Here is a 55,694-nt window from a genome sequence, read left to right on the forward strand (position 1 = left end):
ATAGGCATGGAAAGGCCGGCCGAACATCGCGGCGTTGCGCGGCGTGGGGCCGGTGAAGCTGTGCGAGGCCGGGTCGTCGCGCCGATAGGCCTCGGTCTCGACAATGAGGCCGCCGACGCCGTCGACCAGCAATGTCACCCCAATGAGACGTGGCGCGAGGGCGAGCGCGTCGCCTTCAAACTGAATCATGCCGCGAGACTATCACGAGGCGGTGGCGCGAGGGGGCACGCGGGCCCCCTCCGCCGTCGGCGGGTCAGAACGGGCTGTCGGGGAAGTAGAACTGCGTCGCATTCTCCGCCGTGATCAGCGTCGAGCCGATGATGAAGCGGCCATAGACCGGCGTGTTGGAAACGAAGCGCAGCGCGGTGACTTCCAGCGCGGTGGAAATCTGCGCCGGCGTATAGGAGACATCGACCGGGATCTGCGGGTCCTTGTCCATCACCCGCTTGATGATCTCCTTCATGCCGGCGCCCCCGACGATCCACATCTCCTTCTGCCGCCCGGCCTGGGAGATGGCTTCCATCACGCCGATGGCCATGTCGTCGTCCGCCGCCCACACGGCGTCGATCTTCTTGTGCTTGGACAGGTAGTCCTGCATCACCTGGAATGCCTTGTCGCGGTTCCAATTGCCGTGCTGCATGTCGAGGATTTCGATGCCGGAGCCGGCAATGGCGGCCTGGAAGGCGTCGACGCGTTCATTGTCGAGCGTGGTGGGGATGCCGCGCAGCACCACGATCTTGGCGCCGGGCTTGAGATTGGCCTTGAAATACTCGCCGGAGACACGGCCGAAGGCGGTGTTGTCGCCGGCGACATAGAGGTCTTCAATGCCGGGCTGGGAGAGGCCGCGATCGACCACGGTCACCCATTTGCCGGCGTCCTTCACGGCCTTGACCGGGCTGGTCAGCGGTTCGGATTCGAAGGGCAGCACCACCAGCGCGTCGATGTTGCGCGTCGCCACCATGTCCTCGATGTCGTTCACCTGCTTGCCCACCGCGCCGGCGGTGGCGAGCACGAAGTCGAGGTTCGGATAGGTCGTCTTCAGCCGCTTGATGGTTTCCTGCGCGTGCCAGTTCAGCCCGCCCATGAAGCCATGGGTGGCGGAGGGGATCGAGACGCCGATCACCGCCTTCTTGCCCTGCGCGAAGGCGGGCATGGAGACGCCTGCGGCAGCCGTGGCCGCGCCGATGGCGGCGGTGGTGAGGAAAGTCCTGCGTTCCATTGTCGTTTCTCCCATGGTCTCCGCTCTCAGGCGGATGATGATTTGCCGCGCTGGAGAACCACCGCGAGCACGATGATGACGCCCTGGATCGTCCCGTTGAGATAGGGAGAGACGAGGTCCGCCAGGATGAGGATGTTGTCGATCAGGCTGAGGATCAGCACGCCGATCACCGTGCCCCAGACGCGGCCATAGCCGCCCTTCAGCGCCGTGCCGCCGATGATCACGGCGGCGATCGCCTCCAGTTCCCACAGCATGCCGGTGGAGCCGGAGGCCGAGCCGAGGCGGGGCACATACATGATGGTGGCGAGGCCGACGAGCAGGCCGAGCAGCACATAGGTCATCAGCCGGATGCGCTCGACATTCACCGCCGAGTACAGCGCCACCCTGTCGTTGGAGCCGATGGCCTCGCAGTAGCGGCCGAAGCGCGTGTGGCGCATGGCGATCTGCCCGGCGACCGCCACGATGGCGAAGACGATGATCGGCCAGGCGATGCCGAACAGGCCGGAATAATAGACCGGCCGGTAGAACTGCCGCACGCCGAAATCGAGGCTGATCGTGCCGCCATCGGCGAGCCAGGTCACCAGCGAGCGGAAGATGCCCATGGTGCCGAGCGTGACGATGAAGGGCTCGATCCGCGCCTTCGTCACCAAGAGCCCGTTGCCGAGCCCGGCCAGCAGCCCGACGCCGAGCGCGATGCCCATGCCGGCCAGCACCAGAGGCAGGCCGACGCCCATGGAGGGCAGCAGCGCGTTCATGCCAAGGATCATCACCCCGGCGATGAACGCCGCCATCGAGCCGACCGAGAGGTCGAGCCCGCCCGAGGTGATGACGAAGGTCATACCCACCGCGATCATGCCGATGAAGGCGGAGCGGGCGAGCACATTGGTGATGTTGCCGGCGGAGAGGAAATTCTCGTTGAGATACGCCCCGAGCGCGACCAGCAGGATCAGCGCGAGCAGCGGGCCGAGTGCTGAGAGGCCTGGCAGACGCGCGCGGCCGGCGGGGGCCGCAGGAGCGGGGGTCGCGCGCGCGAGGTCAGGGCGCGTGAGGTCAGACATGCGAGGCGCTCCCGGTCGGCTGTTCATTCGTGCCCATGACAAGGCGCACCACGTCGGTCTCGGTCACCCGCGCGCCTTCCAGCTCGCCGGCGAGGCGGCCATGGCGCATCACCAGCACGCGGTCGGACAGGCCGAGGATTTCCGGCATGTCGGAGGAGATGACGATGACGCTGCGCCCCTCGGCGGCCAGCGCGTCGATGAAGGCGTAGATCTGGCTCTTGGTGCCGACATCGATGCCGCGCGTCGGCTCGTCGATGATGACGATCTCCGGGTCGCCGAGCATGGTCTTGGCCAGCAACAGCTTCTGCTGGTTGCCGCCGGAGAGGTTGCCCACCTTCATGTCGCGGCGCGGGGCGCGGATGTCGAACTCAGTGATGGCGCGGGAGAGCGCCGCCTCCTCGCGCCGGCCATCGATGAACAGCGCGCCGAAGCTGGCGAGGGTGGAGAGGGTGAGATTCTCGGTCAGGCTCTTGTCGAGCAGCAGGCCGCGCTCCTTCCGGTCCTCGGTAAGGTAGGCGATGCCGCTGGCGGCGGCGTCGCGCACCGAGCCGATGGCGACCGGGATGCCGTGGCGCAGGATCTCGCCTGTCGCCGGGCGCAGCCCGACCAGCCCCTCGGCGAGTTCGGTGCGGCCGGAGCCGACAAGGCCGGAAATGCCCAGCACTTCGCCGCGCCGCAGGGTGAAGGAGATGTCCTTCACCAGCGGCGGCACGGAAAAGCCGCGCACCTCCAGCGCCACCGTGCCGGCATGGTGGCGCTTCTGCGGATAGATATCCTCAAGCTTGCGCCCGACCATGGCGGTGGCCATGCCGTCCTCGGTCAGTTCGCCGCGCATGGCCCGGCGCACCACCGCGCCGTCGCGCAGCACGGTGACGCGGTCGGCGAGGCGGGTGATCTCCTCCAGCCGGTGCGAGGTGTAGAGCAGCGCCACACCCTGCTCCCGCAGCCGCTCGATCTGCCGGAACAGCACTTCCACCTCCCTGTGCGTCAGCACGGCGGAGGGCTCGTCCATGATCAGCACCCGCGCCTTGCGGGAGAGCGCCTTGGCGATCTCCACCATCTGCCGGTCGGAGACGGGCAGGTCGCGGATGCGCGCCTCGGGGCGGATGGCGCTGCCGAGCTCGTCGAGCAGCGCCTGCGTGCCCGCGCGCATGGCGCGGTGGTCGAGAAACAGCCCGCCCTTCTCGCGGCCCAGCCAGATGTTCTCGGTGACGGTGAGGTCGGGGGCGAGGTTGAACTCCTGGTGGATGACCACGACGCCCGAGGCTTCCGCCTGCGCGCCGCTGGCATAGGGTGCCGGCGCCCCGTCGAGCCGCACCGCGCCCGATGAGGGCGCGAGGAAGCCGCCGAGGATCTTCATGATCGTCGATTTGCCGGCGCCGTTCTCGCCGATCAGCGCGTGGACCTCGCCTTGATGGAGCGCGAAGTCGATGCCGTGCAGGATTTCGATCGGGCCGAAACTCTTGCGCACATCGACCAGTTCGAGCACCGGGGCGGTCGCGCGCTCCGGGGCGGCGCTCATAGGTTTACCCAGCCGGCATTACGACGGGAGGACTGCACGCAGGCCTCGACAAAGCGCATCCCCGCCAGCCCGTCGGCCAGTGTCGGGTAAAGCACGCCGTCGGGCGCCTTTTCACCCGCCTTGTGCGCGCGGATGGCGCGTGCTGCCTCGGCATAGATGTTGGCGAAGCCTTCGAGATAACCCTCGGGATGGCCGGGCGGGATGCGCGAGACGCGGCCCGCCTCCGGCCCCGCCCCGGCCCCGTTGCGGGTGATGCGGCGCTTGGGCTCGCCGAAGGGGGTGAACCAGAGATAGTTCGGGTCCTCCTGCGCCCATTCGAGCCCGCCCTTGTCGCCATAGACGCGCAGGCGCAGGCCGTTCTCGTTCCCCGGCGCCACCTGGCTCGCCCACAGCATGCCGCGCGCCCCGCCCTCGAAGCGCAGCAGCACATGGGCGTTGTCGTCGAGCGCCCGGCCCGGCACGAAGATGGAGAGATCCGCCGCCAAGGATTCCGGCGTCAGGCCGGAGACGAAGCAGGCGAGGTTGTAGGCATGGGTGCCGATGTCGCCCGTTGCCCCGCCGACACCGGAGCGCTCCGGGTCGGTGCGCCATTCCGCCTGCTTGGAGCCGGATTTCTCCGCCGCCTCGGTCAGCCAGTCCTGCACATATTCCACCTGCACGAGGCGGACGCGGCCGATCTCGCCCGCCGCGACCATGGCGCGGGCCTGCCGGATCATGGGGTAGCCGGTATAGTTGTGGGTCAGCACGAACAGGGCATCGGCCTTCGCGGCCGCTGCGGCGAGCTTCTTCGCTTCCGCCATGGTCGCGGTCAGCGGCTTGTCGCAGATGACATGGATGCCGCGCTTGAGGAACTCGATCGCCGGGCCGGCATGCATGTGGTTGGGCGTGACGATCGCCACCGCCTCGATGCCGTCCTTGCGCCGGGCTTCACCCTTCGCCATCGCGAGATAGTCGTCATAGACGCGGGAGAGGCCGAGCGCTTCGCCCGAGGCGCGGGATTTCTCCGGCGTGGAAGAGAGCGCGCCGGCAATGAGGGTGAATTCGCCGTCGAGCCGGGCGGCGATGCGGTGCACGGCGCCGATGAAGGCGCCGGAGCCGCCGCCGACCATGCCGAGCCGCAGCGGGGCGTGTGCGGAGGCGGCGCTCATCGCTCCAACCCCAGCAAGGCGCGGTTGGCGGCGCGGTCGGTGGCACCGGCGGCGAAATCGTCAAACGCCTTCTCGGTGACGCGGATGATGTGGTTCTTGACGAACTGCGCGCCCTCGCGCGCGCCGTCCTCGGGGTGCTTGAGGCAGCATTCCCACTCGACCACCGCCCAGCCGTCGAAATCCATCGCCGCGAATTTCGAGAAGATGGCGCCGAAATCCACCTGCCCGTCGCCGGGACTGCGGAAGCGCCCGGCGCGCTTCAGCCAGGGCTGGTAGCCGCCATACACGCCCTTGCGCCCGGTCGGGTTGAACTCGGCGTCCTTGACGTGAAACATGCCGATGCGCTCGGCATAGATGTCGAGATGGTCGAGATAGTCGAGCTGCTGCAGCACATAATGCGAGGGGTCGTAGAGCATCTTGGCGCGGGGGTGGTTGTTCACCCGCTCCAGGAACATCTCGAACGTGTCGCCGTCGTGCAGGTCCTCCCCCGGATGGATCTCGAAGCACAGATCGACGCCGCACTCATCCGCATAGTCGAGCAGCGGGCGCCAGCGGCGGGCCAGCTCGTCGAACGCCTCCTCCACCAGCCCGGCCGGGCGCTGCGGCCAGGGGTAGACATAGGGCCAGGCCAGCGCGCCGGAGAACGTCACCATGGCGGTGAGGCCGAGATGCTTGGAGGCGGTGAGCGCCTTCCTCATCTGGTCCACCGCCCATTCCTGCCGCGCCTTCGGGTTGCCGCGCACGGCGGGGGCGGCGAAGCCGTCGAACATGGCGTCATAGGCGGGATGCACCGCCACCAACTGGCCCTGCAGATGGGTCGACAGTTCGGTGACGACGACGCCGTTCTGCGAGCCTTTCCCCGCCCATTCCGAACACCAGTCGCGCGAGGCCGCCGCCTGGTCGAGATCGAGGATGCGCGGGTCGTTGGTCGGCACCTGCACGCCGGCATAGCCGCAGTTGGCGGCCCAGCTTGTGATGTTGTGCCAGCTGTCGAAGGGCGCGTCTGTGCCGATGAACTGGGCCAGAAACAGGCCCGGTCCCTTGATGGTCCGCATGGTTTCCTCCCGACCGGCATGCCGGCCAACCGTTGGTTTTTGTAATCGGTTGCATTCAGCCTAGCGGAGGCCTGTAATCGATTGCAAGGGGGGTCGATGAGGGTTTCCGTAACGGCATCGCGAGGCGATTGCCAGCAGGGGGCCGGCGCGTCTATGGAGTGGCCATGCAGCACCAGAGACCGAAGATCGTGGACGTGGCGCGGCTCGCCGGCGTTTCCACCGCCACGGTCAGCCGCGTGCTCTCCAACCCCGACGTGGTGAGCGCCGAGACGCGCCGCAGCGTCGAGGAAGCCATCCGCCAGACCGGCTACCGCCTCAACCACGCGGCGCGCAATCTGCGCCACCGGCGCACCGGCGGCGTGGTGGCGCTGGTGCCGAACCTGTCCAACCCGTTCTTCTCGCAGATCCTCGCCGGCATGGCGGCGGTGCTGGCCGGCGCGGGCTATAATCTGCTCATCGCCGACAGCTGCGTCATGGGCGGAGAGGCGTTGCTGGCCTATGCCGAGCCGAGCCGCGCCGACGGGCTGATCGTGCTCGATGGCTCGCTTCCCGCCGAAGGGCTGAAGCGCCGCGTGCCCGTGGTGCTCGCCTGCGAATGGATACCGGGTATCCCAGCACCGCGGGTGAAGATCGACAACCGCGCGGCGGCGCGGGTGGCGGTGGAACATCTCATCGGCCTTGGCCATCGCCGCATCGGCCATGTCGCCGGCCCGCCCGGCAATGTGCTGAGCGAGGCGCGCCTTGCCGGCACCGAGCAGGCGCTCGCCGCCCACGGCCTGCCGGCGCCTTGCGTGCTACCCGGCGATTTCAGCCTCGATTCCGGCCGTCGTGCCGGTGCGATGTGGCTCGCTTTGCCCGCAGAGGAACGCCCCACGGCGATGTTCCTCGCCAGCGACGCCATGGCCTGCGGCTTCATCGGCGAGGTGCAGCATCGCGGTCTCGCCGTGCCGCGCGACGTGTCGGTGATGGGGTTCGACGATATCGAGTTGGTCTCCCACATGACCCCCGCCCTCTCCACCATCCGCCAGCCGCGCGAGGCGATCGGCCGGCGGGCGGCGGAGTGCCTGCTGGCGATGATCGGCGGCGCGGCGCCGGAGGGCGATATCGTGCTGCCAACGGAACTGGTGCTGCGCGCTAGCACCGCCCCGCCTGCAACCGTCGGACGGATCGTCGCGGCGCACGGGTGAACGCCGTGGCGCCCTTTCGGTAAGAAAGTGCCGAGCGGAGAGGGGCCCCTCACCGGCAGCGGCCTCCGGCCTCTCCCACGGGAACGATGCCCGATTGACCGCACCGGAAATTCCCCGCAGGTTCCCCGGTGGGGCACGGGAGGCATGCGCGGCGGGTTGGCCCGGCGCGCCCGAAGGAAGAGGCGTCCCGGCAAGGGGCGCGAGTGGGGGAAACCATGAGCGACGATGGAGAACTTGTACCGCCCGGCGGCCCCGGCGGCCCGGCACGCTGGACCTCGAGCGCCAAGGTGGGCGTCGGCACGGCGCGCACGGCGGCCAGCCGGCTGTGGTTCACCCTCAGCCACGGCATTCTCAACGAGATCTACTATCCCCGCGTCGACACCGCCTGCACCCGCGATTTCGGCTTTCTCGTCACCGGGCCGGACGGCTATTTCGCCGAGGAGAAGCGCGATGCCGACCATGAGGTCGGCGTGCTCGAACACGGCGTGCCTGCCTACCACCTGCTCAACACCGCCCATGACGGGCGCTGGCGCATCCAGAAGCAGATCCTCACCGATCCGCGCCGCGAGGTGCTGATCCAGAAGGTGACCTTCGAGGCGCTGATCGGCGACATCTCGGATTATCGCCTGTTCGCGCTGCTGGCGCCGCACCTCATCAATGCCGGGGCGGACAACACCGCCTGGCTCGGCGACTACAAGGGCACGCCGATGCTGTTCGCCTCCGGCCGGCGGGGCCAGTCGCTGGCGCTCGCCTGCTCGGTGCCGTGGAAGGCGCGGTCGGTGGGCTATGTCGGCACCTCCGACGGCTGGCAGCAGCTCAGCCGCCACGGACAGCTGGAAGAGCGATACCGCCGCGCCGAGTCCGGCAACGTCGCGCTCAGCGCCGAGATCGACCTTGCCGCCTGCAATGGCGAGATGCTGGTGGCGCTCGGCTTCGGCGCCCGACCGGAGGAAGCGGGCTTCCGCGCCGTGTGCAGCCTGCAGGAGGGGTTCGAGGAGCTGCGCCGCACCTATGTGCAGGGCTGGCGCAGCTGGCAGAGCACGCTGATGCCGCTCGACCATCCGCAGGGCCGCTCCAACATCAATGCCTACCGTGCCAGCACCATCGTGCTCGCCACCCACCAGCCCTATTCGATGCCGGGCGCCATCATCGCCAGCCTCTCCATTCCCTGGGGCTTCAACAAGGGCGACGAGGATCTCGGCGGCTATCACCTCGTCTGGCCGCGCGATCTCGTCGAGAATGCCGGCGGCCTGCTGGCGGCGGGCGCCTATGACGAGGCGAAGTCGGTGCTCGGCTATCTCCGCGCCATACAGGAGGCGGATGGCCACTGGTCGCAGAATGTCTGGCTGGACGGCGTGCCCTATTGGGGCGGCGTGCAGATGGACGAATGCGCCTTCCCGATCCTGCTTGCGGACATGATCCGCCGCAGCGGCCATTTCGCCCATGGCGAACTCGACAGCTACATGGACATGATCACGCGCGCCGCGCGCTTCATCGTCCTCAACGGCCCCGTCACCGGCCAGGACCGCTGGGAGGAGGATGCCGGCTATTCGCCCTTCACCCTGGCGGCGGAAATCTCCGCGCTGCTTGCTGCCGCCGACATGATGGATATCGCCGGCCGGAGCGCGGATGCGCGCTATCTGCGCGAGAAGGCCGATGCGTGGAACGACTCCATCGAGCACTGGACCTTCGCCACCGGCACCGACCTCGCCGACCGGCTCGGCGTCGAGGGCTACTATGTGCGCATCGCCCCGCCGGAGACGGCGGACGCGGCCTCCCCGCTCGACGGCTTCGTGCCGGTGAAGAACCGCCCGCCCGCCGACACCGACCGGCCGGCGGCGCAGCTGATTTCTCCGGACGCGCTGGCGCTGGTGCGCTTCGGCCTGCGCGCGCCGAATGACCCGCGCATCCTCGACACCATCAAGGCCATCGACGCCGTTCTCAAGGTGGAACTGCCGCAAGGGCCGGTCTGGTACCGCTACAATGGCGACGGCTATGGCGAGCATGAGGACGGCTCACCCTTCGACGGCACCGGCATCGGCCGTGCCTGGCCGCTGCTCACCGGCGAGCGGGCGCATTACGAGATCGCCGCCGGCAATCTGGTGCGCGCCGGCCAGCTTCTGGTCACGCTGGAGGATTGCGCCGGCCCCGGCGGGCTGCTGCCCGAACAAGTGTGGGACCAGGACGACATTCCCGAGCGGGAGCTCTACAAGGGCCGGCCTTCGGGCAGCGCCATGCCGCTGGTCTGGGCCCATGCCGAGCACATCAAGCTGATGCGCTCGCTGCATGACGGCAAGGTGTTCGATACCCCGCCGCAGACAGCGCAGCGCTATCTCGTCGACAAGGTCACCTCGCCGCGCCGGCTCTGGCACTTCAACCAGAAGCTCCGCTCGCTGCCCGCCGGCCTTGCCCTGCGCATCGAGCTGCCGGCGCCCGCCGTCATCCACTGGTCGCTCGACGGCTGGACGACCAGCCAGGACACGCCGACGCATCCCACGAGCTTCGGCCTTCACATCGTGGATCTGCCGACCACGCTGCGCCACCACGGCCGTCATCTGCGCTTCACCTTCTTCTGGCCTGAAGCGGACAAATGGGAAGGCGAGGATTACAGCGTCGTCGTCGACGGCGACGGAACGCTGTTCCACGCGGCGGCGGACGAGCCGGAAGTGAGTCGGCGGGTTGCGGAGCCCGCGCGCAGCGATGTCGAGGGAGGGCAGGCATGACGGAAGCAACGAGCACCGCAGGCGCGGCGGCAAAGCCCGGCATTCTGGCGGCGGATGTCGGCGGCACCGGGCTGAAATGCGCGGTCATCGACGATCACGGCACCATGCTGTCCGAGCGCGAGAAGGTCGACACGCCCCATCCCTGCCACCCGGAGGCGCTGCTCGACGCCTATGCCGGCATGGCGGCCAAGCTGCCGGCCTTTGACCGCATCTCCATCGGTTTTCCCGGCGTGGTGCGCAACGGCCGGGTGCTGACCGCGCCGAACCTCGGCACCGAGTTGTGGGCAGGCTTCGCGCTGGCGGAGGCGATGGCGGCACGGCTCAAGGCGCCGGCAAGGCTGATCAACGACGCCGAGATGCAGGGCTATGGCATCGTCTCCGGCAAGGGTCTGGAACTGGTGATGACGCTCGGCACCGGCTGCGGCACGGCGCTGTTCCGCGACGGCGATCTCATGCCGCACATGGAGCTGGCGCACCATCCGGTGCACGACAACCTGACCTATGACGAATATCTCGGCGTGGCAGCCTATGAATCACACGGCAAGCACCACTGGAATCACCATGTGAAGCGGGTGATCGAGCTGCTCTATGTGCTGCTGCACTACGATCATCTCTATCTCGGCGGCGGCAATGCCAAGCATGTCGAAATCGAGCTGCCGGCCAATGTCAGCCTCGCGAGCAACGATGCCGGCCTCACCGGCGGCGCCGCGCTCTGGCGCAAGGGATGAGGGGAGCGAAGGTCTGCCCCCGACCGCCCTCATCCTCGGGCTTGACCCGGGGACCCAGCCCTTCCGTCCCCACACGTCTGATCGCGTATCCATGCCTCAAGCGCCGTGCCGCTCTGGGTGCCCGGGTCAAGCCCGGGCATGAGGAGGGGAGAATGGAGCGCCGGGGCGGGGCGCCTGAGCTCAATCAGCCCTGTCCATCCCGTACGCCCTCATCCCCGGGCTTGACCCGGGGACCCAGCACTTTCCCGCGCGCAGGGCGAATCGCCAAGCTTATTCCCCGGCCGCCCCCACTTGGTGCGCGGGTCGACCCAAGGCATGGCGGCCCTTGAAAGCCTATTCCACCACTTCCGCCGCTTGCAGCACGGCCTGCAGCAGCACATCGGTGCCGGCGCCGGCCCATGCCGGCGTGATGTCCTCCGCCTCGTTGTGGCTGAGCCCATCGACGCAGGGACAGAAGATCATGGCGGAGGGCATGGCCTTTGCCACCCAGCACGCGTCGTGCCCGGCGCCCGACACCATGTCGCGGTGGGAATAGCCGAGCCGCTCCGCCGCCGCGCGCAGCCCGGCCAGCAAATCCTCGTCGAAGGCCGTGGGGTCGAAGGCGCCGACCTCCGCGATCGCCACCCCGATGCCGAGTTCCGCGCCGATGGCGCGCGCCGCCTCTTTCACCTGCTCCGCCATGGAGTTCAGCGCCGCCAGCTCCGGATGGCGCAGATCGGCGGTGAACACCACCTTGCCCGGCAGGATGTTGCGCGAGTTCGGCGCGAACACCAGCTGACCCACCGCGCCGACGGCCTTCGGCCCGTGGGCGCGGGTGATCGCTTCAATGCGGTCGATGATACGCGCCGCGCCGAGGCTGGCGTTGAGCCGGCGGTCCATCGGCGTGGTGCCGGTATGGGCCTCGCGCCCGGTGAGCGTCACCTCCACCCAGCGCAGCCCCTGGCCATGGGTGACGATGCCGATATCGACGCCTTCTTCTTCCAGGATCGGCCCCTGCTCGATATGCAGCTCGAAATAGGCGTGGCCTTTGCGCTGGCCCACCGGTTCCTCGCCCTTGAAGCCGATGCGCTCCAGTTCGTCGCCGAAGCGCAGTCCCTGCGCATCCGTGCGATCATAGGCCCAGTCCAGCGTGTGGACGCCGGCATAGACGCCGGAGGCAACCATGGCGGGAGGAAAGCGCGAGCCTTCCTCATTGGTCCAGTTCACCACCTCCACCGGCCGGCGGGTGCGGATGCCGAGATCGTTCAGCGTGCGCACCACTTCCAGCGCGGCGAGCACGCCGAGCACGCCGTCGAACTTGCCGCCTGTCGGCTGAGTGTCGAGATGCGAGCCGATGAGGATCGGCAGGGCGTCCGCGTCCGTGCCCTCGCGGCGGGCAAACATCGAGCCCATGGCGTCGATGCCCACCACCATTCCGGCCTCCTCGCACCAACGCTGGAACAGCAGGCGTCCCTCGCGGTCGGCATCGGTCAGCGCCTGCCGGTTATTGCCGCCAGCGATGCCGGGGCCGATCTGCGCCATCGCCATGAGGCTTTCCCACAGCCGCCCGCCATCGACACGCATATTGCCGGTCTGCTGGTTCATGCTGGTGGTCTCCCTCTGCGCGGATGCGGTCTGTCGTCTGGCTCATAGCCGGCTTCGCGCCCATTGGCGCGGTGAAAATAGGCGGCGGCATGATCGGCGAAACGCCGCAGCAGGCCGTCGCGGGCGCCATAGCGCGAGGCGAGTACGATGCGCAGCGGCCGCACAGGCCCGGCAATCCGCAACGTCTTCACCCGGCGCCCGTCATAGGTGGTGGCGGAGGGTGGGCGCATCACCAGCAGGGTGAAGCCGAAGCCCGCCGCCACCGCGCTGCGCACCGCTTCCAGCGAGGTCGAGACATAGGCGATGGGCGGCGCAATCCCGCCTTCCGCCAGCAATTCCTCGAAATAGGCCCGGCTGCCCGGACCGTCGAGCATCACATAGGGTTCGTCCGCCAGCTCGTGCCAGGAAACCGCGCGGCGTCGCGCCAGCCTGTGGTCGGCCGCCACCACCACGCTGGGTTGGAGCGCGGCGAGTTCGCGCCGGGGAAGGTCGGAGAGATCGGCGCCGCGGTCATAGGTCAGCGCGAGGTCGATCTCGCCGCTGCGCAATGCCTCGGCCAGCGGGGTCAGCGCCATTTCCTTCTGCCGGATGACGACGCCCGGCGCCTGCCGCGCGAAATCCCGCATCAGGTCGGCGGCGTAGAACGGCGCCAACGTCCAGAACACGCCGAGCCGGATCTCTCCCGTGGTCTCGGCCGCCAGCGCCCGCGCCTCGCGCTCCACCTGCTCGGCGGCCAGCGCCAGTGCCGTGGCGTGGCCGAGAAAACTCCGTCCCTGCAGGGTCAGCGTCAGCCCGCGGGCATGGTGGCGCTCGAACAGGGTAAGGCCGAGCGCCTGCTCCAGCTTTGCCAGCGCCTGGGCGATGGAGGGCTGGGCGATATTGAGCACCCGCGCCGCCTGGGCGATGCCGCCCTGCTCGGCCACCGCGCGGAAATAGGCGATCTGGCGGAGCGTGTAGCGAACCATATTCTAGCTGTCTCGATGCTCGGATAATTGAGCTTTTATCTATGTTAGGAGCGTTGCACCCTTGGGTTCAAGCCTTTGACGCGGCCGGACCCCACGCGAGGATGACGCTCATGAGCCTTCCGCCGATCGCCCTGTCGTCGCCCGCCGCCGCGCTGCTCGCCGCCGCCGCCCGTCCGTTCGAGGACGCGGTCGCCATGCCACCGGGCGTCTATACCAGCCCGGATTTTCTCGCCCGCGAGCTGGAGACCATCTTCGCCCGCGAATGGATCTGCGTCGGGCGGGCGAGTTCGCTGGCAAATCCCGGCGACTATCTGACCTATGAGCTGGCCGGCCAGCCGGTGATGGTGCTGCGCGACGGCGAAGGGCGGCTGCGGGCCTTCTCCAATGTCTGCCTGCACCGCATGTCGACCCTGCTGGAAGGAACGGGCAACCGCCGCGCCATCGTCTGTCCCTACCACGCCTGGACCTATGGCCTCGACGGCCGGCTGCGCGGGGCGCCGTTCATGGCGGAGACCACCGGCTTCTGTAAGGAGGACTATTCTCTCCCCGCCATTCGCTGCGAGGAATGGCTCGGCTGGATCTATGTCACGCTGGACGAAGGCCGGCCCGGCGTCGCGGAAAGCCTCGGCGCGCTGGAGGCGATGATCGCGCCCTACCAGATGGAGAACTATGTCGAGTGCTTTCGCGAGACCCATGTGTGGGACACGAACTGGAAGGTGCTCGCCGAGAATTTCATGGAGAGCTACCACTTGCCGGTCTGCCACGCCGCCACTGTGGGCGGTCATTCCAAGCTGGAAGAGATGGAGTGCCCGCCGGGCCTGCCGGCGTTCAACTATCACTGGATCACCAAGGAAGCCTCGCTGCCGATCGGCAATGCTCACCCCACCAATACGCGGTTGGAGGGGCGCTGGCGCAAGACGACGGCGCTGCTGGCGCTCTATCCCAGCCACCTTATCACCCTCACGCCGGGCTATTTCTGGTATCTGTCGCTGCACCCGCAGGGGCCCGACAAGGTGTCGTTGCTGTTCGGCGGCGGGCTCTCGCCGGAGTTCATGGCCGATCCGCGGGCGGACGAGTATGTCGCGACGTTGAAGGGGCTGCTCGACGAGGTGAATGTCGAAGATCGCGGCTGCACGGAGAAGGTGTTTCGCGGCATGAAGGCGGACCGCGCCCGCGCCGGCCATCTCTCCTATCTGGAGCGGCCGATCTACGATTTCATGCAGTACATCGCCGCGCGCACCGCCGGCTTCGAGCGCCGTTTCGCCGCTGCGGCCGAGTGAGGGGGCCGGCTTCGGTTTTTCCTATCCAGCGGCTTGGAAATTCGTGCTTTGCCGCGCCGCTCTGAGGCGTCACCCTGCGGGCGTCCCGTTTTGCTTGCGCCGGCCGCCCATGAACGCTTCACGCCCGATCGAGATTCTGGAACGGCTGATCGCCTTTCCCACCATCAGCCGCGAGTCCAATCTCGCGCTCATCGACTATGTCCGCGCGCTGCTGGCGCCGCTCGGCGCCCGGCTGACACTCGTGCACAATGCGGCCGGCACCAAGGCCAATCTTCACGCGGTGCTCGGCCCCTCCGGCGGTGGGGGAGTGCTGCTCTCCGGCCATACCGATGTGGTTCCCGTCGAGGGGCAGGCATGGAGCACCGATCCGTTCCGCCTCACCGCGCGGGGCGATCAACTGCTCGGGCGCGGCAGCTGCGACATGAAGGGCTTTCTGGCCTGCGCGCTCGCGGCGGCGGAACTGGCGGCGACGCGGCGGCTGGAACGGCCGCTGCACCTTGCCTTCAGCTATGACGAGGAGATCGGCTGCGTCGGCGTGCGCGGCCTGATCGAGCGCCTCGTCGGCGCGCCCGACCTGCCGGCATTGTGCATCATCGGCGAGCCCACAATGCTGGAAACTGTGGTCGCGCATAAGGGCAAGCTGGCGGCCCGGCTCACCTGCCGGGGAAAGGAATGCCATTCCAGCCACGCGCCGGAAGGGCTGAACGCCATCCACCTTGCCGCCGACATGCTGGGCGAGATGCGGGCGATGCAGGACGAACTGGCCGGCGGCCCGCAGGACGACGCCTATGCCGTGCCTTTCACCACCGTCCATGCCGGCACCATCCAAGGCGGCACCGCGCTCAACATCGTGCCGAACGCCTGCACGGTGGAGTTCGAGATCCGTAACCTGCCGACCGATGATCCCACGCTTTTGCTGGAACGGCTGTTCGACAAGGCGGCCGAGCTGACGCGGGCAACCGAGGCGCGCTTTCCCGGCACCGGCGTCTCCATCGACATCGTCAACGCCTATCCCGGGCTGGAAACGCCGCCGGAGGCCGAGGTGGTGGCGCTGCTGCGCCGGCTCAACGGTCCCGGCCCACTGCGCAAGATCGCCTTCGGCACCGAGGGCGGCCTGTTCCGCGAGAAGCTCGGCATCCCCGCCGTGGTGTGCGGCCCCGGCGACATACGCGACGCGCACAAGCCGGACGAATATGTCAGCCGCGACCAGCTCGCCCGCTGCGCGGTGATGCTGACCCGCCTCGTCGACGAGATCAGCGCCTGAGGGGACGCGTCGGATTGCCTACCGCACCCGTGTCAGCCGGGCGCGGGCGACGAGGAGCGCCAGCAGCGCCGAGGCGGCGCAGGTGAGCGCCGCGAGGTCAACGGCGTGGGAGAAGGCAGTGAAAGCGGCCTCGCGCAGCGGCGTTGCCAGCGCTTCAGGCAGCTTGGCCGCGCCGAACACGGCCGCGTCCAGCGTGCGCTGCGCCGGCTCCAGCAGCGCGGGGGGAATACCTTCCGGCAGGAGCGCGGCCTCCATGCCCAGCCGGTAGCTTGCCGCCACCAGGCTGCCGAGCACGGCGATGCCCATGGCGCCGCCGAACTCGAAGCTGGTTTCCGAGATGCCGGACGCCGCCCCCGCGCGCTCGGGCGGGGCGAGGCGCATGACGAGATCGGTGGTGAGGGTGCCGGCCGGGGAGAGGCCGAGGCACATCAGCACGATGGCGCCCATCAGCAGCCCCATGGAAGGCTCCGCCCGCAGCTGGGTGAGCAGCAGGAAGCCGGCAATCGCGCAGACGAGCCCGACCGAGAGCACGTCCACCGGCCGCCAGCGCCGCACCAGGCGTGGCGTCGCCATGGAGCCGAGGGCGAAGCACACGCCGGAAGGCGCGGTCCAAAGCCCCGCCTCCAGCGGGCTCATGCCGAGCACGAATTGCAGATATTGCGAGATGAACACGAAGATGCCCATCACCCCCATCATCGCCAGCACATTGATCGCCAGCGCCGCGCCGATGCCGGGATGGGCGAACAAGGCGAGGTCGATCATCGGGTCGGCGAGCCGCTTCTGCCGCGTGAGGAAGAAACCGACGACGACAAGCCCCAGCGCCAGCGCCACGGCCGCCTCCAGCCCCGGCCCATGCTCGGCGACGCGCTTCATGCCATAGACCAGCGCCAGCACGGCGATGACCGATTGGGCGGCGCTGAGAATGTCGAGCCGGCCCGCCTTCTCGTCCCGATATTCCGGCAGCAGCAGCGGCCCGGCGACCAGCAGGGCGAGCATGACGGGAACAGCGGCGAGAAACACCGCGCCCCAGCCGAAATAGGTGAGGATCACCCCGCCCACCAGCGGCCCCAGCGCCGCGCCGGCGGAGAAGCAGGCGATCCACACGCCGATGGCGAAGGTGCGCTCGCGGTCATCGAGGAAGATGTTGCGGATGAGCGAGAGTGTCGAGGGCGCCAGCGTCGCTCCGGCAAGGCCGAGCAAAGCGCGGGCGAGGATGAGCTGCTCGGCGCTGCGCGCCATGGCGGCGGCGATCGAGGCGAGCGCGAAGGCCGCCGCGCCGATCAGCAGCAGCTTGCGCCGGCCGATGCGATCGCCCAGCGTGCCCATCAGCATCAGCGCGCCGGCGACCATGAAGCCGTAAATATCGATGATCCACAGAAGCTGTGCCGCCGAGGGCGCGAGATCGAGCGCGAGATGCGGCACGGCGAGATTCAACACCGTGAGGTCCATCGCATAGACCGCGCACGGCAGCGCGATGACGGCGAGCGCCAGCCAGTCGCGCGGGCTGGCGCGGTGGAAGCTGGGGGATGTGGCGGCGTACATGGGGCGCTTTCTACCGTTTCAGAAGGCGCAATCGGGCGTCTTGCTGGATGACCTGGGCGCGTGCATAACTGATCGTGCAACCTCCGGCCAGTTGAGCCGGTGGGGAGGTCCGCAGTCGATAAAGGTGGGCGTTGAGAGTAGCAATTCTGGCCTCGTACTCGCTTGCCACCTTTCCGGGCCTCTACAATATCGCCCTGGGGCTAAAGGCCGGGGGGGCCGATGTTCTCGTCGCGTCTCGGGAGAGCCCGGTAGGCCTGCAGCCTCCGATGGAGGGCATCGCCCACAGCCCCTTGCCACGCAAGTTGAACCGGAAGGGCCTGCGCGCGCTCGTGCAGCTGCATGCGGATGGGGTGTCGATCCTCGCCCGCTTCCAGCCGGACTGGATCATTGCCGAACACGAACTGGCCGTGACGGCGCTTGCCTACAAGATGGCGTTTCCGTTCCGCCGCCCCCGTGTCGCCGGCTATTTCTGTGACTATTATGACAACCGCCACATGGATTTTATTGGCCGGATGGCCTCGCGGCTCGATGCCTATGTCGATGTGTGCGATCTGCGTCATAGCTGGCGGCGGCGCGACTGGCCGAAGCTGACGGCACCGGGTTTCGTTGTGCGCAACTCGCCTTTGCTGAGTGCATTGAACCCTGTGCCGCACATTGCCGTGCCGGGCGTGCCGCCAAGGGTTCTTTTCACCAGCTCCTTCCACGTCCTGGAGTCGATGGATCGGGCCCGGCTGACGCGGTTCCTTGATCGTCTGTGCTCCCGCGGAATCGCCTTTGACTGGTATTTCTTTGGAGTCCCCGACAAGCCAGAACTGGCGCGTCAGCAGCTGGAGACCGCACGTACGCTTATCTCGCATCCCCTTTATCGGGTTTTCGAAGCGGTGGAAAAAGCCGAACTCTATGCCCGCCTGCCCTATTACGATGTCGGTCTCCACTGGGCTCCGTTGGTGGAGGCGGTGAACGGCTCTCCTTTCTGGAAGGCCTATTTCCTCTCCGCCGCGTCCAACAAGGTGGGGGAATACATCGCCGCCGGCCTTGCCGTCGCCTATGCCGGCAATCCGGGCCTGCGCTACCTTCCTGAATCCCTGTCGGTCGCCTTCGACCCCACCGATCCGCAACAGGGGGCGGACCAGCTTGCCGATCGCCTGCACGATGCTGCGTGGCTGGGGGCGGCCCGCGCGGCAGCGCTTCGCTATCACCGGGAGGAGATGAACGCCGAGGCGCAGACCGCTCCGTTGATCCGCCACATTCTTGGCGAGCCGGCGGCGGACTGACGAGCGGCGATAGCCTCACGCCATCAGCGCGCGTACGCCCTGCGCGATGAGCACCAGCCCGCCGAGGATCACCACGGCGTCGAGGACCCGGATATGCGCGCCCTCGGAAAGGGTGCCGACCAGCCGCTTGGCGAGGAACACGCCCGGCGTCGCCGTCGCGCCGATCAGCACCGCCATCACCCACGAGGTCAGCGGCAGCGTCCCCGCCGCCTGGAACACGCCGACCTTCACGACACTCAGCACCAGCGAAATGCCAGCATCGGTGGCGATGACAGCCGCGCCGTTGAGACCTGCGGCCAGCAGGATGGAGAGCAGCACGACGCCGGTTCCCGCCGTGCCGCCCATCAACAGGCCGAAGCCGGCGCCCGCTACAGTGAGGCCGTAGCCGGAGAGATGACCCCTCACCCGCGCCAGCCAGTGGCGGGTGGGAATCGCCAGCATCAGCACGGTGCCGATCACCACCGACACACCGGCGCCGGAGAGGCGCGTATAGCCATAGGCGCCCAGTGCGGCGGTCGGCAGCGCCGCCGCGACGAGGAGCGCCGCGCGGCGCGGGTCGAAGGAGCGGCGGAAGGCGAGAAGCCGGCTGGTGTTGGAGAGCAGGGAGGAGGCGGCGATCACAGGTACCACCGCTTCGGCTCCGATGATCGGCAGCAGGATCGGCGGCAGCAACAGCCCCGGCCCATAGCCGGTGACGCCGCCCGCCACCCCGGCGACAAAGGCGACGGCGGCGACCAGAAGGTAATGCCACAGGCTCACATCACCGAACATGGCGGCGCCCAGTCGGTTGGGGGAGGCCGACGCGGATCACGGCAGGAAGGCGCCGCCATTGACGTGGACCGTCTGGCCGGTGACGAAGCGGGCCTGCGGGCCGGCGAGATAGGCGACCATCGCCGCCACCTCCTCGGCCGTGCCCTCGCGGCCCAGCAGGGTCTGGTTGCGGGCATGGTGCGCCGGGTTCTTCTCCGCCGAGGCGTGGCTGCGGTCGGTGCCGATGCGGCCGGGCGAGACGAGATTGACGGTGACGCCGCGCGGCGCCAGCTCCACCGCCAGCGCCTTGGTCAGCCCGTCCAGCCCCGCCTTGGCGGCGACGACATGGGCGCGGTTCGGGGCGCCGGTATAGGCGGTGAGCCCGCCAATATTAATGATGCTGCCGGCAGGGGAAGCCGCCAGATGCGGGATGGCGGCGCGGCAGAGCAGGAAGGCGCCGTCGAGGCAGATGCCGGTGATCTCGCGCCATTCCGCCAGGCTCATCGCCTCCACCGGCTTTTCCCGGCGGATGGCGGCGTTGTTGACGAGAACGTCCAGCCGGCCGAAGCGCTCCAGCGCATGCTCGACGATGAGATCGGCGGAGGATTCGCGCGCGACATCGGCCAGCACCACCGAGGCCGGGGCGCCCATCGCTTCCAGTTCGTGCACCACCGTCTCGGCCGCGTCGCGGTCGGAGCGGGCGACGATGACCACCGCCGTCCCCGCCCGCCCCAGCGCATGGGCGATGGCGCGGCCGATATTGCGCGAACCGCCGGTGACGATGGCGACGGGGCGGGAAGCGCCCTCAGCGGGTGAACCGTTCATGCGCTCTCTCCCAGCGCGACCTTCCCGCCGGCGGCGAGGGTGTCGATGGCGGCGTGCAGGGCTTCCGCCGCCGCTGCGTCGCCGCCGCCATAGGCGATGTTGGCGTTGAACTTGGCCAGCAGCTCGGCGTCCGAGAGCGGTTCGCGCGCGCCGCCGCGCATGTGCGGTTGGCGGATTTCGCGCACCGAACCGTCGGTCAGCGTCGCCCGTAGATGGCCGGTGAAGTTGCTTGGATATTCGTCCGCGGGGTCGATGACGTAGGAAATCTTCGCCGCGAGCGCCCGCACGTCGGCGCGTGCGGTCTGTGCGTCGGTGAACTGCACCAGCCCCGCCGCGCCGTCGAGAAAGCCGACCGCCATGCAGAACGGGGTGGAGAATTTGGCGGCATAGCCGTTCGGCACCGCCTGCTTGGCGGCCAGCGGCTCCCAGAGCCGATGCACCGTGCCCTCGCCGACCTTGCACACGAGGCTGACGATCTCCTCCGCCCGCACCCCTTGGCCGGCGAGCGCGATGGCGCAGTCGATGAAAGGCTGGGTCATGGTTCCGCAGGCATAGGGCTTGAAGGCGATGGTCGGCATGATCCACTCGTCGCCCAGCCCCTCCAGCAACGGCGCGAAATTCGCCGTCTTCGAGGGGGCGAAGGCGCGGAAGAAGCCGTGGTCGCCCTCGAACACGCTGGCCGGGCCCTTGAAGCCGCCCTCCGCCAGCAGCGCGGCGCGCAGCCCCGCCTGCGCCGCCGCGCCGGGGTGCAGCCGCTTGGTCCAGGAGCCGTCGGCGAGATATTCGATGATGCCGGAGGCGAGGCTGCCCGCGATGCCCAGCGCGTGCGCGAGCCGTGCCCGGTCGAGCCCGATCGCCGCCCCCGCTGCCACCGCCGCCGCCATCGCGCCGATCACCGCGGTGGGGTGGAAGCCGGCCTTGTGGATCGCCTGCGGCGCGACGAGGCTGAGGCGGCTCATCAGTTCGGCGCCGATGGCGATGGCGCGCATGACCGCCGTCCCGTCCAGGCCGCGATGCTCGGCGATGGCGAGCGCGGCCGGCACCACCACAACGCCGGCATGCACCGGCCCGCCCTCGAAGGTGTCGTCATAATCCTCGCCATGCGCCGCCGTGCCGTTGACCAGTGCGGCGTCATAGAGGTTCAGCCCCTGCGCATGGCCGATGGCGGTGCAGGGCCCGGTGCCGGCGGCGCTCGCCAGCGCGGCGCTTGTGTAGGGCTCGTGCCGGGCGGCGAAGGCGAGGCCGCAAACATCGAGCAGCAGGCGCCGGCTCACCGCCTCGGCGGCCGGGGGCGGGGCGGCGCTGGCGGCAAAGCGAGCCAGACGGCCGGCGACGGTGTCCTCGGAGAGCGCGCGGTGCTGGTTCACGAATGGGTTTCCTGCAGCTGGGTCCGGCGCGCATCGCGGTATTCGCGCGCCAAGGAGAAGACGATGAAGAACAAGGCGGCGCCGAGCAGGCCGACGGCGATCGGGTCCTCGATGAAGATGCGGAGGTCTCCACCGGAGAGGACGAGCGAGCGGCGATAGCTCGATTCCACCATATGGCCGAGCACCACGCCGAGAATCATCGGCAGCACCGGGAACCGGGCGATGCGCATGAGATAGCCCACCAGCCCGAGTGCGAGGGCAAGGCCGAGATCGAACGGGCTGTTGTTGAGCGTGAACAGGCCGGAGAGGATGAGGGCGAGGATGAAGCCGGCGCGGTAGGGGCGCGGCCGGTTCACCAGCCACACGCAGGCCGGCAGGATCAGCACGCCGACGCCGATCTGGGCGATGATGGCGATGAACGAGCCGACATAGAGGCTGTCGATCACCTGCGGGTTCTGCTCGAACAGGCGCGGGCCGGGCAGCAACCCGTGCATCAACAGCCCGCCCAGCAGCACGGCGGTAGAGTTGGAGCTGGGGATGCCGAAGCTCAGCAGCGGGATCAGCGCGGTGGAGGCGACCGTGTTGTTGGCGGCCTCCGGCGCGGCGATGCCTTCTTCCGAGCCCTTGCCGAACTTCTCCGGCGTCTTCGACCAGCGCCGCGCCTCATTATAGGACATGAACGCGGCGACCGATCCGCCCCCGCCCGGCGTCAGCCCCTCGAACAGGCCGAGAATGCAGCCGATGATCTGCGAGCGGCGCAGCCGGCCCATCATGTCCCAACTGGGGAGCCGGATGCGGATCGAATTGCCGAGCTGGGTGACCGAGGTGGAACCGGACTGGCTCATCAGTTCCGTCAGGGCGAACAGCCCGACCATCACCACCACGGGCTCGACGCCGCTCAAGAGGTCCGCGACATCGAAGGTGAAGCGGGTGACGCCCGAGATCGGGTCGGTGCCGACCGTGGCGATCATCAGCCCGATGACCGCCGAGGCGAGGCCCTTGAGCAGCGACTCCCCGCTCATCGAGGCGATGACGCTGAGGCCGAGAATGCCGAGCGCGAAATAGGAGGTCGGGCGGAAGGCCAGCGCCAGCCAGGACAGCGGCTCGGTCAGCAGCGCCAGCATGGCGAGGCCGAACAGGCTTCCCACCACGCCCGACATCAGCGAAATGCCCAGCGCCTCGCCGGCGCGCCCTTGGCGGTTCAACTCGTAGCCGTCGATCACGGTGGCGGCGGAGGAATTGGTGCCGGGGGTGCGGATCAGGATGGCGGGGATCGAGCCGCCATATTCCGCGCCGATATAGACGCAGGCGAGCAGCGCGATCGCCATCGCCGGGTCCATCGTGTAGGTGAAGGGCAGCACCAGCGCCATGGTGATCGAGGCCGAGATGCCCGGCAGCGCGCCGCCGAGAATGCCCCAGGTCAGGCCGAGAATGGCGACCGGCACCAGCGGCGTGGCGGTGAGAAGATGCAGAATGTCCCAGAAGGTGGTCACGACAGCCATCCCTGAAAGAGGGAGCCGGCGGGCTGGTGCACCCCCAGCAGCTTGACGAAGATCGCCCAGTAGAGCGTCGCCCCGCCCAGCGCGGCGGTCGGCAGCACCCAGCTGCGGGCGGCGCCCTCATAGAAGGCCACCGCGCCGATCAGCATCGCGACGGAAAGGAAATAGCCGAGGAAGGGCAGCAGCAGCACATAGGCCCCGCCGATCAGCAGCAGGCCGATGGCGCGCGGCAGCGAGGCGCCTTCCTCTTCCTCGGCCGCGACCTGAGGCACGCGCGTGCGGCGGGCGGAAAGGTCGGCGAAGGCGGTGCGCACCAGCAGCGCCAGCCCGATGAAGGCAAGCAGCATGGCCAGCAGCCGGGGCAGGCCGGTGGCGCCGATTTCGTCCGACAGCGTGCTTTCGGCAATGGTGCCGGTGGCGGCGTAGTAGCCGGCGGCGAGGGCGAGAAGCACGCCGCCGCTGAGATAGTCCTGTCTCATGATCCGTTCCTCGGGGGGCGGAAGGTGCCGCCGGCCCCGGCCCGGAGGGGGCGCGCAGGGCGGGCATTGCGGCAAGCGGGCGACGCTGGCGGGAGGCCGCCGGCGTCGCCGCGGCGGCTACTTCACCGCGCCGGTTTCCTTCAGGAACGCCTCGGTCGTGTCGGCGAAATTGGTGATGAAGGCCTGGTACTGCGCGTGCGGGATATAGTTGGGCACCAGCACCTCTTCGGTATAGCGCGCCTTGTAGTCGGGGTCGGCGAGCACGTTCTTGATCGCCTCGTCCCACACCTTGGTGACATTGTCCGGCAGGCCCTTGGGGCCGGCCAGGCCGCGGAACTTCACCAGCGTCACGTCGAAGCCGCTTTCCTTCACCGTCGGCACGTCGGGCTTTTCCGGAATGCGCGCGGGGTTGAATGTGGCGAGCAGGCGGATCTTGCCGGCGTCGATCTGCGAACGCAGCTCCTGAATTTCACCGATGCCGATGTCGAGCGTGCCGTTGAGCACGTTCAGCATCATGTCGCCGCCGCCCTCATGGGTGACGATGGCGGCGTTGACGCCGGCGGCGCGCTTGAGCTGCTCGGCGGCCTGGCGCTCCAGCGAGGCCGGGTTGGCGGCGCCCCAGCGGCCGCGCTCCTTCTTGGCCTTGTCGATCACGTCCTGCAGGGTTTTGAACGGGCCGTCGGCGCGGGTGTAGATCACCTCGCTGTCGGCGAACAGATTCACCAGCGGCTCCAGGTCCTTATAGGTGGCGGAGGGCTTGGAGAGCAGCGAGGTGTAGATATAGGTCGGCGTGGTGGCGTAGAACACGCTGCCATCGGCCGGCGCGGCGGCGACGCGCGCCACCGCCTTGGCGCCGCTGCCGCCCTGCACGTTCTCGACGATGAAGGTGGCGCCGATATATTTGCCGAGATATTTCGACAATTCGCGCAGGAACACGTCGCTGCCGCCACCGGGGCTGGAATGGGTGACGAGGGTGACGACCTTGTGTGGATAGGCGAGGGGTTCGGCCTTGAGGCTGAACGTACCGAGCCCCACGGCCAGCACGGCGCTCAAGAGGCCGGTCAGGGTCTTTCGCATGGACTTCCTCCCAGGAGTGCGGGGCCGCCTCTGCCGGGCGATCTCCCGATGATGATGTGACGGTTGCGGCGGCACGCGCCCCTTGGCGCGGGCGTGCGTCGCCGGGCTTCGGGCACCCTTGGCCGGGCGCCTCTCCTTGAACGCTTCAGATCAGGCGCTTTGTTCCTCGGCCAAGCCGGCGGGGGCAGAGCGGGCGAGAAGCCGCTCCTTGCCGCGCTCGACATGGTCGAAGCTCGTCTGGTAGGCGCGCGCGGTGTCCCGGCCCTCAATGGCCGCGACGATGCGCGCATGTTCCTCGTTGGAAAGCTCCAGCGTGTTGCCGGTCATCAGATTGCCGGCGCGGTAGAGCCGCAGCTGCTTCACCAGCCCGCGATACTGCGCCGTGAGCACGCCATTGCCGGCGCGCTCGACGATGAAATCGTGAAAGGCGAAGTTTAAGGGGTAGTAGCGGTCGAAATCATGCGCCTGCGCGGCGTCGGCCATCTCATTCAGCATGCCGCGCAGCCGGGCGATCACCTCCGGCTCGGCGCGGGCGGCGAGAAGCTGCGCGGCATAGCCGAACAGCGCCGCGCGCACGCCATACATCTCCACCACCTGGGTGATGTCGAGGCTGCGGATAAAGACGCCGCGATTGGGCAGCAGTTCCACCAGCCCCAGCGCCTCCAGCGACCGCAGCGCCTCGCGCACCGGGCCGCGGCTGACGCCGAAGGTGGCGGCGAGCTGGTTCTCGTTGATCCGCCCGCCCTCGCTCAGCCGACCATCGAGGATCATGCTCTCGATCTCGCGCTCCAGCAGCATAGGGAGCGAGGTGAGGCGCAGGAAGCTGACATCATGGGCGGCGGAAGAGGTCATGCACGGAAGCCTACGCCTCCCGTTCAAAGTGTCAACAATTTAATGTCGCCATATTGCATTCGACATGTGGGCTTCCACGCGCCAAAAAAAGACCCCGGCGCGGGCGCGCTGGGGTCGAGGAGAGGCCTTCGGGGCCGAAGGCCTTGGGGAACGGGGAGTCCTCAGCCGCAGGAGGCGGGGGCGTGATGGTCGAGCGCCTCAAGATCGAGGAAATGCCCGGCACGGTCGCGTTTGGCGGCGAGGTAGCGGATATTGTCGGCCCCGCGCCGCCCATACAGCCGCTCGACACCCGAGACCTGCAGCCCCGCCCGGCTCAGCGCCGCGATCTTCTCGGGGTTGTTGGTCATCAGCACCACGTGCTCATAGCCGAGCTGCCGCAGCATGGCGGCGGCGAAGTCGAACCGGCGGGCGTCGAGGCCGAAGCCGAGCGTCTCGTCCGCTTCATAGGTGTCGAGCCCGTCGCTCTGCAGGCGGTAGGCGCGCATCTTGTTGGCGATGCCGTTGCCGCGCCCTTCCTGATCGAGATAGAGCAGCACGCCGCCGCCCGCCTGCGCCATGGTGGCCACCGTGGTGCGCAGCTGGTCGCCGCAGTCGCAGCGCAGCGAGCCGAACAGGTCGCCGGTGAGGCAGGCGGAGTGCAGCCGCACCAGCACCGGCCGCGCCGGGTCCGGCGTGCCGACCACCACCGCTACCTGCTCGCGCATGCCCTCGCCGCCGCGGAACACGACGAATTCGCAATTGCGCGCGGTGAGCAGCGGCACCGGAGCGCGGGAGACGATTTCCACCCGCGTCGCGCGGTCCTCGCCATAGCGGGTGATCGCCTCGGCGCGCACGGTGAGCGCCGGCAGGGTCAACGCCGCCGGGGCGAGGGGGCCGACGAGCACGGCGGGCAGCATCAAGGCGAGGGTGGCAAGATGCAGCGCCGCCGCACCGGCCGCGTGCGCCTCGACGAGTTCGGCACCGAGCGTCTCCCCCTTGGCGCCGACCAGATCCTGCGCGCTCAAGGCCCGCACCCGCGCGCTCCCCAGTTCCGAGACCGGCAGCGCCATGGGCCGCGCTTCGTCCGGTCGGCCGAGCGCCCGCAGCCGGGCGGGGGTGAGCACCAATTGCAGCGCGCCGCCGACAAGCGCGTCCAGCGCCGCGAGCCGCTCCGCATCGGCGAACTCCGCGCTCGCCGCCAGGAAGAGTCGGCCGCCTTCGGCGAGGATGACGGGCCGCCCGGCGCGCATTTCGGCGATGGCGCGCTCCGCCTCTGTCAGGGTGGCGTCGCCGAAGAGGCTCGCAATCGTGCCGGCGGTCGTCGCGCTGCTGCTCATTGAAAAATCTCCCGCTGCACCATTTCCGTGTCTTGCACGTAGTAGCTACGGATATAGGGCGCCAACGGACCAGCAACGCTGGCGGCCCTTGATCGTTCAGAGGATCGAGATGCACAGAGCGGGGGGCCTTGCGTGAATCGTCGCGAAACACCGATCGACCCGCTGGCGGCGCTTTATGAGCCGCTGCTGCGGCCGCGCGCCACGCCCTATGTCATCGCCCAGCTCGGCCAGTCGCTGGACGGGCGGATCGCGACGCCGACAGGAAAATCGCGCGATATCAACGGCCTCAGCGGCCTCGACCATCTCCACCGGCTGCGCGCCCTCGTCGATGTGGTGGTGGTCGGCGTCGGCACGGTGGTGGCTGACAACCCCCGCCTCACCACCCGCCGCGTGCCCGGCCGTAGCCCCGCGCGGGCGGTAATCGACCGCAGCGGCCGCTCGCCGCGCGACGCCAAATGGCTCGCGCCGGACGGCTGTCACAGAATCGTGTTCACCCATAATGACGCCGGCTGGCCGGAGGCGGTCGAGCGCATCGGCCCGACGGACGAGCCCGATATCTTCGAGCCGGCTAAACTCGTGGCCGCGCTGGGGGCGCGTGGCCATCGCACCATTCTGGTCGAGGGCGGGGCCTCGACCGTCTCGCGCTTCATCGATGCCGGGCTGGTCGACCGGCTGCATGTGTGCGTGGCGCCGATCATTCTCGGCTCCGGCCGGCCGGGCCTCGCACTTCGTCCCATCGACGGGCTGGACGGGGCGCTGCGCCCGCGCGTCGATGCCTATCTTCTCGACGACGGCAATATTCTCTGCGACTGTGATCTGCGCGGAACCGGCGAGGGAGGGACGTATGTCGGCTTCGGATCGGAACCTGCCTGAGGCGCGCTTTCGCTACGGCCCCACCGCTCGCGCCCTGCACTGGGTGATCGGCCTCTTGGTGATCGGCCTCATCCCGCTCGGGCTCTATATGGTGGCGCGCGGGGAAGCGACCGGCTTCGATGCGCTGACCGGCTCGCTGTACAGTCTGCACAAATTCGTCGGCTTTCTCGTCCTGTGGCTGGTGGTGCTGCGGGTGCTGGTGCGGCTGCGCCGGGGGGAGCCGGTACGGGTGGCGCCGCTGACGCCGTTCGAGCGGATCGCCTCCGCCGCCGTGCATGCCGCGCTCTATCTGCTGCTGCTGGTCGTGCCGCTGCTCGGCTGGGCCGGTGTGTCGGCCTATCCCGCGCTGAACGTGTTCGGCCTTTTCGACTTGCCGGCCCTCATCGGGCCCGACGAGGCGCTGGCCAAGCGGATTCTCGGCCTGCACGGGCTGCTGGCGCAGCTTCTCGGCGTGCTGGCGCTCGCGCATATCGCTGCCGCGCTCTACCACCGCTTCCTCAAGCGCGACGGGGTGATGGCGCGGATGTGGCCGCCCTTCTGAGCGGTGCGCTGCGGTCAGAGATGACCGAACACGTCGCGATGGCCGATCCGCACCTTCTGCGCCCCCGCCTGCGCGTTCGACCAGGCGGCGAAGGCGGCCTGTCGCTCAGGTTCGATCTCGCCCGCCGCCTGGGCAAAGCCGTCGGTCAGCGCGCGGATGAGTTCGGCCTCCGTGGGGCCGAGCACCCACGGGCTGGGGAGCGAGCCATAGCGGTAGCCATACTGGCGCAGCAGCTGCGCCAAAGCCTCGCTTGAGGCCGGGCCGAGCGCCGGCCCGAACCCCTTGTCGCCGCGCTGATGGCGGTTGAAGGCGGCGATCACCCGGCCGTCCAGCGGGTCGGCGGGCTGCCATTCCGCCTCGCCATCATAGTTCAGCACGGCATAAAGCGGCAGCTTGCCCGCCGCCAGCGCCGCGACGAGGCGCTCCAGCCAGCTTTCCGACACGAGATCGAGCAGCGCGGCGGCGGTCACAAGCTCCGCACCTACAGCGTTGAAGTCGAGATCGCGGCGGGTGAGGTCGGCGCGTTCGAAGCTCACCACGATCTCCCGCCCGTCGCGCCGCAGCCGCAGCCGCTCGCCATCGGCTTGCACCTCTTCCGCCCAGTCGGCGAGGCTTTCGCGCGCCCGCTGCAATAGCGCCGCATCGCCGTCGATCAGGTGCCAGTGCTGGCGCGGCGGCAGGTCGGCGGCGAGGCCGCGCAGATTGGAGCCGGTGCCGCAGCCGAGATCGACAATGGTGAGCGCGTCACGCCCGGCGAAATGCGCCCGCACCCGCGCGGCGAGCGTGGGATTGCGGGAGGCGTGGTCCACCTTCTCGCGCAAAGCGAGCCAGTCGGCAGCGAAGCCGCTCATCGGGGCATCTCCTTCAGGGCGGCGAGCAGCGCCGCGGCGGTCTCGGTCCAACTGGGCAGGGTTTGGGCGTGGCGCCACGCCGCGTCGGCGAGCTGCCTGCGCCGGGTGGTATCCTTGAGCAGAACGCGCAGCGCGTCGCGCAGGCTCCGCACATCGCCGGGCTCCGTCAGCAGCGCGGCCTCCGCCGGCACCGTATCAGGAATAGCTCCGGCGCGGGTGGCAAGGATGGGCAGGCCGCGCGCCAGCGCCTCGGTCAGCCCCATGCCATAGCCCTCGAACAGCGAGGCGGTGACGAACAGGTCGGCGGCGTCGAATTCGCCGGCCAGCGCCTCGGCCGACAGCGCCCCCGTCAGCCGGACGCGGGCGCCGAGCCCATGGGCGGCAATGAGCGCCGCCACCCGTGCGGTCTCGGCGGGGTCGCGGTCGGTGGCGCCGACGATGTGGCACTGCCAGTCCTGCGCCGTCAGCTCCGCCAGAGCCTCGACCAGCACGCCATGCGCCTTGCGCGGGATCACCGAGCCGACGGCGAGCAGCCGCGGCGGCCGGCCCGTGCCGGTGGCGCGCGGGGCGCGGTCGGTACCGGGCACGGCGACGTGCAGCCGGCTTTCCGGCACGCCGTAGTCGCGCATCAGGTCGCGCGCCGTGGCGGGGCTGGTGGTGATCACCGCCGCTGCCTCCGCCAGCGCCGCCTTTTCGCTGGCGTGAAGCTGCGCCCGCTGGTGGTCGCTCAGCCCGGCTTCCAGCGCCAGCGGATGATGCACCAGCGCCGCCACAGGCCGTCCAAGCCCGCGCAAGAGCGATGCTGGCAGGGCGCCGAGCGCAAGACCGTCGATCAGCACCGGCTGGCCCGGCGGCAGCGCGCGCAGCAGGGCGGCGCTGACCTCCAGCTCCCCCGGCGAGGGGAAGGGAAAACCCTGGGGTAGCGCGACATGGGTCAGCATCCCGCCGGCGCGGACGGCTTCGGCCATCACCCGGCGGTCATAGGCATAGCCGCCGGTCGGTAGGTCGAGGTCGCCGGGTATGGCAAAGGCAAAGTCGGTCACGCCCGCGCCTCAGCCGAGGCCGGATTCGAAGCTGGCCCGCGCAAGGTCGGTCTCATGCAGGGTCACACGAATCTTGCTCAGCCCCTGCCCGTCCGCCCCCAGCGCGCCGGCCTTGGCCGCTGCTGCCATGGCATCGAAGATATGCCGGGCGAGATACTCCGTGGTGGTGAGGATGCCGGCGAATTGCGGCAGCGTGTCGAGATTCTGGTAGGCGAGCGGCGCCAGCGTCTTTTTCAGCACGTCGAGCGCGGCACCGATGTCGACGACGACATTCTGCGCCGTCAGCGTCTCGCGGAAGAAGGCGACATCGACCACGAAGGTCGCGCCGTGCAGGCCCTGCGCCGGGCCGAAGAACGGGTCGGGCAGGGAATGGGCGATCATGATGCGATCGCGGACTTCGACAGAGTACATGGCATCCCTCATCGGTAATCGAGCAGGATCGCCAGCGCGTCCTCGCCCCCGGTCAGAAGTGGCGGCAGCCGTTGCGGCGCCGTATCGAAAGCGACGACATGCGTGACCAGAAGGTCGAGCCGCGCATCGTCGAGCAGGGTGAGCGCCTTGGCGAGCCGGCGCTCATGCGGCCAGCGCGGCCGCCGTGACGGAGATACGGAGCCCACCTGCGAGCCGATCAGTTGCAGGCGGCGGCTGTGAAACGCCTCGCCCAGCGGAACGGCGGGCGCGTGGCCGCCATACCAGCTCACCTCCACCACCTTCGCCTCGAACGCCGCCGCCGCCAGCGCGGTGGCGAGGCCCGGCGCGGTGGCGCTGGTATGGAACACGACATCGGCCTCGTCGGTAACGCCGTCGGGCAGGGCGAAAGCGGCGCCGAGTGCCTGCGCCATGTCGGCCCGGGCCGGGTTCACATCCACAAGCGTCACCTCGGCGCCGGGCAGCCGCGCCGCCAGCGCGGTCAGCAACAGGCCGACCACGCCGCCGCCGACAATGGTGATCCGGTCTCCCGGCCCCGCGCCGGAATCCCACAGCGCATTCAGCGCCGTCTCCATATTAGCGGCGAGCGCGGCGCGCTCCGGCGGCAGGCCCTCGGGCACTTCCATCGCCGCCGCCACCGGCAGGCGGTAGCGGTCCTGATGGGGGAAGAGCGCGAAGACGGTGCGGCCGCGCCATGCCGCCGGCCCGGCCTCGACCACGCCGACGCTCTGATAGCCATAGTGCACCGGAAACGGGAAATCCCCGTTCTGGAACGGGCCGCGCATGCGCTCACGCTCGCTTGGCGGCACCGCGCCTTCCAGCACCAGCCGCTCGGTGCCCCGGCTCACCGCCGAGACGAGGCTGCGAATGAGGAGGCCGTCCTCGACCGGCGGGGGCAGCGGCGCGTGGCGCAGTTCGTAGCGCCCCGGCGCCACGCACCAGAGCTGTGTGGCCATCTCCGCCGTGCCGCCCATCAACCGTCACCCCCTGCCCTTATTCGCGTGCATAACAGCATCACGGTGCGGTTAGATCCCACATGCGCGTGAACCGCCCACGACGGGGCGCGTACAAGCCCCGGGTGCGGCCATGGTGGCCGCGCGCCCGCGCCGAGCCGAGGATCGCATGAGCCTGGACGAGAATCTCGCCGAAGGACGCTTCATTTCCGCCGGTCGCGCCGAGCGCCGCACCCCGACCGGCGTGCAGTCTGCCCGGCACCTCACCCAGCGCCGCGTGGTCGTCTTCACCCTCATCGCCGCGACCTATGCCGCCCTTGTGGCGCTGTTCGCCCATCTTCTCGCCCATGGCGGGTTCACCCTGCTGGACGGGCTGCTGCTGGCGGCTTTCTGCCTCTCCACGCCGTGGACCATTCTCGGTTTCTGGAACGCCCTCATCGGTCTGTGGCTCCTGCACGGGCCCGGCGATGCCCGGCGCTCGGTCTATCCCTATGCCACGCGAGCGGCGGAGGAGGCGCCGATCACCGCCCGCGTCGCCATGATCATGACGCTGCGCAACGAGGACCCCGCCCGGGCGTTCGCGCGGCTGCGCGCCATGGAGCGCGCGCTCGCCGCCAGCGGCGCGGGCGAGACCTTCGCCTGGTTCGTGTTGTCGGACACCACCCGGCCGGAGATCGCGGCGCAGGAGGAAGCGCTGTTCGCCACCTGGCAGGCGGAACGCGGCGAAGGGGCTTCGCTTCACTACCGCCGCCGCACCAGTAACGAGGGCTTCAAGGCCGGCAATATCCGCGATTTCCTGGAGCGCTGGGGCGACGCGCACGACTTCATGCTGGTGCTGGACGCCGACAGCTTCCTCGGCGCCGAGGCCACGTTGCGCCTTGTGCGCATCATGCAGGCGCATCCGCGCCTCGGCATTCTGCAGAGTCTCGTCGTCGGCCTGCCCTCCCGCTCGCCTTTCGCCCGCATCTTCCAGTTCGGCATGCGCCACGGCATGCGCTCCTACACCATGGGCGCGTCCTGGTGGGCGGGCGATTGCGGGCCCTATTGGGGCCACAACGCCGTTCTGCGCATTGCCCCGTTCAAGGCGCATTGCCAGCTTCCCGTCCTGCCGGGCCGGGGCCCGCTCGCCGGCCATGTGCTGTCGCACGACCAGATCGAGGCGGTGCTGATGCGCCGCGCCGGCTATGAGGTGCGGGTGCTGCCGGAGGAAATGGACAGCTTCGAGGAGAACCCGCCGCATCTCACCGAATTCACCCGCCGCGATTTGCGCTGGTGTCAGGGCAACATGCAGTACTGGCGGCTGATCGCCCTGCCGGGCCTGAAGCCGATGAGCCGATTCCAGATCTCCTGGGCGATCCTGATGTATCTCGGCGCCTTCGCCTGGATGGCCTTCGTCGCCCTCGCCGCGCTGAAGGTGTTCGACACCGAGCGGGCGGACGCGCCCTTTCCTGCCGCGCTAGGGCTGACCCTGTTCGCCACCATGTTCGCGATGAGCCTCGCGCCGAAGGTCGCGGGTCTGCTCGACGTGCTGCTGCGGGCGGGCGAACGCGCGCGCTATGGTGGCACCGCCCGGCTGGCCGGGGGCGCGCTGGCGGAGTTCGTCTTTTCCGTGCTGCTGGGGCCGGTGGTGGCCTTCCGCATCGCTCTGTTCATGATCGGCCTTGCCTTCGGTCGCACCGTGACCTGGGAGGCGCAGGCGCGCGATGCCGAGCGCCTGTCCTGGCGCACCGCGCTTACCGGTCTGTGGCCGCAATTCCTGTTCGGCGCGGCGCTCGCCGGGCTGCTCGCCGGCTTCGCGCCGGGGGCGCTGCCCTGGGCGCTGCCGGTGCTCGTCGCCTTGCTCGGCGCCGTGCCCTTCGCGGTGCTTACCGCCGAGCCGGCGCTCGGCCGGTGGCTGGGCCGAACCGGCCTGTGCGCCACCCCGGAAGAGATGTTTCCCACGACGAGCCTCACCTCTCTCGAGGCGGAGCAGGTGACCGCGGGACGGTGAGATCCGTGCGCCGCACGCCGGCACAATCTGCGGATGAGTGTCCGCAGCGACAGCGTGGCTTCTTGACGGTAAGACCGTAGTGCGCAAGAGAGGCGAACATTCTTCGGTCCAATAGGCTTGCCAAGCCCTCTCTCCGCTGGCCTATCCTGCCCGAAGGAGACGCCGGCGTGAGCCTCTAGACGGATGATGCATGAAGATCCGGTTCGGCAAGACCTATGTGTACCTGGCTGAATACCGGATGCCGATTCTGCGCGCCCGCTTCGCCCGCAGGTTCGGACTCGAATCCACGCCGGTTGTTGTGCCCGGCGAACGGCGTCACCCCGGCAATGTGCATGCTGTTTTCCTCATCTGGCAGCCGCAGGCGACCGCCTGGTACGTGACCAACGCATTGGAAGCGCTGGCCGAGGCGGGGATCAATGTGACCCTGGTGGTCAATCACCCGCTCAGCGAGGCGCGACTCGCGGAGCTGCGGCCCTTTGCCGACCGGATCATGCTGCGGGACAATTCCGGCCGCGACATGGGGGGCTACCGCGACGCCATCCTGTCTTTTGCCGGGCGGGAGCCGGAGCGGCTGCTGCTGATGAACGACAGCGTCTATTACTTCCGCACCGGTCTGACCGAGATGGTGCAGAGGCTCGCCACCTCCCCCTGCGATGTCTGTGCGACGTATGAGAACTGGGAGTATCATCACCATTTCCAGTCCTTCTGCTATTCGATCTCGCGTTACATGCTGGAGCAGCCTGAGTTTCAGCGGTTCTGGCGCGACTATCTTCCGGTGAATGCCCGGCCCTGGGCCATCAACAAGGGCGAGGTCGGCAGTTCGCGCTGCATGGTGCGCCTCGCCCGCTCCAGCGAGGTGCTGTTCAACCCGGTCAAGCTGCGCGAGGCGCTGGCCGGCCTCGATGCCGTGGGCCTGCAGGATCTGTTTGGCCATCTGCCGATCGACCTGCGCCCGCCTGCGGATGGGCCGCAGCTCCGGCAGGAAACGGTGATCCGACAGCTCATGGACGCGGTTGTCGCCCGCTCACAGATCCACACGGGCGGTTTTCTCTACCGCCGCTTCCTCGGGGCGCCGCTGATCAAGCGCGATCTTCTGTTCCGCCTGCAGTACCAGCTGCATGAGATCGAGACCTTGCTGAACATCGTCGGCACAGAAGGCCACACGGCCGACATCATCACGGAAATGCGCGCCAAGGGCATCGGCTTCCAGCTACGCGGACGGGCGCGCCAGCGCTTTCTGCTCGATCTGTAGCGCCTCCGCCCCGCCGGAGATCGGCAAAAGCTCTAGCCATGGCGCCGCGGGGCGCCGATATGGAGGGAATGGTGCCCCCCGTTCCGCCCGCCGCGCCGCCTTCCCTGCCGCCTTCCGGTCGCGCGCGTCCCAGCGCCGCGCGCCGCGCATCACCGCTCTGGCGGGTCGTCGGCTTTCTTTTCCGCCTGCTCTGCACGCCGCTGATCCTGCTCGACGAGCTGGTGCGCCCGCTCTATCGGCCGCTCCTTGCCCGCCTCGCCGCGCTCCGGATCATGCATGCGTTCGAGCGCTGGATTGCGGCCCGCTCGGTGACGACGATCCTGGTGCTTCTGGTCGTCCCCTATGTCACCATCGAGCCGCTGAAAATCGTCGCGCTGGTGTGGATCGCCGACGGTTGGGCCAAGGCCGGCACCGTGCTTTTCCTGCTCGCCTATCTCGTCAGCTTCGTCATCATCGAGCGCATTTATTCCGCTGGCCGGGCCAAGCTGATGACGGTGGGGTGGATGGCGTGGGTGATCGTGACGCTCTCCGGCCTGCGCGATCGCGTAGTGGCGGCGCTGCGGCTTGACCGGCTCAAGACCGCGCTGCGGCGCCGCGTGCGCGAGGTCCGGCGCGGACTGGCGCGGGTGTGGCGCTGAGGATGAGCAGTGTCATCCCAAGGGATGGGGTCGGCCACATTCAATGGTGATCCGGCTAAGCGCAGGCGTGATAGAGGCTGGCCGGGCGCGGGCCTACCCTTTCCTGGTCATCGGCACCGCATGGAGCGGGCCGGAAATCAGGAGAACCGCCATGACCAAGTTCCTCACCCTCGCTGTCCTGTCCACCACGCTCGTGCTCGGCGCTGTCTCGGCCGAAGCGGCGGCCACCCGTCCGGTCGCTTCCGCCCAGACGGTTGTCGAAGGCCGCAACATGACCGAGAGCTTCGCCGCCCAGAACGGCGCCGCCGCGATCCGCGAGCAGGCCGAAGGCAACATGCGCTCCACCCGCTGAGCGGGCACGTCGGTACTGATACCGTCGGCCCGGTCCCTGACCGGGCCGAACGCTTTTTCGGTCTCCCGCCGCGCGCGTCATCACGCTTGCCTTTGGCCTGTCCCGGGCGGCTATAGTCTGCCAAAATGTGGGAGCGGCATGTGACCGTCGACCCGATATCGAGGGGGTGACGGGAGACGGAAGCATGGGCTTTGGCGCGCCGCAGGCGGTGGCGATCCCCTGCCAGGATGGGGTTTCACTCGGCGGGCACATCTGGGCGGCCGCGCCCGGTCCGGTGCAGGGCGCGGTGGTGATCAATCCCGCCACCGGCGTCGCCGCGCGCTATTATCATCGCTATGCACGCTTCCTCGCCGGCCACGGCTTCGAGGTTCTCACCTTCGACTATCGCGGCATCGGCCTCTCGCGGCCGGCCCGGCTGCGCGGCTGCCGCTATCGCTGGCACGACTGGGGCGAGCGCGATGTCGACGCGGCGCTGGGCTTTCTGGCGGCGCGCACCGCGGCGCCGCTCATGGTCGTCGGCCATTCCATCGGCGGCTTCCTGCCCGGTCTGGCCGAGAATGGTGCGCGGATCGTGCGGCTGCTCACCATGGGTGCGCAATATGCGTGGTGGGGCGATTACGCGCCGCGCCAGCGCGCCGCCCTGTTCCTGAAATGGCACGTCGCCATGCCGGCGCTCACCGCCCTGTGCGGCTATTTTCCCGGCAAGCGGCTGGGCTGGCTGGAGGATTTGCCGGCCGGCGTCGCCCATGAATGGAGCTTTCGCGGGCCGCGCTTCGAGACCAGCCATCCCCGGCCCGCGCGCGCGGCGGTGCGCGCCCGCATGGCGGCGGTGCGGGCCGAAATCCTCGCCGTGGCGATGAGCGACGATCCGCTCGGCACCGTCCCGGCGCTCTCCCGCACGCTCGGCTACTACACCGGCGCGAGCCGCACTCTGGTGCGCCTTGCCCCCGCCGATTACGATCGGGCGGCGATCGGCCATTTCAGCCTGTTCCATGACAGCCACGCCGAAGGCTTCTGGCGCGATACGCTCGCCTTCCTGCGCGAGGGGCGCAATCCCTGGCCGCAGCACGTGGTGAAAGCCTGGCCGGCGCGTCCCGGCCCCTGATGCCGCGCGCCGCGCGGCGGGAACGTCGTCACCCGCCCGGGGTTGAGACCGGAAAGCGAGGCGCGCCATGGGGTCATCACCCCTTCCGCGCTGGGGCGCCGTGCTCGGCTTTGCCCTGGGCGGGTTCTTCGACGGCATTCTGCTGCACCAGATTCTGCAATGGCATCATCTGCTCAGCCTGGTGCCGGGAATGGACGATCTACGCCTGCAGGTTCTGTGGGACGGCTATTTCCACGCGCTGATGTATGGCCTCGCCGCCCTCGCGCTGGTCGGCCTGTGGCGGGCGCACCGGCGCGGCGCGCGAGCGACTGGGACCACGCTCGCGGCCGCCCTGCTCATCGGCTTCGGCCTGTGGCACGTCGTCGACAGCGTGCTCTCGCACTGGCTGCTCGGCCTCCACCGCATCCGCGTGGACAGCCCCAACCCGCTGTTGTGGGACCTCGTCTGGTTTTTCGGCTTCGGGGTGGCGCCGCTGCTGCTTGCGGGCTGGCTGCTGCGCGGGAAGGGGCGCGGAGGGCGCATGGCCGGGCGGCTTGCCTTGGTGGCGCTGACAATCGGCACGCTCGGCGCCGCCGCATGGTCGCTGCACCCGCCGGCCAACCAGCCCTTCACCACCGTCGTCTTCCGGCCGGGCCTTGCGCCGGCGCAGGTGGCGCAGGCGCTGGCGCGGCAGGACGCTCGGCTCATCTGGGCCGATCCGGCGATGGGTGTGGTCGTGGTCGAGGCGCCGCCGGGGCGCGCGCTCCGCCTCTATGCCGAAGGTGCGTGGCTGGTCGGCGGCGCGGGGCTGCCCGCCGGCTGCCTCGGCTGGAGCCGGGTTTAAGCCGCCGAGCGCCGGTGCTCACCCCCTGATCAGGGCGGTGATCTCGGCCACGCGCTGCGCTAGCAGGTCCGGCGCGCCCTTGGCTTCCACATTCAGCCGCAGCAGCGGTTCGGTGTTGGAACGGCGCAGATTGAGCCGCCAGTCGCCGAAGTCCAGCGAGAGACCGTCGGTCTCGTCACGCACAGGGTTGTGTCCGGCGAAGGCCGCCTCCACCCGCGCCACCGCGCCGGCGGGATCATCGAGGCGGAAATTGATCTCGCCGGAGGAGGGAAAGGCGGCCATGCGCGCCGAGACGAGGTCGCTCAGCTTTTGCCCGCTGCGCCCCATCAGTTCGGCCACCAGCAGCCACGGGATCATGCCGGAATCGCAGCACATGAAGTCGCGGAAATAGTGATGCGCCGACATTTCCCCGCCATAGACCGCGCCGGTGTCGCGCAGCGCCTGCTTGAGGAAGGCGTGGCCGGTGCGCGCCTGCACCGCCCGCCCGCCGGCGCGGGCCACCTGGTCCTGCGTGTTCCACACCACCCGCGGGTCGTGGACGATGGTGGCGCCCGCTTCCTTGGCGAGAAACACCTGCGCCAGCAGGCCGACGATATACTCGCCGGGAATGAACCGCCCGGTCTCGTCGAACAGGAAGCAGCGGTCGAAATCTCCGTCCCAGGCGACGCCCATATCGGCACCGGCCGCCACAACCGCTTGCGATGTCACCGGCTGGTTCTCGGGGAGCAGCGGGTTGGGAATGCCGTTGGGAAAGCCACCATCGGGCTCATGGTGCAGGCGCACGAAGGTGAGCGGCGCCCCGCGCGCCTCCAGAGCGCCCGCCAAGGCGTCGAAGGTCGGCCCCGCCGCGCCATTGCCGGCATTGACGAGAATGGTGAGCGGGCGCAGCGCGCGCGTGTCGACAAAGGAGAGCACGCGCGCGACATAGGCCGCGCGGGCGCCTTCCGCCGGGACGACCCGACCGCCCGGCAGGTCAGGCAGCTCGGTTCCCTCCGCCAGCTTTTGGATCGCCGCCAGCCCCGTCGCGGTGTCGAGCGGGGCGGAGCCGGCGCGCACCAGCTTCATGCCGTTATAGTCCATCGGGTTGTGCGAGGCCGTCACCTCGATGCCGCCATCGGCGTCGAGATCGGTCACGGCGGCGTACATCTCCTCGGTGCCGCACAGGCCGAGGTCGAGCACCTCGACCCCGCCCGCCACCAGCCCTTCGATGCACGCGGCGGCCAGCGCCTCTGAAGAGGCGCGGCAGTCGCGCCCGATCACCACCCGCTTCGCCCCGAGCCCCTCGGCGAAAGCGCGGCCGATGCGGCGGGCGATGGCCTCGTTCAGCTCGTCGCCGAGCCGGCCGCGAATGTCGTATGCCTTGAAGCAGGTGAGCATGGCCGGGCCTTTCCTAAGCGCGGGCGCGGAAAGCGTCCGCGCGGCGATACGGATTCTGGGGGAAGAGATCAAGGCGCTTGCGCCGCCTTGCCTTTCCGCCGTCCGCCGCCCACACTTCGCGCCTCGGCACGGCCCACCGCGCCCACAGGGCGCACTGCGACATCCAAGGCTCCATGGCTCATCTCTATCCCGTTCTTCTCTGCGGCGGCTCCGGCACGCGCCTGTGGCCGCTGTCGCGCAAGAGTTTTCCCAAGCAGTTCGTCACCCTTGGCGAAGGCGAGACGCTGTTCCAGGCCGCCGCCCGGCGCCTTTCCGGGCCGGATGTGCGCCCGCCGGTCATCGTCACCAATGCCGATTTCCGCTTCATCGTCACCGAACAGCTGGCCGAGGCCGGCATTCCGGCCGGCGCCGTGCTGATCGAGCCGAGCGCGCGCAACACCGCACCGGCCATTCTCGCCGCCGTGCAGTATCTCGCGGCACGCGACCCGCAGGCGCTGCTCCTCGTCATGCCGTCCGACCAGGTGGTGCCGGACAGTGCCGCTTTTTCGGAGGCGGTGCGCGCCGGCCTTCCGGCGGCGGAAGCGGGGCGCATCGTCACTTTCGGCATCCGCCCGACCCGGCCGGAAACCGGCTATGGCTGGCTGGAACTCGCCCATGCCCCGGAGGGTGACGCGCCCGCGCCGGTGCCGCTGCGCCGCTTCGTCGAGAAGCCCGACGCGGCGCGCGCCGCCGCCCTGCTGGCCGACGGGCATTATCTCTGGAACGCCGGCATCTTCCTGTTCTCGGTGGAGACGGCGCTGAAGGCGTTCGAGGCCCATGCCCCCGCCATGCTCGCCCCGGTGCGGCAGGCGCTGGACGAGGCGGCGAGCGACCTCGATTTCCTCCGGCTCGCTCCGGGGCCGTGGCAGAAGGCGGAAGACATCTCCATCGACTACGCCATCATGGAGCGCTCGGAGAATCTCGACGTGGTGCCCTTCGCCGGCGACTGGTCGGATCTCGGCGACTGGGCCTCTGTCATGCGCGAGGGCAAGGCGGATGCCGCCAATGTCGTCGCCCATGGCCCCGTCACCGCCATTGACTGCGCCGATTCGCTGCTGCGCTCGGAGGCGGAAGGGCTGGAGCTGGTCGGCATCGGGCTGAAGGACATGCTTGTCGTCGCCATGCCGGACGCAGTGCTGGTGGCCGACCGCTCGCGCTCGCAGGAGGTGAAGCAGGCGGTGACGGCGCTGAAAGCGCGTGGCGCGCGGCAGGCCGAGCATTTCCCCAGAGACCACCGGCCCTGGGGCTGGTTCGAGACGCTGGCGCTGGGCGACCGCTTCCAGGTCAAGCGCATCGTCGTCCATCCCGGCGCGGCGCTGTCGCTGCAGAGCCATTATCACCGCTCCGAGCACTGGATCGTCGTCTCCGGCACCGCCCGCGTCACCATTGACGGTACGCCGCAGCTGCTCACCGAGAACCAGTCGGTCTACATCCCCTTGGGCGCGGTTCACCGCATGGAGAACCCCGGCAAGGTGCCGATGGTGCTGATCGAGGTGCAGACCGGCACCTATCTCGGCGAGGACGACATCATCCGCTATGAGGATGTCTATGCCCGCGGCCAGGGCGCCAAAGGATAGAACGCGCTGCGGTGCCGCTACGCCTCCGCCAGCGCGGCGCGCCAGCCGCCGCTGGCAGTGATGTCGCGCGCGCCTTTGAGCCCGTGCGGCTCGCACAGGAAGCCCTTCACCGCGCTTCCATCGTCCAGTTCCACCGTGCCGATGACGAGCGGGGTGGGGATGCCGGCGATGAAGTCGCCCAGCGCGGCGCGCGGCAGCGCCCACACTTCCAGCGCGATTGCCGCGCCGCCTTCGGCGCGGAGCAGCCCCGGCCGCGCCGGCGGGCCGCCGGGCAGGGCGAAGAGCCGGTAATGCGGCGCGGTGCGCGCCGGGCGCAGCAGGCGGCCGCCGCGCGCGGTCAGTTCGCCATTGAGCGGCAGGCCGGCCATGTGCGCGCCGCAGACGGCGAGGGCGATCTCGTCGCTCGCCGGCCCGTGGCCGTGAGCATCGGTCCGGGGCGGCACCGCCGCGCCTGCGCGCTCGACCCGAAGCGCCAGGGCGGCAGCGCGCCCGTCCTCGCCCTTGCGCGCCAGTATCGTCAGGCTGCCCGGCCGGCCGTCGGCACGTGGCCCGGTCGGCACGGCGATGCCGCAGAGATCGAGCAGATTGACGAAATTGGTGTAGGTGCCGAGCCGGCTGTTCGGCCCGAACGGGTCGGCGGCGATCTCCTCTCGCGTGACGAAGCAGGGAATGGTCGGCACGCAGAGGAAATCCGCGCCCTCCAGCGCCAGCGCGCAGACCCGCCGCAGTTCCTGCAGCCGGTACAGGCCGTTGAAGGCGTCGACGGCGGAGAGGGAAAGCCCGGGCGCGAGGATGGCGCGCGTGACCGCGTGCAGGGTTTCTGGTGCGGTGGTTAGCCGGCTTCCCACTGCCGCCACGCGCTCGGCGACCCAGGGGCCGGAATAGAGCAGCTCCGCCACGGCGTAGAAGGGCGAGAGGTCGATCTCGCGCAGCTGCGCCCCACCGCTCTCCAGCCGCTCGATTGTGGCGTGGAAATGGGCGGCCTGCGCCTCGTCGCCGAAGGTGCGCAGACTGGCCGCGTCGGGTACCGCCACCGTTACCGCTGCCGGCAGCGCGGCAAGGTGCGGCGACGGCATGGGGCGGGACCAGGCATCCGCGGGATCGACGCCGGCGGTGAGCGCGAACACCTCCCACGCGTCGGCGACGCTGCCGGCAAAGACCGAGATGGTGTCGAGCGTGCGGCAGGCTGGCACCATGCCGGCGGAGGACAGCGCGCCGAGGCTCGGCTTCAGCCCGACAATGTCGTTGAGCGCCGCCGGCACCCGGCCGGAGCCGGCGGTGTCGGTGCCGAGGCTGAACGCCACCAGCCCCTGCGCGACCGCCACCGCCGAGCCGGAGGAAGAGCCGCCGGGCACCAGCGCCGGGTCGATGGCGTTGCGCGGCACGGGATAGGGCGTGCGCACCCCGACGAGCCCGGTCGCGAACTGGTCGAGATTGGTCTTGCCGAGGCATATCGCACCGGCGGCGCGCAGCCGGGCCACCACGAAGGCGTCGGCGGTCGCCTCATAGGCGAAGTCGGGGCAGGCGGCGGTGGTCGGCATGCCGGCCACGTCGATATTGTCCTTCACCGCATAGGGAATGCCCCAGAGCGGCCGCCCGTCGGGCGCGCCCAGCGCCCGGGCTTCGGCCAGCGCCTGCGCGCGGGCCTCGTGCAGGAAGATTCCGGGATCGCCCAGCGCATCGAGCCGGCGGAACGCTTCCGCGATCACCGCTTCCGGTTGCAGCCCCCGCCCATAGGCAGCGCGGAGCCCGGCAAGGGTGAAGGCGAGATCACGCGGCATAGGCTGGCCCCCGGAAGCGACAGGGCGACATAGTAGGCAGCCCATTTCCAGCCGCCAAGCCTGTAAGCAGATAAGGTTGCATTGTATACATAAGAGGCGCGTGGCGGGAGGGGGCGGGCGCGGGTCATTTGGCGCAGTTCGCTCCGCCCGCCCCTGCGGTCTCGTTTGCGCCGGAGGGCGACGCGACTGCGCCGGGAAACGGCTCATTCTTCATCGCGGCCCGCCGCCGGCTTAGGCGAAGGTCGCCTACGTTCAGTCCGTATGACGAATCGGGCATGCGCGTCGCCGGGCCATCCCGCTGAGATTCCATGCCGGGCGCGCGGCCGGCAAGGTCGGAAGGTGTTTAAAGACCGGCCTTTCGCCGCCGGCTCCCCCACACGAAGTCTGTAAATGAGGCGTGCCTAATTGCGCGTCAGCCTGAGTGTTCGCGCGCTGCCGCGCAGCGTCGTCGCCGCTTCCCCATCCCGGCACCGGCGGCAATGCGGCGCGCTGCCGTGGGGGCGCTGCCCCAGCTGACTGCCGCTGCGTCAAGAATGGCGCAGTCATGCCAAGAGGCTGCAAACGCGTGAAAAAATAGGTTTCGCCGCGTCCGGTGTCTTTCCCCTTCCGCTTGGCACGACCTTTGCGGAAGCAGGGGAAGGCGGAAGCCCGGGTCGGCGATGGACGGTCGCCGTTCCGGGCCGTTCCGCGCGGCTTGTCCGAGGAGGAAGCATGAAGCTTGCGGTCAGCGCCAATGACAGTTTCGTCGAGTTCGCCGGCGTGCAGAAGAGCTATGACGGCGAAACGCTTGTCGTGAAGGACCTCAGCCTGCGCATTCGCCGCGGCGAGTTTCTCACCATGCTGGGCCCTTCCGGCTCGGGCAAGACGACGACGCTGATGATGCTCGCCGGCTTCGAGACGCCGACCTCCGGCGACATCATGCTCGACGGCGCGCGTATCGACGCGCTGCCGCCGGAGAAGCGCAATATCGGCATGGTGTTCCAGAACTACGCGCTGTTTCCGCATATGAGCGTGGCGCAGAATGTCGGCTATCCCCTCAAGGTGCGGGGCCGGCCAAAGGCGGAGATCGCCGACCGCGTCGCCAAGGCGCTCGACATGGTGCATCTCGGCAGCTTCGCCGCGCGCATGCCGGGCCAGCTTTCCGGCGGCCAGCAGCAGCGCGTCGCGCTGGCGCGGGCGCTGGTGTTCGAGCCCAAGCTGGTGCTGATGGACGAGCCCCTCGGCGCGCTCGACAAGCAGCTGCGCGAACATATGCAGATGGAAATCCGCCATCTGCATGAGCGGCTCGGCATCACCGTGGTCTATGTCACCCACGACCAGAGCGAGGCGCTGACCATGTCGGACCGCGTCGCCGTGTTCAATGCCGGCATCATCCAGCAGGTGGCGCCGCCCTCCGAACTCTACGAATACCCCGCCAATTCCTTCGTCGCCCAGTTTATCGGCGAGAACAACCGGTTGCCCGGCCGCATCGAGGCGGCCAATGGCGCGCTGTGCTCGGTGGTGCTCGCCAATGGCGATGTCGTCACCGCCACCCTGACCGAGGCGGCCGGGGTGGGGGAGAACTGCCTGCTCTCCATCCGGCCGGAGCGGGTGCAGATCGCCCCGCCCGGCGGTTCGCTCGACAACCATTTCGAGGCCGTGATCGCCGAGACGATCTATCTCGGTGACCATGTACGCGTGCGCTGCGTGCTCGATAGCGGCGCCGAAATGGTCGTCAAGGTCGGCAATGTCGAGGACCGCCCGGTCCTCGCTGTCGGCTCCCGTATTCCGCTGGCATGGCGCGCGCAGGATTGCCGCGCCCTCGACGCGGCCTGAGACCTCCGCCCCCTAGACCCAAAGGGAATGACCATGCAGTTGAAGTCGCTGACGATGACCCTCTCCGCGCTCGCCCTCGCGGCGACCTGCGGCACCGCCTTCGCGGCGGACGGCCTCACCATCACCTCCTGGGGCGGCGCCTATCAGACCAGCCAGGACGAGGCCTATTTCAAGCCTTACACCGCCAAGACCGGCACCAAGATTACCCAGGAAGAGTATAATGGCGAGGCGGCGCGCATCCGCGCCATGGTCGAATCCGGCAACACCACCTGGGATGCCGTCGACGTTGACGCCGCCACCGCGCAGCAGGGCTGCGACGAGGGCTTCCTCATCCCGATCGATTATTCCAAATTCGGCGGCGAGGCGGCGTTCGTGAAGGGCTCGACCTTCGAATGCGCCATCCCGACCATCATCTATTCCACCATCTACGCCTATGACGCCGACAAGCTGAAGGACGGCCCGAAGACCATTGCCGGCCTGTTCGACACCAAGACCTGGCCAGGCAAGCGCGCGCTGCAGAAGACCCCCTTCGGCAATCTCGAATTCGCACTGATGGCGGACGGCGTGCCGGCCGACAAGGTCTATGAGACGCTGAAGACCAAGGAAGGCGTCGACCGGGCCTTCAAGAAGCTCGACACCATCAAGAAGGACATTGTCTGGTGGGAGGCCGGCGCCCAGCCGCCGCAGCTGCTCGCTTCCGGTGAAGTGGTGATGGCCACCGCCTGGAACGGCCGTATCTTCAACGCCAACAAGGTGGACAAGAAGAACTTCAAGATCGTTTGGGACGGCCAGCTGCTCGATTACGATCTGTGGGCGATCCCCAAGGGCGTGAAGGACCTCGACGCGGTCTACAAGTTCATCGAGTTCGCCTCCAGCCCGGAGGCGCAGGCGGCCCAGACCAAGTACATCTCCTATGGCCCGGCGCTGCTCGCCGCCACGCCGCTGGTCGCGCCCGACATCCTGAAGGACCTGCCGACCGCGCCGGAGAACGCCAAGACCGCGCTCGCCAACGATCCGGTGTTCTGGGGCGACAACAAGGAAGAGCTCTTGAAGCGCTTCAACACCTGGATCGCTCAGTGACCCCAAGCGCGCCGGCGGCTAGCTGCCGCGCGTCGTGAACACGCGCCCGCTCCTTTTGGGGGCGGGCGGAAGGCAGGCCGGGGCTCTCGGTGCCCCGGCCGCTCACCGACCGACCGCGCCGCCCTCCGGGGCAAGGCCGCGGCAGCAACCGAGGGGGATTTCTCGACATGGCCGTGGCCGCCCTTCCCGGCGAGGCCGGACCCGCTGTGGACCGCACCTCGCTCAAGACCAAGCTCCGGCGCGCCGAGCGGGTGAACCGCCTGCGCTCCTTCTCGCTCGTCGCCCCGCTGCTGCTGTTTGTGCTGGCGGTGTTCGCGCTACCGATCGGGCTGATGCTGCTGCGGGCGGTGGAGAACACCGAGGTGCGCGAGACCATGCCGCGCACCATCGCCGCGCTCAACGCGTGGGACGGGCGGGAGACGCCGGGCGAAGAGGTGTTCGCCGCCTTCGCCACCGATCTCGTGCAGACGCAGAAGGACCGCACCACCGCGCTGGTGGGCAAGCGCATCAATTATGAGGTGCCGGGCGCCCGCTCGCGCTTCCTCAAGGCCGGGCGTCTTATCGATGCCGGCGGCGGCGGGCCGTGGAAGGAGAAGTTCATCGCTAGCGACCCCGAATGGGGCTCGGTCGAGTTCTGGGCGATCATGAAGCGGGCGGGGCAGACGCTCACCCCCTATTATCTCCTCACCTCGGTGGACCTGCGGCAGGACGCCGGCGGGGCGGTGACGACGAATTTCGCCGACCAGTCCATCTTCATCGACATCTTCATCCGCACCCTTTCCATCAGTCTCGTGGTGACGCTGGCAACACTCGTGCTGGGCTATCCCGTCGCGCATCTGCTGGCGATCCTGCCGCCTCGCCACGCCAATGTGCTGATGATCCTGGTGCTGCTGCCCTTCACCACCTCCATTCTGGTGCGCACCACGGCGTGGATCGTGCTCCTGCAGAGCAATGGCGTGCTCAACGACATCCTGCTGGCCCTTCACCTGACGACGGAGCGGGTGCAGCTGATCTTCAACCGTTTCGGCACGGTGCTGGCGATGACCCATATCCAGCTGCCCTTCACCATCCTGCCGATCTACTCGGTGATGAAGTCGATCCCGCCCTCGCATCTGCGCGCGGCGCGCTCGCTGGGCGCCGGGCCGCTCACCGCCTTCGTCTCGGTCTATGTGCCGCAGACCCTGCCGGGCGTCGGCGCCGGCTGCCTGCTCACCTTCATCCTGTCGCTCGGCTACTACATCACCCCGGCGCTGGTCGGCGGGCCGCAGGACCAGATGGTCAGCTATTTCGTCGCGCTCTACACCAACCGCGAGATGAACTGGGGCCAGGCCTCGGCGCTCGGCGGCATCCTGCTGATGATCACGCTGGTGCTCTATGCGGTGTTCAACCGCGTGGTCGGCATCGACAAGGTAAAGCTGGGTTGATCGACATGCTGGCACCGTCCTACGCCACCCCGCGCGAGAAACTGGCCTATTTCCTCTTCGCCGTGTTCTGCACGCTGGTGTTCCTGTTCCTTGTCGGCCCGATCCTGGTGATCATGCCGCTCTCCTTCTCCAGCGAGCCCTGGTTCACCTATCCGCTGCCGGGGCTCAGCCTGCGCTGGTACATCGATTTCTTCACCGATGAGCGCTGGCGCATCGCGCTGCAGAACAGCGGCATCGTCGCGGTGTTCTCGACGCTCATCGCCACCGGGCTGGGCACGCTCGCCGCGCTCGGCCTGTCGCGCGGCAATGTGCCCTTCGCCGGGCTCATCCTGTCGATCCTGATCTCGCCGATGATCGTGCCGGTGGTCATCGTCGCGGTGGCGATGTTCTTCGGCTTCGCGGCGGTGGGGCTGAACAACACCTATCTCGGGCTCGTTCTCGCCCACGCCATTCTCGGCACGCCCTTCGTCGTCATCACCGTGACGGCGACGCTGACCGGCTTCGACCGCTCCCTCACCCGCGCCGCCGCCTCGCTCGGCGCCTCGCCCTGGACCACCTTCCGCACGGTGACGCTGCCCTTGATCGCGCCGGGGGTCACGTCGGGAGCGCTGTTCGCCTTCGTCACCTCCTGGGACGAGGTGGTGGTGGCGCTGTTCCTCGCCAGCCCGGACCAGCGCACCCTGCCGCGCCAGATGTTCTCCGGCATACGCGAGCAGATCTCGCCCACCATCACCGCCGCCGCCACGCTGCTGGTGCTGTTCGCGGCGCTGCTGATGCTGACGCTGGAACTGCTGCGCCGCCGCTCCGAGCGGCTGCGCGGCACCGGTGGCTGAGAAAAGGCCGAGCGAGCGGAAAGGCGGCGGGGCTGCCTTCTCTCAGCGGCCGAAGCTCTCGCGCAGACGGTCCCATTTCAGCCGCGCCTTCACCGCCAGCGGCCAGGCGGCATGGCCAAGAATCGGCCGGATGCGGGTGACGGGCAGGTCAAGCGCCCCGGCTCCGCCCCCGGCGGCGTGGCGGGCGAGCATGCGCCCGGTGGCGGTGGCCATGGCGACGCCGCGCCCATTATAGCCAAGCCCGATGGTCAGCCCCGGTTCCGGCTCGTGCAGATGCGGCAGGTGATCCCAGGTCACCGCCACCTGTCCGTTCCAGCGATGCGTCCATTCCACCGCTTTCAGCACCGGGAACAGCCGCGTCGCCTGGTCAACGAGCGCGCGGAAATCCTCTGGCGCGGTGGCTGGCCGCAGCACGCTGCGCCCGCCCATGACGAAGCGGCCGGCGTCGTCCAGCCGGTAATAGGCGTAGGAGGCCGACATCTCATACAGCACCACGCCGTTCGGCATGATCGGCGCGGCGAGGTCCGGCGGCAGCGGCTCGGTGGCGGTGATCGAGGAATAGACCGGGATCAGGCTGCGCCGCAGGCCGGGCCACAGGTCGTCGCTATAGCCATTGGTGGCGAGAATGACGCGCTCCGCCGTCACCCGGCCGCCCGGCGTGTCGATCAGCCAGCCGCTGCCCGCCTTTGCCAGCCGCAGGGCCGGGGTGTCGGTGAACAGGCGCGTCCCCGCCTTCAGCGCGGCGCGGGCGAGGCCGCGGCAATAGGCGAGCGGGTTCACCTGTCCGCCGCGCCGGTCATGCGCGCCGAGAGGATAGAAGCCGGTGCCGGTGAGGCGCGCCATCTCCTTGCCCTCGGCGATGACCACATCGGCGCCGCGCGCCGCCCATTGCCGCTGGAACGCGCGCACACCCTTGGCCGCGCGTTCCGACAGCGCGGCGCGCAGCGTGCCGCCGCGCTTGGGCGCACAGTCGATGCGGTGGCGGGCGATGAGGTCGAAGACGAGGCCGGGGGCCTCATCGCCGAGCCGCACCATCCGCCCGCCGAGATCGGCGCCGAATCCGCGCTCCAGTTCCTCCGGGTCCCATTTCAGCCCGGGATTGACCTGCCCGCCATTGCGGCCGGAGGCGCCCCAGCCGATCTGGCTCGCTTCCAGCACCAGCGTGTCGACACCGGCCTCGGCGAGGTGCAGCGCGGCGGAGAGGCCGGTATAGCCGCCGCCGATGATCGCCACCCGCGCGCGCGTGTCGCCCACCAGCGCGGCGGTGTCCGGCGCGGGCGGGGCCGTCTCCCGGTAGAGCGAGCGCGGCAGGGGGCGGCGGGCGAGGGTCTGGACCATGGGCGTGTTCCGCTCGGGGGATGACGGATCGGCGGGTGGGCGGATCGAGGGCGCAGGCGGGTCAGAGACCCGCCATCGGGCGCGGCCGCGAGCCGTCGAAGAAGCGCGACAGGCGGTAGGGCGCCGGATCGGCGATCGGCGTGGCGCCGGTGACGAGATCGGCGACGAGATGGCCGGCGCCCGGGCCGATGCCGAAGCCATGGCCGGAAAAGCCGGTGGCGACGATGAGGCCGGACACCGTGTCGGCGGGCGAGATGACCGGCACCGCGTCCGGCGTCGCGTCGATGAAGCCGGCCCAGCTCTGCACGATCCGCGCCTGGGCGAAGGCCGGAAAGCGCCGCTTCAGCGCGGCGAAGGCCTGGTCGAGATAGCCCTGGTCCGGCGTGGGGTCGAGCACCCGCGCCGCTTCATAGACCGAGGGTTCATCGAAGGGACGCCGCGCGCTCTCGCGCCATTCGGTGACGAAGCGCGGCCCGAGCCGCAGCCGCAGCGAGGCGAATTCCATCTGCAGCGCGGGGAGGAAGGGCAGGGCGAAACGGAAACTGTCCGGCACGATCGGCACCACGTTCACATGGCCATTGGCGATGGTGTAGCCGCCATCCTCCCGGCGCCGGAAGGCGAAATCATGGTCCCACAGCGCCGGCGTGGGGCCGCCCTCCACCGGAGAGGTGCGCAGCACGCTGGCCCGCACCTTCAATTGCGGCAGGGCGATGCCGACATCGGCGAGAATACGCCGGGTCCACGCACCGCCGGCGACGACGATATTCGGCGTGACGATGCGTCCGCGCTCGGTCACGGCGGCGATGACCTTTCCGCCGCCGGTCTCGACGCCGCGCACCGCGCAATCGGTGAGGATGATGGCGCCGCGCTTGCGCGCCGCCTCGGCGATGGCCGGCACGGCCTTCTGCGGTTCGGCCCGGCCGTCGGACGCGCACCAGAGCGCGGCCGGCGGCGGCTTGGTATCCCCGGGCATATGCGCCGCCAGCCGCGAACCGCTGACCATCTCGGCATGAATGCCGGCGCCGGCGGCCTCCTTCACCCAGTCGGCGAAAGAGGCTTCCTTCTTCGCGTCGTTGGCGGCGAACAGGATGCCGGTGGTGGCGAAGCCGGTGGCCGCGCCGATATGCGCATCCATGCCGCGCCAGAGCCGCAGCGCCTCGCGGATCAGCTCGAATTCGCGCGGGTCACGCTTGGCCTGGCGGCACCAGCCCCAATTGCGGCTCGATTGCTCGCCGGCGATATGGCCCTTCTCGCACAGAACCACTTTGAGGCCGCGCTCGGCGAGATAGAGCGCGCTGGTGGTGCCGATAATGCCGCCGCCGACGATCACCACGTCGGCGTCGGTCGGGCAGCTGGAGTCGGAGGCGACGGGTACGACCTGGGGTCCCATGATGGCCTGTTCACGCTGGTACGGACGTCCGGCCTTCATGCGCCGGGCGGGACGCCAAAGCTAGCAAAACCAGTGCCAGGGTTATGCCGAGGCGCGGCAGAGGCGCGACCTATCCCACGAGGATTCCGCTGAGGAAGGTAAAATAATCCATCATTAAATACCGATCATAATACCTTAAACGAGTCTTCATGCGTGGAATCCAAGACAAAATGCGCGGTGTAATCGTAGTGTTTGCCATAATATGGTAGGGTATTGTCCCAATTTTCGTTTCAATCTGAGCGGGTGTTGCTCGTTTGCACTACGCGAATCCCGCCAAATCGTTACATTCCCCGCCATGTAATCACCCTGGGGGAAGCGATATGAAGAATGTACTGCTGGGAGCTGTCCTGATGAGCGCCGCCATGCCGGTGGCGGCGATGGCGGCGGATCTGCCCTATCCGACGAAGGCCCAGGTCGTCGTCGCCGAGCCGATGTTCTCGTGGACCGGCTTCTATCTCGGCGCCAATGTGGGGTTTGGCGGCAATGATTTCGACTACCCGTTCTCGGTCACGGCCGACGGCCTGCCCGTCGCCAGCGGTTCGGCGACGGTGGATTCGAGCGGCTTCTTCGGCGGCGCGCAGATCGGCTACAACTACCAGTTCGACAACAATGTGGTGCTCGGCGTCGAAGCCGATTTCCAGTGGTCGGGCATTGAAGGCAAGGCGAATGCCGGCCTTTCCGTCCCGCTGATCCCGACCAGCGCGTCGGTCTCGGCCGGCTCGGAAGTCGAGTGGTTCGGCACCATTCGCGCCCGTCTCGGCTATGCTTTCGACCACCTGCTGGTCTACGGCACCGGCGGCGCGGCCTATGGCAAGGTGAAGCACAGCATCGGCGTCACCGCTCCGGGCCTGCTGTTCAGCGAATCCGCTGACGACACCAATTGGGGCTGGACCGCCGGTGGTGGCTTCGAATACGCCATCAACAACAACTGGACGCTGAAGACCGAATATCTCTATGTCGATCTCGGCGAGAACACCGCGATCGCCGGCTTCCTGGCCCCGGGCGTCTATGGCGCGCTGGATGCCAAGACGACCTTCCACACCGTCAAGGCCGGCCTGAACTACAAGTTCTGAGTGCCCTTCTCCTCGGGCGATCATCGAAAGGGCCGCGCAAGCGGCCCTTTTTCTTGGGCTTCATCCAAGGGAAGCGAGCTAGCGGCCCGCTTCCTGTGCGCGGAAGCTCGGCAGGGCGCGCAGGGCGAAAGAGGTGAGGTGTTCGGGATCGCGCAGCCCGGATTTCGCCCCTTCGAGGACGGCGAAGGCCAGCAGGCTGCGAATGCCCTCGCCGAGGGCGAGGCGCTGCGAAGCCTCATTGCAGGCCCGGGTGAAGGCGGTGTCGAGCAGCGCCACGTCCTCAGGCTCATAGGCGGCCCCGGCGAGCGCCTCGTCGATGGCGAACGGATGGGTGGTGGCGGATATCTCGAAAGGCATGCGCCGTCTCCTTGCGTGGGAGTTCAGCGAAAGCGCGACGAGACAAGCCCCGAACTCTCCCAGCCGCCGGCTTGCTGATGATCACCGACGATGTCTCATTGTAACACGGCGGCGCCCCGCGCAGTCGGGCGGCGGATACCATCGCACCCGGCCCCGTGACAGGTCCGCCCGGCAGGGTTGCGGGCGTGGGCGGCGGTCTTCAAATCCGCTAACGCCTTTCGATCATGCGGGAACCTTCGTCCGCTCGGGCCGTAAGAGAGGAGGCGTTGCGCTCTGCCACCCGGCGGGCCGCCAATGTCACGCGCGAATGTGATCCGCATCGGTGCCTCGTGCGTAATGGGTCGTTTGAGGTGCGGAAACCGATAGCGAGCGAGGCGTGACGATGGTCCGGACGATCCAGGCGAAGGGGTGGCTGCGCGCCAGCGACTTCGGCTCGGCCACGGCCAGCTTCGAAATCCGCTTTGAAAGCGACGGCGCGGTCGGCGAGGTGCGTTCGGAACTCGCCGTCCTCACCGAGGCCAAGGCGGCGGGCCGCGCCAATCTGGTGACGGAAGCCGGGCGCTGGATCGCTATCCGGCCGCTGGAGATGACCGGCAACCGCCTGACCTTCCGGGTGCTTGACGACGAGGCGACGCTCAACCGCTACTTCGCCTGAGGCCGGCGGCCTCACCCCGGCGGATGTAGGTGTTCCGGCTCCGGCCCGATCTCCCGCACCGGGGTGGGTTCGGCATCGCCGGTGATCAGTCGCGCCGCGCGCTGATAGGTGAGGTAGTTCCACAGCCAGGACATTGCGACGGTGATGCGGTTACGCGCGCCGACCAGAAAATAGACGTGGACGACCCCCCAGAACATCCAGCCGAGAAAGCCGGTCAACTCAATCCGCCCGAGCTTCACCACCGCCGCGTTGCGCCCGATGGTGGCGAGATCGCCGGCATGACGGTAGCGAAAGCCCGGCGCAGCGGTGCCCTCCAGCCGCGACGCGATGACGGCGGCGACATGGTCGCCCATCTGCTTCGCGGCGGGGGCGATGCCCGGCACCGGGCGCCCCTCGGAATCGGTGGTCGCCGCCGCGTCGCCGATGACGAAGATATCGGGCGCGCCCGGCACGCTGAGATCGGGCTCGACCCGGCAACGCCCGGCGCGGTCGGCGGCGACGCCGAGCCATTCCGCTGCCGGTGAGGCCCGCACCCCGGCCGCCCAGATCTTGGTCGCGGCCGCAATGGTCTCGCCGCCCTCCAGCGTCACATGGTCGGCGCCCATATCGATGACCGGGCGTCCGGTCATCACCTCGACCCCCATCGCTTCCAGCCGCTCACGCGCATGGTCGGAAAGCCGCTCGGGCAGAGCGGGGAGCAGCCGCGGGCCCGCCTCGATCAGCAGGATGCGCGCGGTGCGTGGGTCGACCCGCTTGAAGTCCGGCGCCAGCGCGTGGCGGGAAATCTCGGCGATGGAGCCGGCGAGTTCCACTCCGGTAGGCCCGCCGCCGATGATGGCGAAGGTGAGCAGGCGCCGCCTTGTCTCCGGCGCGGTGGCGACCTCCGCCCGCTCGAAGGCGAGCAGAATGCGCCGGCGCAGCTGGGTGGCGTCCTCGATATCCTTCAGCCCCGGCGCGAAGCGCGCCCATTCCGGGTGGCCGAAATAGGAATGCGTCGCCCCGGTGGCCAGGACGAGGAAATCGAAGCGGATCGGGCCTTCACTCGTCAGCAGTTCGCGGCTTGCGCGGTCCACCCCCTCCGCCCGCGCCATCAGCATGGTGATGTTGGGCTGGCGCGAGAGGATATGGCGGATCGGCCAGGCGATATCCGCCGGGGAGAGGGTGGCGGTCGCCACCTGGTAGAGCAGCGGCTGGAAGCAATGGTAATTGTGCCGGTCGATCAGCGTCACATTCACCGGCGCCTTGGCCAGACCGCGCGCCGCCTCCAGCCCGCCAAAGCCGGCGCCGACGATGACGACATGCGGGCGCGCGGGCGCCTCACGGGTCTCAGGATCGCTCACGCAGCACCTCCGGCTCGATACCCCGGCCTCTTTTTAGCGCGGCAGAGTATAGGCGATCACGTAATCGCCCGCCCGTGTCCCGATCGAGCCGTGGCCGCCCGCCACCTGCACGATGAACTGGCGCCCGCCGGCTTCATAGCTCATCGGCGTCGCCTGACCGCCGGCCGGCAGGCGCTGCTGCCAGAGCTGGGCGCCGGTGGTCACATCATAGGCGCGGATATAGTCGTCGATGCTGGCGGCGAGGAAGGCGACGCCGGAGGCGGTCAGCAGCGGCCCGCCAATGCCGGGCACGCCCATCGGGATCGGCGGCAGCGGCACGGGAGCGGCGTCGCGCACCGTGCCGTTCTTGTGCATCCACATCTTCGCGCCGGTCCTGAGGTCGACGCCGGCGACATAGCCCCAGGGCGGCGCCTGGCAGGGCAGGCCGAGCGGCGAGACGAACGGCCCCATGCGCACGCCATACTCGCCGCCGGCATTGACGTTCAGCCCCGCCTCGCCGGCATTCACCTGCTCATCGGCGGAAATCTCGTCGGAGGGCACGAGCTGGGAGGTGAAGGCGAGATAGGTCGGCATGCCGAACATCACCTGCCGCACCGGATCGACCGCCACCGAGCCCCAGTTGAAGGTGCCGAAATTGCCGGGATAGACCAGCGTGCCTTCCAGAGTCGGCGGCGTGTAGCGGCCCTCATAGCGTAGCTGGCGGAACTTGATGCGGCAGACGAGCTGGTCGAGCAGGCTGGCGCCCCACATGTCCTTTTCGCGCAGCGGCTCCGGGGCAAAGCTCAGCGCCGAGACCGGCTGGGTCGGGGCGGTCCATTCGCCCTTGATCGCCCCGCCGGGCGCCGGCACCTCGCTCACGGGCAATATCGGCGTGCCGCTGCGCCGGTCGAGCACATAAATGTCGCCCTGCTTGGTCGGCTGCACCAGCGCCGGGGTCGTGCCCTCGGCCGTGGCAAGGTCGATCAGCACCGGCTGCGCCGGCACATCCATGTCCCAGAGGTCGTGATGCACGGTCTGGAACACCCAGCGCACCGCGCCGCTGGCGATGTCGAGCGCGACGACGGAGGAGGAGAAGCGCTCCACCGCCGGGCTGCGATGCGCGCCGAGCTGGTCGGGGGTCGCATTGCCGAGCGGGATATAGACGAGGCCGAGCGCCGGATCGGCGCTGAACACGGTCCAGCTATTGGGCGAGTTGGCGGTGTAGGTCTCGTCCGGCCCGAGAGGGGTGGTGCGCTCGGGATTGCCGGAATCCCACGCCCAGACGAGCGTGCCGCTGCGTGCGTCATAGGCGCGGATGACGCCGGAGGGCGATTCCATGGCGTAATTGTCGTTCACCGAGCCGCCGATGATGACGAGGTCGTTCACCACGGTCGGCGGCGAGGTGGAATAATAGAAGCCGCTCTGCTGGTTGGGCATGTTCGCCCACAGATTCACCGTGCCGTTCTCCCCAAAGGCCGGGCAGGTGGCGCCGGTGAGCGCGTCGAGCGCGATCAGCCGCGCGTCGGAGGTGGGAAGGAACACGCGCGCGGTGCAGGCCGGGGCCGCCGCGAGGTCGGCCTCTGCCACCGCGCTGTCGCGGTAATAGGAAAGCCCGCGGCAGGTCTGGTGCTGCCGATTGGGGTCGAGCCCGTCCTTCGCGTCGAAGCGCCAGCGTTCCGCGCCGGTCTCGGCGTCGAGGGCGATGGCGATATGGTGCGGGGTGCAGAGATAGAGCAGGTTGCCGATCTTCAGCGGCGTCACCTGATAGGTGGTCTCGTCGACATCGTCCGGGCCGCGTACGTCGCCGGTGCGGTAGGTCCAGGCGACTTCCAGCGCCTCCACATTGGCCGGTGTCACTTGCGCGAGCGGCGTGTAGCGCTGCCCGGCGAGGGTGCGGCCGTAATGGTGCCATTCGCCTGCAGGCACGTCTCCATTCGCCGTGGCGCCGGGCGCGGAGGCGGCGGCCTGCGCCTGCCAGCGGCCTTCGATCACATGCGGGTCGCGCAGCAGCGCCGCGCCGGCAACACCGACGC

The 55,694-nt window shown here is 69.0% G+C and carries 49 protein-coding genes (2 of these 49 running past the window's edge); 21 read left to right on the forward strand and 28 right to left on the reverse strand.

Annotation, left to right across the window (positions count from 1 at the left end):
* The 6 genes from ACO07Z_RS13215 to ACO07Z_RS13240 all read right to left on the reverse strand — a co-directional run.
* Nucleotides 1–189, reverse strand: the 5' end (the start) of a protein-coding gene (locus ACO07Z_RS13215; protein WP_421699126.1) for a DNA-3-methyladenine glycosylase. The gene continues 345 nt to the left of window position 1, outside the view; 189 of the gene's 534 nt are visible here — the first part of the coding sequence; its start codon is at nucleotides 187–189; the stop codon falls past the left edge of the window.
* 64 nt (nucleotides 190–253) lie between these two features.
* Nucleotides 254–1,219, reverse strand: a complete 966-nt coding sequence (locus ACO07Z_RS13220; protein WP_421699127.1) for an ABC transporter substrate-binding protein — start codon at nucleotides 1,217–1,219, stop codon at nucleotides 254–256.
* Between the two features lie 26 nt (nucleotides 1,220–1,245).
* Nucleotides 1,246–2,277: an ABC transporter permease gene (locus ACO07Z_RS13225; RefSeq protein ID WP_421699128.1), complete on the reverse strand. Its 1,032-nt coding sequence runs from the start codon at nucleotides 2,275–2,277 to the stop codon at nucleotides 1,246–1,248.
* Nucleotides 2,270–3,799 carry a sugar ABC transporter ATP-binding protein gene (locus ACO07Z_RS13230; protein WP_421699129.1) on the reverse strand — a complete coding sequence of 510 codons (1,530 nt, stop codon included), beginning with the start codon at nucleotides 3,797–3,799 and terminating at the stop codon, nucleotides 2,270–2,272. The genes ACO07Z_RS13225 and ACO07Z_RS13230 overlap by 8 nt, the downstream gene beginning before the upstream one ends.
* Complete coding sequence (locus ACO07Z_RS13235; RefSeq protein WP_421699130.1) at nucleotides 3,796–4,947, reverse strand: Gfo/Idh/MocA family protein; 1,152 nt, start codon at nucleotides 4,945–4,947, stop codon at nucleotides 3,796–3,798. Before ACO07Z_RS13235 ends, ACO07Z_RS13230 begins: the two co-directional genes overlap by 4 nt.
* Complete coding sequence (locus tag ACO07Z_RS13240; protein WP_421699131.1) at nucleotides 4,944–6,002, reverse strand: sugar phosphate isomerase/epimerase family protein; 1,059 nt, start codon at nucleotides 6,000–6,002, stop codon at nucleotides 4,944–4,946. Before ACO07Z_RS13240 ends, ACO07Z_RS13235 begins: the two co-directional genes overlap by 4 nt.
* Before the next feature lie 164 nt (nucleotides 6,003–6,166).
* On the opposite strand from ACO07Z_RS13240, the gene ACO07Z_RS13245 reads away from it, so the two are divergent.
* From ACO07Z_RS13245 to ACO07Z_RS13255, 3 genes are all read left to right on the forward strand, one after another.
* Complete coding sequence (locus tag ACO07Z_RS13245) at nucleotides 6,167–7,189, forward strand: LacI family DNA-binding transcriptional regulator (RefSeq protein ID WP_421699132.1); 1,023 nt, start codon at nucleotides 6,167–6,169, stop codon at nucleotides 7,187–7,189.
* 215 nt (nucleotides 7,190–7,404) lie between these two features.
* Entirely contained in the window at nucleotides 7,405–9,912 is a 2,508-nt protein-coding gene (locus ACO07Z_RS13250; protein WP_421699133.1) for a glucan 1,4-alpha-glucosidase, read from the forward strand.
* Nucleotides 9,909–10,640: an ROK family protein gene (locus ACO07Z_RS13255; protein ID WP_421699134.1), complete on the forward strand. Its 732-nt coding sequence runs from the start codon at nucleotides 9,909–9,911 to the stop codon at nucleotides 10,638–10,640. The genes ACO07Z_RS13250 and ACO07Z_RS13255 overlap by 4 nt, the downstream gene beginning before the upstream one ends.
* 333 nt (nucleotides 10,641–10,973) lie before the next feature.
* Here ACO07Z_RS13255 and ACO07Z_RS13260 read toward each other — a convergent pair whose 3' ends face one another.
* Together ACO07Z_RS13260 and ACO07Z_RS13265 are read right to left on the reverse strand one after the other, a co-directional pair.
* Nucleotides 10,974–12,224: a Zn-dependent hydrolase gene (locus tag ACO07Z_RS13260; protein ID WP_421699135.1), complete on the reverse strand. Its 1,251-nt coding sequence runs from the start codon at nucleotides 12,222–12,224 to the stop codon at nucleotides 10,974–10,976.
* Entirely contained in the window at nucleotides 12,221–13,189 is a 969-nt protein-coding gene (locus ACO07Z_RS13265; RefSeq protein ID WP_421699136.1) for a LysR family transcriptional regulator, read from the reverse strand. Before ACO07Z_RS13265 ends, ACO07Z_RS13260 begins: the two co-directional genes overlap by 4 nt.
* A 110-nt stretch (nucleotides 13,190–13,299) precedes the next feature.
* On the opposite strand from ACO07Z_RS13265, the gene ACO07Z_RS13270 reads away from it, so the two are divergent.
* Together ACO07Z_RS13270 and argE are read left to right on the forward strand one after the other, a co-directional pair.
* Nucleotides 13,300–14,469 (forward strand): aromatic ring-hydroxylating oxygenase subunit alpha, encoded by a 1,170-nt coding sequence (locus ACO07Z_RS13270; protein ID WP_421699137.1) that lies wholly within the window; start codon nucleotides 13,300–13,302, stop codon nucleotides 14,467–14,469.
* Nucleotides 14,470–14,578: 109 nt separating this feature from the next.
* Nucleotides 14,579–15,733, forward strand: a complete 1,155-nt coding sequence (argE, locus tag ACO07Z_RS13275) for an acetylornithine deacetylase (protein ID WP_421699138.1) — start codon at nucleotides 14,579–14,581, stop codon at nucleotides 15,731–15,733.
* A gap of 18 nt (nucleotides 15,734–15,751) precedes the next feature.
* Here the strand turns inward: argE and ACO07Z_RS13280 are convergent, their stop codons facing one another.
* Complete coding sequence (locus ACO07Z_RS13280) at nucleotides 15,752–17,275, reverse strand: MFS transporter (protein WP_421699139.1); 1,524 nt, start codon at nucleotides 17,273–17,275, stop codon at nucleotides 15,752–15,754.
* Between the two features lie 266 nt (nucleotides 17,276–17,541).
* Here ACO07Z_RS13280 and ACO07Z_RS13285 point away from each other — a divergent pair, with 266 nt between their 5' ends.
* Nucleotides 17,542–18,549 (forward strand): hypothetical protein, encoded by a 1,008-nt coding sequence (locus ACO07Z_RS13285; RefSeq protein ID WP_421699140.1) that lies wholly within the window; start codon nucleotides 17,542–17,544, stop codon nucleotides 18,547–18,549.
* A 15-nt stretch (nucleotides 18,550–18,564) separates the two neighbouring features.
* Here ACO07Z_RS13285 and ACO07Z_RS13290 read toward each other — a convergent pair whose 3' ends face one another.
* The 8 genes from ACO07Z_RS13290 to ribA form a co-directional block, all read right to left on the reverse strand.
* Nucleotides 18,565–19,320, reverse strand: a complete 756-nt coding sequence (locus tag ACO07Z_RS13290; RefSeq protein WP_421699141.1) for a TSUP family transporter — start codon at nucleotides 19,318–19,320, stop codon at nucleotides 18,565–18,567.
* 36 nt (nucleotides 19,321–19,356) lie between these two features.
* Nucleotides 19,357–20,124 carry an SDR family NAD(P)-dependent oxidoreductase gene (locus ACO07Z_RS13295; protein WP_421699142.1) on the reverse strand — a complete coding sequence of 256 codons (768 nt, stop codon included), beginning with the start codon at nucleotides 20,122–20,124 and terminating at the stop codon, nucleotides 19,357–19,359.
* Nucleotides 20,121–21,491 (reverse strand): MmgE/PrpD family protein, encoded by a 1,371-nt coding sequence (locus ACO07Z_RS13300; protein WP_421699143.1) that lies wholly within the window; start codon nucleotides 21,489–21,491, stop codon nucleotides 20,121–20,123. Before ACO07Z_RS13300 ends, ACO07Z_RS13295 begins: the two co-directional genes overlap by 4 nt.
* Nucleotides 21,488–22,984 carry a tripartite tricarboxylate transporter permease gene (locus ACO07Z_RS13305; RefSeq protein WP_421699144.1) on the reverse strand — a complete coding sequence of 499 codons (1,497 nt, stop codon included), beginning with the start codon at nucleotides 22,982–22,984 and terminating at the stop codon, nucleotides 21,488–21,490. The genes ACO07Z_RS13300 and ACO07Z_RS13305 overlap by 4 nt, the downstream gene beginning before the upstream one ends.
* Nucleotides 22,981–23,469: a tripartite tricarboxylate transporter TctB family protein gene (locus ACO07Z_RS13310; protein ID WP_421699145.1), complete on the reverse strand. Its 489-nt coding sequence runs from the start codon at nucleotides 23,467–23,469 to the stop codon at nucleotides 22,981–22,983. Before ACO07Z_RS13310 ends, ACO07Z_RS13305 begins: the two co-directional genes overlap by 4 nt.
* Before the next feature lie 117 nt (nucleotides 23,470–23,586).
* The gene (locus ACO07Z_RS13315) at nucleotides 23,587–24,546 is read right to left on the reverse strand and encodes a tripartite tricarboxylate transporter substrate binding protein (RefSeq protein ID WP_421699146.1); all 960 of its coding nucleotides are present in this window, start codon (nucleotides 24,544–24,546) and stop codon (nucleotides 23,587–23,589) included.
* A gap of 150 nt (nucleotides 24,547–24,696) precedes the next feature.
* Complete coding sequence (locus ACO07Z_RS13320; RefSeq protein ID WP_421699147.1) at nucleotides 24,697–25,398, reverse strand: FCD domain-containing protein; 702 nt, start codon at nucleotides 25,396–25,398, stop codon at nucleotides 24,697–24,699.
* Nucleotides 25,399–25,559: 161 nt separating this feature from the next.
* Entirely contained in the window at nucleotides 25,560–26,714 is a 1,155-nt protein-coding gene (gene ribA, locus ACO07Z_RS13325; protein ID WP_421699148.1) for a GTP cyclohydrolase II RibA, read from the reverse strand.
* 132 nt (nucleotides 26,715–26,846) lie between these two features.
* Between ribA and ACO07Z_RS13330 the strand changes: the two genes are divergently transcribed.
* Both ACO07Z_RS13330 and ACO07Z_RS13335 read left to right on the forward strand, forming a co-directional pair.
* Complete coding sequence (locus tag ACO07Z_RS13330) at nucleotides 26,847–27,587, forward strand: RibD family protein (RefSeq protein ID WP_421699149.1); 741 nt, start codon at nucleotides 26,847–26,849, stop codon at nucleotides 27,585–27,587.
* Nucleotides 27,559–28,128 carry a cytochrome b gene (locus ACO07Z_RS13335; RefSeq protein WP_421699150.1) on the forward strand — a complete coding sequence of 190 codons (570 nt, stop codon included), beginning with the start codon at nucleotides 27,559–27,561 and terminating at the stop codon, nucleotides 28,126–28,128. Before ACO07Z_RS13330 ends, ACO07Z_RS13335 begins: the two co-directional genes overlap by 29 nt.
* A 14-nt stretch (nucleotides 28,129–28,142) precedes the next feature.
* Here the strand turns inward: ACO07Z_RS13335 and ACO07Z_RS13340 are convergent, their stop codons facing one another.
* From ACO07Z_RS13340 to ACO07Z_RS13355, 4 genes are read right to left on the reverse strand one after another with little or no spacing between them, the layout of a single operon-like run.
* Nucleotides 28,143–28,979, reverse strand: a complete 837-nt coding sequence (locus tag ACO07Z_RS13340) for a class I SAM-dependent methyltransferase (protein WP_421699151.1) — start codon at nucleotides 28,977–28,979, stop codon at nucleotides 28,143–28,145.
* Nucleotides 28,976–30,022 (reverse strand): glycosyltransferase family 4 protein, encoded by a 1,047-nt coding sequence (locus ACO07Z_RS13345; protein ID WP_421699152.1) that lies wholly within the window; start codon nucleotides 30,020–30,022, stop codon nucleotides 28,976–28,978. The genes ACO07Z_RS13340 and ACO07Z_RS13345 overlap by 4 nt, the downstream gene beginning before the upstream one ends.
* Before the next feature lie 9 nt (nucleotides 30,023–30,031).
* Nucleotides 30,032–30,433: a 6-pyruvoyl trahydropterin synthase family protein gene (locus ACO07Z_RS13350; protein ID WP_421699153.1), complete on the reverse strand. Its 402-nt coding sequence runs from the start codon at nucleotides 30,431–30,433 to the stop codon at nucleotides 30,032–30,034.
* A gap of 8 nt (nucleotides 30,434–30,441) precedes the next feature.
* Nucleotides 30,442–31,407 carry a zinc-dependent alcohol dehydrogenase gene (locus ACO07Z_RS13355; protein WP_421699154.1) on the reverse strand — a complete coding sequence of 322 codons (966 nt, stop codon included), beginning with the start codon at nucleotides 31,405–31,407 and terminating at the stop codon, nucleotides 30,442–30,444.
* 166 nt (nucleotides 31,408–31,573) lie between these two features.
* Here ACO07Z_RS13355 and mdoH point away from each other — a divergent pair, with 166 nt between their 5' ends.
* From mdoH to ACO07Z_RS13385, 6 genes are all read left to right on the forward strand, one after another.
* Nucleotides 31,574–33,394 carry a glucans biosynthesis glucosyltransferase MdoH gene (gene mdoH / locus ACO07Z_RS13360; RefSeq protein WP_421699155.1) on the forward strand — a complete coding sequence of 607 codons (1,821 nt, stop codon included), beginning with the start codon at nucleotides 31,574–31,576 and terminating at the stop codon, nucleotides 33,392–33,394.
* A gap of 190 nt (nucleotides 33,395–33,584) precedes the next feature.
* The gene (locus ACO07Z_RS13365; protein WP_421699156.1) at nucleotides 33,585–34,646 is read left to right on the forward strand and encodes a rhamnan synthesis F family protein; all 1,062 of its coding nucleotides are present in this window, start codon (nucleotides 33,585–33,587) and stop codon (nucleotides 34,644–34,646) included.
* A gap of 68 nt (nucleotides 34,647–34,714) precedes the next feature.
* A complete protein-coding gene (locus tag ACO07Z_RS13370; protein WP_421699157.1) occupies nucleotides 34,715–35,284 on the forward strand; it encodes a hypothetical protein in 570 nt (189 codons plus the stop codon).
* 151 nt (nucleotides 35,285–35,435) lie between these two features.
* Nucleotides 35,436–35,636: a hypothetical protein gene (locus tag ACO07Z_RS13375; RefSeq protein ID WP_421699158.1), complete on the forward strand. Its 201-nt coding sequence runs from the start codon at nucleotides 35,436–35,438 to the stop codon at nucleotides 35,634–35,636.
* Between the two features lie 184 nt (nucleotides 35,637–35,820).
* The gene (locus tag ACO07Z_RS13380) at nucleotides 35,821–36,741 is read left to right on the forward strand and encodes an alpha/beta fold hydrolase (RefSeq protein ID WP_421699159.1); all 921 of its coding nucleotides are present in this window, start codon (nucleotides 35,821–35,823) and stop codon (nucleotides 36,739–36,741) included.
* Nucleotides 36,742–36,808: 67 nt separating this feature from the next.
* The gene (locus tag ACO07Z_RS13385) at nucleotides 36,809–37,564 is read left to right on the forward strand and encodes a DUF2243 domain-containing protein (protein ID WP_421699160.1); all 756 of its coding nucleotides are present in this window, start codon (nucleotides 36,809–36,811) and stop codon (nucleotides 37,562–37,564) included.
* An 18-nt stretch (nucleotides 37,565–37,582) separates the two neighbouring features.
* Here ACO07Z_RS13385 and ACO07Z_RS13390 read toward each other — a convergent pair whose 3' ends face one another.
* On the reverse strand, nucleotides 37,583–38,941 hold the full coding sequence (locus ACO07Z_RS13390) for a phosphomannomutase (RefSeq protein WP_421699161.1): 1,359 nt from the start codon (nucleotides 38,939–38,941) through the stop codon (nucleotides 37,583–37,585).
* A gap of 173 nt (nucleotides 38,942–39,114) precedes the next feature.
* Here ACO07Z_RS13390 and ACO07Z_RS13395 point away from each other — a divergent pair, with 173 nt between their 5' ends.
* A complete protein-coding gene (locus tag ACO07Z_RS13395; protein ID WP_421699162.1) occupies nucleotides 39,115–40,557 on the forward strand; it encodes a mannose-1-phosphate guanylyltransferase/mannose-6-phosphate isomerase in 1,443 nt (480 codons plus the stop codon).
* Nucleotides 40,558–40,574: 17 nt separating this feature from the next.
* Here ACO07Z_RS13395 and atzF read toward each other — a convergent pair whose 3' ends face one another.
* On the reverse strand, nucleotides 40,575–42,338 hold the full coding sequence (gene atzF / locus ACO07Z_RS13400) for an allophanate hydrolase (protein ID WP_421699163.1): 1,764 nt from the start codon (nucleotides 42,336–42,338) through the stop codon (nucleotides 40,575–40,577).
* A gap of 711 nt (nucleotides 42,339–43,049) precedes the next feature.
* Here atzF and ACO07Z_RS13405 point away from each other — a divergent pair.
* The 4 genes from ACO07Z_RS13405 to ACO07Z_RS13420 all read left to right on the forward strand — a co-directional run bounded on the left by ACO07Z_RS13405 (nucleotide 43,050) and on the right by ACO07Z_RS13420 (nucleotide 47,490).
* Nucleotides 43,050–44,153, forward strand: coding sequence for an ABC transporter ATP-binding protein (locus ACO07Z_RS13405; protein WP_421699164.1), 1,104 nt, complete (start codon nucleotides 43,050–43,052; stop codon nucleotides 44,151–44,153).
* A gap of 33 nt (nucleotides 44,154–44,186) precedes the next feature.
* The gene (locus ACO07Z_RS13410) at nucleotides 44,187–45,233 is read left to right on the forward strand and encodes an ABC transporter substrate-binding protein (RefSeq protein WP_421699165.1); all 1,047 of its coding nucleotides are present in this window, start codon (nucleotides 44,187–44,189) and stop codon (nucleotides 45,231–45,233) included.
* 167 nt (nucleotides 45,234–45,400) lie between these two features.
* The gene (locus tag ACO07Z_RS13415; RefSeq protein WP_421699166.1) at nucleotides 45,401–46,657 is read left to right on the forward strand and encodes an ABC transporter permease; all 1,257 of its coding nucleotides are present in this window, start codon (nucleotides 45,401–45,403) and stop codon (nucleotides 46,655–46,657) included.
* 5 nt (nucleotides 46,658–46,662) lie between these two features.
* Nucleotides 46,663–47,490, forward strand: a complete 828-nt coding sequence (locus ACO07Z_RS13420; protein ID WP_421700811.1) for an ABC transporter permease — start codon at nucleotides 46,663–46,665, stop codon at nucleotides 47,488–47,490.
* A 42-nt stretch (nucleotides 47,491–47,532) separates the two neighbouring features.
* Here ACO07Z_RS13420 and ACO07Z_RS13425 read toward each other — a convergent pair whose 3' ends face one another.
* Nucleotides 47,533–48,828 (reverse strand): NAD(P)/FAD-dependent oxidoreductase, encoded by a 1,296-nt coding sequence (locus ACO07Z_RS13425; RefSeq protein ID WP_421699167.1) that lies wholly within the window; start codon nucleotides 48,826–48,828, stop codon nucleotides 47,533–47,535.
* A 61-nt stretch (nucleotides 48,829–48,889) separates the two neighbouring features.
* Nucleotides 48,890–50,221: an NAD(P)/FAD-dependent oxidoreductase gene (locus tag ACO07Z_RS13430; protein ID WP_421700813.1), complete on the reverse strand. Its 1,332-nt coding sequence runs from the start codon at nucleotides 50,219–50,221 to the stop codon at nucleotides 48,890–48,892.
* 356 nt (nucleotides 50,222–50,577) lie between these two features.
* Between ACO07Z_RS13430 and ACO07Z_RS13435 the strand changes: the two genes are divergently transcribed.
* Nucleotides 50,578–51,330 (forward strand): outer membrane protein, encoded by a 753-nt coding sequence (locus ACO07Z_RS13435; RefSeq protein WP_421699168.1) that lies wholly within the window; start codon nucleotides 50,578–50,580, stop codon nucleotides 51,328–51,330.
* Nucleotides 51,331–51,408: 78 nt separating this feature from the next.
* On the opposite strand, the gene ACO07Z_RS13440 is transcribed toward ACO07Z_RS13435, so the two are convergent.
* Nucleotides 51,409–51,687 carry a hypothetical protein gene (locus tag ACO07Z_RS13440; RefSeq protein ID WP_421699169.1) on the reverse strand — a complete coding sequence of 93 codons (279 nt, stop codon included), beginning with the start codon at nucleotides 51,685–51,687 and terminating at the stop codon, nucleotides 51,409–51,411.
* A 382-nt stretch (nucleotides 51,688–52,069) separates the two neighbouring features.
* Between ACO07Z_RS13440 and ACO07Z_RS13445 the strand changes: the two genes are divergently transcribed.
* A complete protein-coding gene (locus ACO07Z_RS13445; RefSeq protein ID WP_421700814.1) occupies nucleotides 52,070–52,342 on the forward strand; it encodes a hypothetical protein in 273 nt (90 codons plus the stop codon).
* Between the two features lie 11 nt (nucleotides 52,343–52,353).
* Here ACO07Z_RS13445 and ACO07Z_RS13450 read toward each other — a convergent pair whose 3' ends face one another.
* Nucleotides 52,354–53,682: an NAD(P)/FAD-dependent oxidoreductase gene (locus tag ACO07Z_RS13450; protein WP_421699170.1), complete on the reverse strand. Its 1,329-nt coding sequence runs from the start codon at nucleotides 53,680–53,682 to the stop codon at nucleotides 52,354–52,356.
* A 33-nt stretch (nucleotides 53,683–53,715) separates the two neighbouring features.
* On the reverse strand, nucleotides 53,716–55,694 hold the 3' portion of the coding sequence (locus ACO07Z_RS13455) for a membrane-bound PQQ-dependent dehydrogenase, glucose/quinate/shikimate family (protein ID WP_421699171.1). 367 nt of this gene lie beyond the right edge of the window; only the last 1,979 of its 2,346 coding nucleotides appear in the window; its start codon lies beyond the right edge, outside the window; the stop codon is at nucleotides 53,716–53,718.

Origin of the sequence: Ancylobacter sp., assembly GCF_965229075.1 — a bacterium.
Lineage (GTDB): Bacteria > Pseudomonadota > Alphaproteobacteria > Rhizobiales > Xanthobacteraceae > Ancylobacter.

Bases quoted from the DNA above. Each gene is read 5' to 3' on its own strand.
- ACO07Z_RS13270 (WP_421699137.1), top strand. From the start codon at position 13,300: ATGAGCCTTCCGCCGATCGCCCTGTCGTCGCCCGCCGCCGCGCTGCTC.
- ACO07Z_RS13390 (WP_421699161.1), bottom strand. From the start codon at position 38,941: ATGCTCACCTGCTTCAAGGCATACGACATTCGCGGCCGGCTCGGCGAC.
- argE (WP_421699138.1), top strand. From the start codon at position 14,579: ATGAACGCTTCACGCCCGATCGAGATTCTGGAACGGCTGATCGCCTTT.
- mdoH (WP_421699155.1), top strand. From the start codon at position 31,574: ATGAGCCTGGACGAGAATCTCGCCGAAGGACGCTTCATTTCCGCCGGT.
- ACO07Z_RS13295 (WP_421699142.1), bottom strand. From the start codon at position 20,124: ATGAACGGTTCACCCGCTGAGGGCGCTTCCCGCCCCGTCGCCATCGTC.
- ACO07Z_RS13230 (WP_421699129.1), bottom strand. From the start codon at position 3,799: ATGAGCGCCGCCCCGGAGCGCGCGACCGCCCCGGTGCTCGAACTGGTC.
- ACO07Z_RS13395 (WP_421699162.1), top strand. From the start codon at position 39,115: ATGGCTCATCTCTATCCCGTTCTTCTCTGCGGCGGCTCCGGCACGCGC.
- ACO07Z_RS13260 (WP_421699135.1), bottom strand. From the start codon at position 12,224: ATGAACCAGCAGACCGGCAATATGCGTGTCGATGGCGGGCGGCTGTGG.
- ACO07Z_RS13250 (WP_421699133.1), top strand. From the start codon at position 7,405: ATGAGCGACGATGGAGAACTTGTACCGCCCGGCGGCCCCGGCGGCCCG.
- ACO07Z_RS13445 (WP_421700814.1), top strand. From the start codon at position 52,070: ATGGTCCGGACGATCCAGGCGAAGGGGTGGCTGCGCGCCAGCGACTTC.
- ACO07Z_RS13440 (WP_421699169.1), bottom strand. From the start codon at position 51,687: ATGCCTTTCGAGATATCCGCCACCACCCATCCGTTCGCCATCGACGAG.
- ribA (WP_421699148.1), bottom strand. From the start codon at position 26,714: ATGAGCAGCAGCGCGACGACCGCCGGCACGATTGCGAGCCTCTTCGGC.
- ACO07Z_RS13340 (WP_421699151.1), bottom strand. From the start codon at position 28,979: ATGAGCGGCTTCGCTGCCGACTGGCTCGCTTTGCGCGAGAAGGTGGAC.
- ACO07Z_RS13280 (WP_421699139.1), bottom strand. From the start codon at position 17,275: ATGTACGCCGCCACATCCCCCAGCTTCCACCGCGCCAGCCCGCGCGAC.
- ACO07Z_RS13335 (WP_421699150.1), top strand. From the start codon at position 27,559: ATGTCGGCTTCGGATCGGAACCTGCCTGAGGCGCGCTTTCGCTACGGC.
- ACO07Z_RS13310 (WP_421699145.1), bottom strand. From the start codon at position 23,469: ATGAGACAGGACTATCTCAGCGGCGGCGTGCTTCTCGCCCTCGCCGCC.
- ACO07Z_RS13285 (WP_421699140.1), top strand. From the start codon at position 17,542: ATGGAGGGCATCGCCCACAGCCCCTTGCCACGCAAGTTGAACCGGAAG.
- ACO07Z_RS13405 (WP_421699164.1), top strand. From the start codon at position 43,050: ATGAAGCTTGCGGTCAGCGCCAATGACAGTTTCGTCGAGTTCGCCGGC.
- ACO07Z_RS13245 (WP_421699132.1), top strand. From the start codon at position 6,167: ATGCAGCACCAGAGACCGAAGATCGTGGACGTGGCGCGGCTCGCCGGC.
- ACO07Z_RS13240 (WP_421699131.1), bottom strand. From the start codon at position 6,002: ATGCGGACCATCAAGGGACCGGGCCTGTTTCTGGCCCAGTTCATCGGC.
- ACO07Z_RS13290 (WP_421699141.1), bottom strand. From the start codon at position 19,320: ATGTTCGGTGATGTGAGCCTGTGGCATTACCTTCTGGTCGCCGCCGTC.
- ACO07Z_RS13355 (WP_421699154.1), bottom strand. From the start codon at position 31,407: ATGGCCACACAGCTCTGGTGCGTGGCGCCGGGGCGCTACGAACTGCGC.
- ACO07Z_RS13320 (WP_421699147.1), bottom strand. From the start codon at position 25,398: ATGACCTCTTCCGCCGCCCATGATGTCAGCTTCCTGCGCCTCACCTCG.
- ACO07Z_RS13255 (WP_421699134.1), top strand. From the start codon at position 9,909: ATGACGGAAGCAACGAGCACCGCAGGCGCGGCGGCAAAGCCCGGCATT.
- ACO07Z_RS13220 (WP_421699127.1), bottom strand. From the start codon at position 1,219: ATGGAACGCAGGACTTTCCTCACCACCGCCGCCATCGGCGCGGCCACG.
- ACO07Z_RS13425 (WP_421699167.1), bottom strand. From the start codon at position 48,828: ATGGTCCAGACCCTCGCCCGCCGCCCCCTGCCGCGCTCGCTCTACCGG.
- ACO07Z_RS13350 (WP_421699153.1), bottom strand. From the start codon at position 30,433: ATGTACTCTGTCGAAGTCCGCGATCGCATCATGATCGCCCATTCCCTG.
- ACO07Z_RS13410 (WP_421699165.1), top strand. From the start codon at position 44,187: ATGCAGTTGAAGTCGCTGACGATGACCCTCTCCGCGCTCGCCCTCGCG.
- ACO07Z_RS13315 (WP_421699146.1), bottom strand. From the start codon at position 24,546: ATGCGAAAGACCCTGACCGGCCTCTTGAGCGCCGTGCTGGCCGTGGGG.
- ACO07Z_RS13265 (WP_421699136.1), bottom strand. From the start codon at position 13,189: ATGGTTCGCTACACGCTCCGCCAGATCGCCTATTTCCGCGCGGTGGCC.
- atzF (WP_421699163.1), bottom strand. From the start codon at position 42,338: ATGCCGCGTGATCTCGCCTTCACCCTTGCCGGGCTCCGCGCTGCCTAT.
- ACO07Z_RS13435 (WP_421699168.1), top strand. From the start codon at position 50,578: ATGAAGAATGTACTGCTGGGAGCTGTCCTGATGAGCGCCGCCATGCCG.
- ACO07Z_RS13375 (WP_421699158.1), top strand. From the start codon at position 35,436: ATGACCAAGTTCCTCACCCTCGCTGTCCTGTCCACCACGCTCGTGCTC.
- ACO07Z_RS13415 (WP_421699166.1), top strand. From the start codon at position 45,401: ATGGCCGTGGCCGCCCTTCCCGGCGAGGCCGGACCCGCTGTGGACCGC.
- ACO07Z_RS13365 (WP_421699156.1), top strand. From the start codon at position 33,585: ATGAAGATCCGGTTCGGCAAGACCTATGTGTACCTGGCTGAATACCGG.
- ACO07Z_RS13370 (WP_421699157.1), top strand. From the start codon at position 34,715: ATGGTGCCCCCCGTTCCGCCCGCCGCGCCGCCTTCCCTGCCGCCTTCC.
- ACO07Z_RS13385 (WP_421699160.1), top strand. From the start codon at position 36,809: ATGGGGTCATCACCCCTTCCGCGCTGGGGCGCCGTGCTCGGCTTTGCC.
- ACO07Z_RS13380 (WP_421699159.1), top strand. From the start codon at position 35,821: ATGGGCTTTGGCGCGCCGCAGGCGGTGGCGATCCCCTGCCAGGATGGG.
- ACO07Z_RS13420 (WP_421700811.1), top strand. From the start codon at position 46,663: ATGCTGGCACCGTCCTACGCCACCCCGCGCGAGAAACTGGCCTATTTC.
- ACO07Z_RS13235 (WP_421699130.1), bottom strand. From the start codon at position 4,947: ATGAGCGCCGCCTCCGCACACGCCCCGCTGCGGCTCGGCATGGTCGGC.
- ACO07Z_RS13225 (WP_421699128.1), bottom strand. From the start codon at position 2,277: ATGTCTGACCTCACGCGCCCTGACCTCGCGCGCGCGACCCCCGCTCCT.